General features: G+C 65.4%; 78 protein-coding genes and 2 tRNA genes (2 of these 80 only partly in view). 35 read left to right on the forward strand and 45 right to left on the reverse strand.

Features of this window, described 5'->3' with window-relative positions; genetic code table 11:
* The 5 genes from pheT to ACQG3P_RS13315 all read left to right on the forward strand — a co-directional run.
* A protein-coding gene (gene pheT, locus ACQG3P_RS13295; RefSeq protein ID WP_426805314.1) for a phenylalanine--tRNA ligase subunit beta crosses the window boundary here: on the forward strand, window positions 1-954 show its final stretch. The gene continues 1,425 nt to the left of window position 1, outside the view; only the last 954 of its 2,379 coding nucleotides appear in the window; its start codon lies off the left edge, out of view; its stop codon occupies window positions 952-954.
* Window positions 955-980: 26 nt separating this feature from the next.
* A complete protein-coding gene (locus ACQG3P_RS13300) occupies window positions 981-1,280 on the forward strand; it encodes an integration host factor subunit alpha (protein ID WP_005410432.1) in 300 nt (99 codons plus the stop codon).
* Window positions 1,261-1,617, forward strand: coding sequence for a MerR family transcriptional regulator (locus tag ACQG3P_RS13305; RefSeq protein ID WP_068853353.1), 357 nt, complete (start codon window positions 1,261-1,263; stop codon window positions 1,615-1,617). The genes ACQG3P_RS13300 and ACQG3P_RS13305 overlap by 20 nt, the downstream gene beginning before the upstream one ends.
* A gap of 67 nt (window positions 1,618-1,684) precedes the next feature.
* Window positions 1,685-1,761: transfer RNA gene (locus ACQG3P_RS13310), tRNA-Pro, on the forward strand.
* Between the two features lie 87 nt (window positions 1,762-1,848).
* Window positions 1,849-2,007, forward strand: coding sequence for a hypothetical protein (locus ACQG3P_RS13315; protein WP_306987993.1), 159 nt, complete (start codon window positions 1,849-1,851; stop codon window positions 2,005-2,007).
* Between the two features lie 1,364 nt (window positions 2,008-3,371).
* On the opposite strand, the gene ACQG3P_RS13320 is transcribed toward ACQG3P_RS13315, so the two are convergent.
* Window positions 3,372-3,845, reverse strand: a complete 474-nt coding sequence (locus ACQG3P_RS13320) for a hypothetical protein (protein ID WP_426805315.1) — start codon at window positions 3,843-3,845, stop codon at window positions 3,372-3,374.
* Between the two features lie 182 nt (window positions 3,846-4,027).
* Between ACQG3P_RS13320 and ACQG3P_RS13325 the strand changes: the two genes are divergently transcribed.
* From ACQG3P_RS13325 to ACQG3P_RS13340, 4 genes are all read left to right on the forward strand, one after another.
* The gene (locus tag ACQG3P_RS13325) at window positions 4,028-4,624 is read left to right on the forward strand and encodes a GNAT family N-acetyltransferase (RefSeq protein ID WP_426805316.1); all 597 of its coding nucleotides are present in this window, start codon (window positions 4,028-4,030) and stop codon (window positions 4,622-4,624) included.
* Window positions 4,625-4,737: 113 nt separating this feature from the next.
* A complete protein-coding gene (locus ACQG3P_RS13330) occupies window positions 4,738-5,742 on the forward strand; it encodes an HWE histidine kinase domain-containing protein (protein WP_426805421.1) in 1,005 nt (334 codons plus the stop codon).
* Window positions 5,739-6,134, forward strand: a complete 396-nt coding sequence (locus ACQG3P_RS13335) for a response regulator (RefSeq protein WP_068853346.1) — start codon at window positions 5,739-5,741, stop codon at window positions 6,132-6,134. The genes ACQG3P_RS13330 and ACQG3P_RS13335 overlap by 4 nt, the downstream gene beginning before the upstream one ends.
* 432 nt (window positions 6,135-6,566) lie before the next feature.
* Window positions 6,567-6,740, forward strand: a complete 174-nt coding sequence (locus tag ACQG3P_RS13340; RefSeq protein ID WP_068853344.1) for a DUF1328 domain-containing protein — start codon at window positions 6,567-6,569, stop codon at window positions 6,738-6,740.
* A gap of 66 nt (window positions 6,741-6,806) precedes the next feature.
* Here the strand turns inward: ACQG3P_RS13340 and ACQG3P_RS13345 are convergent, their stop codons facing one another.
* From ACQG3P_RS13345 to ACQG3P_RS13365, 5 genes are all read right to left on the reverse strand, one after another.
* Window positions 6,807-7,577, reverse strand: a complete 771-nt coding sequence (locus ACQG3P_RS13345; protein ID WP_426805317.1) for a transporter — start codon at window positions 7,575-7,577, stop codon at window positions 6,807-6,809.
* 73 nt (window positions 7,578-7,650) lie between these two features.
* The gene (locus tag ACQG3P_RS13350; protein WP_426805318.1) at window positions 7,651-8,133 is read right to left on the reverse strand and encodes a hypothetical protein; all 483 of its coding nucleotides are present in this window, start codon (window positions 8,131-8,133) and stop codon (window positions 7,651-7,653) included.
* A 97-nt stretch (window positions 8,134-8,230) separates the two neighbouring features.
* Window positions 8,231-8,653 carry a hypothetical protein gene (locus ACQG3P_RS13355; protein WP_141236189.1) on the reverse strand — a complete coding sequence of 141 codons (423 nt, stop codon included), beginning with the start codon at window positions 8,651-8,653 and terminating at the stop codon, window positions 8,231-8,233.
* Complete coding sequence (locus ACQG3P_RS13360) at window positions 8,650-8,877, reverse strand: hypothetical protein (protein WP_426805319.1); 228 nt, start codon at window positions 8,875-8,877, stop codon at window positions 8,650-8,652. The genes ACQG3P_RS13355 and ACQG3P_RS13360 overlap by 4 nt, the downstream gene beginning before the upstream one ends.
* A gap of 2 nt (window positions 8,878-8,879) precedes the next feature.
* Window positions 8,880-9,656, reverse strand: a complete 777-nt coding sequence (locus ACQG3P_RS13365) for a MipA/OmpV family protein (protein ID WP_217538901.1) — start codon at window positions 9,654-9,656, stop codon at window positions 8,880-8,882.
* Between the two features lie 117 nt (window positions 9,657-9,773).
* Here ACQG3P_RS13365 and ACQG3P_RS13370 point away from each other — a divergent pair, with 117 nt between their 5' ends.
* From ACQG3P_RS13370 to ACQG3P_RS13385, 4 genes are all read left to right on the forward strand, one after another.
* Window positions 9,774-10,448: a response regulator transcription factor gene (locus tag ACQG3P_RS13370; protein WP_426805320.1), complete on the forward strand. Its 675-nt coding sequence runs from the start codon at window positions 9,774-9,776 to the stop codon at window positions 10,446-10,448.
* Window positions 10,445-11,779, forward strand: coding sequence for a sensor histidine kinase (locus tag ACQG3P_RS13375; RefSeq protein WP_426805321.1), 1,335 nt, complete (start codon window positions 10,445-10,447; stop codon window positions 11,777-11,779). The genes ACQG3P_RS13370 and ACQG3P_RS13375 overlap by 4 nt, the downstream gene beginning before the upstream one ends.
* Before the next feature lie 110 nt (window positions 11,780-11,889).
* The gene (locus tag ACQG3P_RS13380) at window positions 11,890-12,093 is read left to right on the forward strand and encodes a hypothetical protein (protein ID WP_068853328.1); all 204 of its coding nucleotides are present in this window, start codon (window positions 11,890-11,892) and stop codon (window positions 12,091-12,093) included.
* A 144-nt stretch (window positions 12,094-12,237) separates the two neighbouring features.
* Window positions 12,238-12,783, forward strand: coding sequence for a DUF3011 domain-containing protein (locus ACQG3P_RS13385; protein WP_184126555.1), 546 nt, complete (start codon window positions 12,238-12,240; stop codon window positions 12,781-12,783).
* 30 nt (window positions 12,784-12,813) lie between these two features.
* Here ACQG3P_RS13385 and dxs read toward each other — a convergent pair whose 3' ends face one another.
* From dxs to ACQG3P_RS13425, 8 genes are all read right to left on the reverse strand, one after another.
* Window positions 12,814-14,712 (reverse strand): 1-deoxy-D-xylulose-5-phosphate synthase, encoded by a 1,899-nt coding sequence (gene dxs, locus ACQG3P_RS13390; RefSeq protein WP_426805322.1) that lies wholly within the window; start codon window positions 14,710-14,712, stop codon window positions 12,814-12,816.
* A 115-nt stretch (window positions 14,713-14,827) separates the two neighbouring features.
* Window positions 14,828-15,487: an HNH endonuclease gene (locus ACQG3P_RS13395; RefSeq protein WP_217538904.1), complete on the reverse strand. Its 660-nt coding sequence runs from the start codon at window positions 15,485-15,487 to the stop codon at window positions 14,828-14,830.
* Window positions 15,488-15,699: 212 nt separating this feature from the next.
* Complete coding sequence (locus tag ACQG3P_RS13400; RefSeq protein ID WP_426805323.1) at window positions 15,700-17,490, reverse strand: acyl-CoA dehydrogenase C-terminal domain-containing protein; 1,791 nt, start codon at window positions 17,488-17,490, stop codon at window positions 15,700-15,702.
* A 48-nt stretch (window positions 17,491-17,538) separates the two neighbouring features.
* Window positions 17,539-18,024, reverse strand: coding sequence for an LEA type 2 family protein (locus ACQG3P_RS13405; RefSeq protein WP_095362845.1), 486 nt, complete (start codon window positions 18,022-18,024; stop codon window positions 17,539-17,541).
* A 179-nt stretch (window positions 18,025-18,203) separates the two neighbouring features.
* A complete protein-coding gene (locus tag ACQG3P_RS13410; protein ID WP_426805324.1) occupies window positions 18,204-18,743 on the reverse strand; it encodes a lipocalin family protein in 540 nt (179 codons plus the stop codon).
* 77 nt (window positions 18,744-18,820) lie between these two features.
* On the reverse strand, window positions 18,821-19,288 hold the full coding sequence (locus ACQG3P_RS13415) for a hypothetical protein (RefSeq protein WP_095362843.1): 468 nt from the start codon (window positions 19,286-19,288) through the stop codon (window positions 18,821-18,823).
* Between the two features lie 110 nt (window positions 19,289-19,398).
* Window positions 19,399-19,474: transfer RNA gene (locus ACQG3P_RS13420), tRNA-Phe, on the reverse strand.
* A 162-nt stretch (window positions 19,475-19,636) separates the two neighbouring features.
* Entirely contained in the window at window positions 19,637-20,824 is a 1,188-nt protein-coding gene (locus ACQG3P_RS13425; RefSeq protein ID WP_095362842.1) for a YbfB/YjiJ family MFS transporter, read from the reverse strand.
* Window positions 20,825-20,898: 74 nt separating this feature from the next.
* On the opposite strand from ACQG3P_RS13425, the gene ACQG3P_RS13430 reads away from it, so the two are divergent.
* Window positions 20,899-21,717, forward strand: coding sequence for an AraC family transcriptional regulator (locus ACQG3P_RS13430; protein ID WP_426805325.1), 819 nt, complete (start codon window positions 20,899-20,901; stop codon window positions 21,715-21,717).
* A 76-nt stretch (window positions 21,718-21,793) separates the two neighbouring features.
* On the opposite strand, the gene ACQG3P_RS13435 is transcribed toward ACQG3P_RS13430, so the two are convergent.
* From ACQG3P_RS13435 to ACQG3P_RS13445, 3 genes are read right to left on the reverse strand one after another with little or no spacing between them, the layout of a single operon-like run.
* Window positions 21,794-22,312 (reverse strand): DsbA family protein, encoded by a 519-nt coding sequence (locus tag ACQG3P_RS13435; RefSeq protein WP_426805326.1) that lies wholly within the window; start codon window positions 22,310-22,312, stop codon window positions 21,794-21,796.
* Window positions 22,309-22,806 carry a peroxiredoxin gene (locus ACQG3P_RS13440; RefSeq protein ID WP_068853306.1) on the reverse strand — a complete coding sequence of 166 codons (498 nt, stop codon included), beginning with the start codon at window positions 22,804-22,806 and terminating at the stop codon, window positions 22,309-22,311. Before ACQG3P_RS13440 ends, ACQG3P_RS13435 begins: the two co-directional genes overlap by 4 nt.
* Window positions 22,807-22,840: 34 nt before the next feature.
* Complete coding sequence (locus ACQG3P_RS13445; RefSeq protein WP_426805327.1) at window positions 22,841-23,359, reverse strand: Dps family protein; 519 nt, start codon at window positions 23,357-23,359, stop codon at window positions 22,841-22,843.
* A gap of 242 nt (window positions 23,360-23,601) precedes the next feature.
* Here ACQG3P_RS13445 and ACQG3P_RS13450 point away from each other — a divergent pair, with 242 nt between their 5' ends.
* The 5 genes from ACQG3P_RS13450 (at window position 23,602) to ACQG3P_RS13470 (ending at window position 27,522) form a co-directional block, all read left to right on the forward strand.
* The gene (locus ACQG3P_RS13450) at window positions 23,602-25,059 is read left to right on the forward strand and encodes a sensor histidine kinase (RefSeq protein ID WP_426805328.1); all 1,458 of its coding nucleotides are present in this window, start codon (window positions 23,602-23,604) and stop codon (window positions 25,057-25,059) included.
* A complete protein-coding gene (locus ACQG3P_RS13455; RefSeq protein WP_093536335.1) occupies window positions 25,059-25,688 on the forward strand; it encodes a response regulator transcription factor in 630 nt (209 codons plus the stop codon). Before ACQG3P_RS13450 ends, ACQG3P_RS13455 begins: the two co-directional genes overlap by 1 nt.
* Window positions 25,689-25,749: 61 nt before the next feature.
* A complete protein-coding gene (locus ACQG3P_RS13460; RefSeq protein ID WP_184126566.1) occupies window positions 25,750-26,115 on the forward strand; it encodes a response regulator in 366 nt (121 codons plus the stop codon).
* Between the two features lie 69 nt (window positions 26,116-26,184).
* A complete protein-coding gene (locus ACQG3P_RS13465; RefSeq protein WP_167693303.1) occupies window positions 26,185-26,346 on the forward strand; it encodes a hypothetical protein in 162 nt (53 codons plus the stop codon).
* A gap of 147 nt (window positions 26,347-26,493) precedes the next feature.
* Complete coding sequence (locus ACQG3P_RS13470) at window positions 26,494-27,522, forward strand: alpha/beta fold hydrolase (RefSeq protein WP_426805329.1); 1,029 nt, start codon at window positions 26,494-26,496, stop codon at window positions 27,520-27,522.
* A gap of 182 nt (window positions 27,523-27,704) precedes the next feature.
* Here the strand turns inward: ACQG3P_RS13470 and ACQG3P_RS13475 are convergent, their stop codons facing one another.
* Window positions 27,705-27,944, reverse strand: coding sequence for a helix-turn-helix transcriptional regulator (locus tag ACQG3P_RS13475; protein WP_426805330.1), 240 nt, complete (start codon window positions 27,942-27,944; stop codon window positions 27,705-27,707).
* The gene (locus ACQG3P_RS13480; RefSeq protein ID WP_426805331.1) at window positions 27,941-28,204 is read right to left on the reverse strand and encodes a hypothetical protein; all 264 of its coding nucleotides are present in this window, start codon (window positions 28,202-28,204) and stop codon (window positions 27,941-27,943) included. Before ACQG3P_RS13480 ends, ACQG3P_RS13475 begins: the two co-directional genes overlap by 4 nt.
* A 49-nt stretch (window positions 28,205-28,253) precedes the next feature.
* On the opposite strand from ACQG3P_RS13480, the gene ACQG3P_RS13485 reads away from it, so the two are divergent.
* On the forward strand, window positions 28,254-28,841 hold the full coding sequence (locus ACQG3P_RS13485) for a hypothetical protein (RefSeq protein ID WP_426805332.1): 588 nt from the start codon (window positions 28,254-28,256) through the stop codon (window positions 28,839-28,841).
* Between the two features lie 14 nt (window positions 28,842-28,855).
* Here ACQG3P_RS13485 and ACQG3P_RS13490 read toward each other — a convergent pair whose 3' ends face one another.
* From ACQG3P_RS13490 to ACQG3P_RS13520, 7 genes are read right to left on the reverse strand one after another with little or no spacing between them, the layout of a single operon-like run.
* Complete coding sequence (locus ACQG3P_RS13490) at window positions 28,856-29,011, reverse strand: hypothetical protein (protein ID WP_426805333.1); 156 nt, start codon at window positions 29,009-29,011, stop codon at window positions 28,856-28,858.
* A 19-nt stretch (window positions 29,012-29,030) separates the two neighbouring features.
* Window positions 29,031-29,780 (reverse strand): 5' nucleotidase, NT5C type, encoded by a 750-nt coding sequence (locus ACQG3P_RS13495; protein ID WP_426805334.1) that lies wholly within the window; start codon window positions 29,778-29,780, stop codon window positions 29,031-29,033.
* Window positions 29,777-30,016: a hypothetical protein gene (locus ACQG3P_RS13500; RefSeq protein ID WP_426805335.1), complete on the reverse strand. Its 240-nt coding sequence runs from the start codon at window positions 30,014-30,016 to the stop codon at window positions 29,777-29,779. The genes ACQG3P_RS13495 and ACQG3P_RS13500 overlap by 4 nt, the downstream gene beginning before the upstream one ends.
* Window positions 30,016-30,270, reverse strand: a complete 255-nt coding sequence (locus ACQG3P_RS13505; RefSeq protein WP_426805336.1) for a hypothetical protein — start codon at window positions 30,268-30,270, stop codon at window positions 30,016-30,018. The genes ACQG3P_RS13500 and ACQG3P_RS13505 overlap by 1 nt, the downstream gene beginning before the upstream one ends.
* Window positions 30,251-30,952 (reverse strand): HNH endonuclease signature motif containing protein, encoded by a 702-nt coding sequence (locus ACQG3P_RS13510; protein WP_426805337.1) that lies wholly within the window; start codon window positions 30,950-30,952, stop codon window positions 30,251-30,253. The genes ACQG3P_RS13505 and ACQG3P_RS13510 overlap by 20 nt, the downstream gene beginning before the upstream one ends.
* A complete protein-coding gene (locus ACQG3P_RS13515; protein ID WP_426805338.1) occupies window positions 30,952-31,263 on the reverse strand; it encodes a hypothetical protein in 312 nt (103 codons plus the stop codon). The genes ACQG3P_RS13510 and ACQG3P_RS13515 overlap by 1 nt, the downstream gene beginning before the upstream one ends.
* The gene (locus tag ACQG3P_RS13520) at window positions 31,263-31,400 is read right to left on the reverse strand and encodes a hypothetical protein (RefSeq protein WP_426805339.1); all 138 of its coding nucleotides are present in this window, start codon (window positions 31,398-31,400) and stop codon (window positions 31,263-31,265) included. Before ACQG3P_RS13520 ends, ACQG3P_RS13515 begins: the two co-directional genes overlap by 1 nt.
* 29 nt (window positions 31,401-31,429) lie before the next feature.
* On the opposite strand from ACQG3P_RS13520, the gene ACQG3P_RS13525 reads away from it, so the two are divergent.
* Window positions 31,430-32,152 (forward strand): hypothetical protein, encoded by a 723-nt coding sequence (locus tag ACQG3P_RS13525; RefSeq protein ID WP_426805340.1) that lies wholly within the window; start codon window positions 31,430-31,432, stop codon window positions 32,150-32,152.
* 14 nt (window positions 32,153-32,166) lie between these two features.
* Here ACQG3P_RS13525 and ACQG3P_RS13530 read toward each other — a convergent pair whose 3' ends face one another.
* The 18 genes from ACQG3P_RS13530 to ACQG3P_RS13615 form a co-directional block, all read right to left on the reverse strand.
* Window positions 32,167-32,424 carry a hypothetical protein gene (locus tag ACQG3P_RS13530; protein WP_426805341.1) on the reverse strand — a complete coding sequence of 86 codons (258 nt, stop codon included), beginning with the start codon at window positions 32,422-32,424 and terminating at the stop codon, window positions 32,167-32,169.
* Window positions 32,421-32,636, reverse strand: coding sequence for a hypothetical protein (locus ACQG3P_RS13535; protein WP_426805342.1), 216 nt, complete (start codon window positions 32,634-32,636; stop codon window positions 32,421-32,423). Before ACQG3P_RS13535 ends, ACQG3P_RS13530 begins: the two co-directional genes overlap by 4 nt.
* Window positions 32,633-32,863, reverse strand: a complete 231-nt coding sequence (locus ACQG3P_RS13540) for a hypothetical protein (protein WP_426805343.1) — start codon at window positions 32,861-32,863, stop codon at window positions 32,633-32,635. Before ACQG3P_RS13540 ends, ACQG3P_RS13535 begins: the two co-directional genes overlap by 4 nt.
* The gene (locus ACQG3P_RS13545; protein WP_426805344.1) at window positions 32,863-34,605 is read right to left on the reverse strand and encodes a YqaJ viral recombinase family protein; all 1,743 of its coding nucleotides are present in this window, start codon (window positions 34,603-34,605) and stop codon (window positions 32,863-32,865) included. The genes ACQG3P_RS13540 and ACQG3P_RS13545 overlap by 1 nt, the downstream gene beginning before the upstream one ends.
* A gap of 2 nt (window positions 34,606-34,607) precedes the next feature.
* Window positions 34,608-35,435 carry a recombinase RecT gene (locus ACQG3P_RS13550; RefSeq protein ID WP_426805345.1) on the reverse strand — a complete coding sequence of 276 codons (828 nt, stop codon included), beginning with the start codon at window positions 35,433-35,435 and terminating at the stop codon, window positions 34,608-34,610.
* A gap of 315 nt (window positions 35,436-35,750) precedes the next feature.
* Entirely contained in the window at window positions 35,751-36,041 is a 291-nt protein-coding gene (locus ACQG3P_RS13555; RefSeq protein WP_426805346.1) for a KTSC domain-containing protein, read from the reverse strand.
* Between the two features lie 82 nt (window positions 36,042-36,123).
* Entirely contained in the window at window positions 36,124-36,387 is a 264-nt protein-coding gene (locus ACQG3P_RS13560) for a hypothetical protein (RefSeq protein WP_426805347.1), read from the reverse strand.
* A gap of 15 nt (window positions 36,388-36,402) precedes the next feature.
* Window positions 36,403-36,927 carry a hypothetical protein gene (locus ACQG3P_RS13565; protein ID WP_426805348.1) on the reverse strand — a complete coding sequence of 175 codons (525 nt, stop codon included), beginning with the start codon at window positions 36,925-36,927 and terminating at the stop codon, window positions 36,403-36,405.
* 38 nt (window positions 36,928-36,965) lie between these two features.
* Window positions 36,966-37,214 (reverse strand): hypothetical protein, encoded by a 249-nt coding sequence (locus ACQG3P_RS13570; protein WP_426805349.1) that lies wholly within the window; start codon window positions 37,212-37,214, stop codon window positions 36,966-36,968.
* Window positions 37,211-37,339, reverse strand: a complete 129-nt coding sequence (locus ACQG3P_RS13575; RefSeq protein WP_426805350.1) for a hypothetical protein — start codon at window positions 37,337-37,339, stop codon at window positions 37,211-37,213. Before ACQG3P_RS13575 ends, ACQG3P_RS13570 begins: the two co-directional genes overlap by 4 nt.
* Entirely contained in the window at window positions 37,336-37,545 is a 210-nt protein-coding gene (locus tag ACQG3P_RS13580) for a hypothetical protein (protein ID WP_426805351.1), read from the reverse strand. Before ACQG3P_RS13580 ends, ACQG3P_RS13575 begins: the two co-directional genes overlap by 4 nt.
* The gene (locus tag ACQG3P_RS13585; RefSeq protein ID WP_426805352.1) at window positions 37,542-37,754 is read right to left on the reverse strand and encodes a hypothetical protein; all 213 of its coding nucleotides are present in this window, start codon (window positions 37,752-37,754) and stop codon (window positions 37,542-37,544) included. Before ACQG3P_RS13585 ends, ACQG3P_RS13580 begins: the two co-directional genes overlap by 4 nt.
* On the reverse strand, window positions 37,751-38,002 hold the full coding sequence (locus tag ACQG3P_RS13590; protein WP_426805353.1) for a hypothetical protein: 252 nt from the start codon (window positions 38,000-38,002) through the stop codon (window positions 37,751-37,753). Before ACQG3P_RS13590 ends, ACQG3P_RS13585 begins: the two co-directional genes overlap by 4 nt.
* Window positions 37,999-38,421: a hypothetical protein gene (locus ACQG3P_RS13595; RefSeq protein ID WP_426805354.1), complete on the reverse strand. Its 423-nt coding sequence runs from the start codon at window positions 38,419-38,421 to the stop codon at window positions 37,999-38,001. Before ACQG3P_RS13595 ends, ACQG3P_RS13590 begins: the two co-directional genes overlap by 4 nt.
* 144 nt (window positions 38,422-38,565) lie before the next feature.
* Window positions 38,566-39,039: a hypothetical protein gene (locus ACQG3P_RS13600; RefSeq protein ID WP_426805355.1), complete on the reverse strand. Its 474-nt coding sequence runs from the start codon at window positions 39,037-39,039 to the stop codon at window positions 38,566-38,568.
* Window positions 39,036-39,254, reverse strand: coding sequence for a hypothetical protein (locus tag ACQG3P_RS13605; RefSeq protein WP_426805356.1), 219 nt, complete (start codon window positions 39,252-39,254; stop codon window positions 39,036-39,038). The genes ACQG3P_RS13600 and ACQG3P_RS13605 overlap by 4 nt, the downstream gene beginning before the upstream one ends.
* 9 nt (window positions 39,255-39,263) lie before the next feature.
* Window positions 39,264-39,632 carry a hypothetical protein gene (locus tag ACQG3P_RS13610; protein WP_426805357.1) on the reverse strand — a complete coding sequence of 123 codons (369 nt, stop codon included), beginning with the start codon at window positions 39,630-39,632 and terminating at the stop codon, window positions 39,264-39,266.
* 3 nt (window positions 39,633-39,635) lie between these two features.
* Entirely contained in the window at window positions 39,636-40,091 is a 456-nt protein-coding gene (locus tag ACQG3P_RS13615; RefSeq protein WP_426805358.1) for a helix-turn-helix domain-containing protein, read from the reverse strand.
* Between the two features lie 100 nt (window positions 40,092-40,191).
* Between ACQG3P_RS13615 and ACQG3P_RS13620 the strand changes: the two genes are divergently transcribed.
* The 6 genes from ACQG3P_RS13620 to ACQG3P_RS13645 all read left to right on the forward strand — a co-directional run bounded on the left by ACQG3P_RS13620 (window position 40,192) and on the right by ACQG3P_RS13645 (window position 44,132).
* Entirely contained in the window at window positions 40,192-40,419 is a 228-nt protein-coding gene (locus ACQG3P_RS13620) for a hypothetical protein (RefSeq protein WP_426805359.1), read from the forward strand.
* Between the two features lie 147 nt (window positions 40,420-40,566).
* Entirely contained in the window at window positions 40,567-41,016 is a 450-nt protein-coding gene (locus ACQG3P_RS13625; protein WP_426805360.1) for a phage regulatory CII family protein, read from the forward strand.
* Window positions 41,017-41,105: 89 nt separating this feature from the next.
* A complete protein-coding gene (locus ACQG3P_RS13630) occupies window positions 41,106-41,282 on the forward strand; it encodes a hypothetical protein (protein ID WP_426805361.1) in 177 nt (58 codons plus the stop codon).
* Window positions 41,282-42,127 (forward strand): hypothetical protein, encoded by an 846-nt coding sequence (locus ACQG3P_RS13635; RefSeq protein WP_426805362.1) that lies wholly within the window; start codon window positions 41,282-41,284, stop codon window positions 42,125-42,127. Before ACQG3P_RS13630 ends, ACQG3P_RS13635 begins: the two co-directional genes overlap by 1 nt.
* Entirely contained in the window at window positions 42,124-43,593 is a 1,470-nt protein-coding gene (gene dnaB, locus ACQG3P_RS13640) for a replicative DNA helicase (protein ID WP_426805363.1), read from the forward strand. Before ACQG3P_RS13635 ends, dnaB begins: the two co-directional genes overlap by 4 nt.
* Window positions 43,590-44,132 (forward strand): hypothetical protein, encoded by a 543-nt coding sequence (locus ACQG3P_RS13645; RefSeq protein ID WP_426805364.1) that lies wholly within the window; start codon window positions 43,590-43,592, stop codon window positions 44,130-44,132. Before dnaB ends, ACQG3P_RS13645 begins: the two co-directional genes overlap by 4 nt.
* A gap of 5 nt (window positions 44,133-44,137) precedes the next feature.
* Here the strand turns inward: ACQG3P_RS13645 and ACQG3P_RS13650 are convergent, their stop codons facing one another.
* On the reverse strand, window positions 44,138-44,656 hold the full coding sequence (locus tag ACQG3P_RS13650) for a hypothetical protein (protein WP_426805365.1): 519 nt from the start codon (window positions 44,654-44,656) through the stop codon (window positions 44,138-44,140).
* Between the two features lie 29 nt (window positions 44,657-44,685).
* On the opposite strand from ACQG3P_RS13650, the gene ACQG3P_RS13655 reads away from it, so the two are divergent.
* From ACQG3P_RS13655 to ACQG3P_RS13690, 8 genes are all read left to right on the forward strand, one after another.
* Complete coding sequence (locus tag ACQG3P_RS13655; RefSeq protein ID WP_426805366.1) at window positions 44,686-45,069, forward strand: Ref family recombination enhancement nuclease; 384 nt, start codon at window positions 44,686-44,688, stop codon at window positions 45,067-45,069.
* Entirely contained in the window at window positions 45,051-45,569 is a 519-nt protein-coding gene (locus tag ACQG3P_RS13660; protein WP_426805367.1) for a hypothetical protein, read from the forward strand. The genes ACQG3P_RS13655 and ACQG3P_RS13660 overlap by 19 nt, the downstream gene beginning before the upstream one ends.
* 204 nt (window positions 45,570-45,773) lie before the next feature.
* A complete protein-coding gene (locus ACQG3P_RS13665) occupies window positions 45,774-46,307 on the forward strand; it encodes a hypothetical protein (protein ID WP_426805368.1) in 534 nt (177 codons plus the stop codon).
* 17 nt (window positions 46,308-46,324) lie between these two features.
* Window positions 46,325-47,191 carry a hypothetical protein gene (locus ACQG3P_RS13670; protein WP_426805369.1) on the forward strand — a complete coding sequence of 289 codons (867 nt, stop codon included), beginning with the start codon at window positions 46,325-46,327 and terminating at the stop codon, window positions 47,189-47,191.
* Between the two features lie 305 nt (window positions 47,192-47,496).
* Complete coding sequence (locus ACQG3P_RS13675; protein ID WP_426805370.1) at window positions 47,497-48,123, forward strand: glycoside hydrolase family 19 protein; 627 nt, start codon at window positions 47,497-47,499, stop codon at window positions 48,121-48,123.
* Complete coding sequence (locus ACQG3P_RS13680) at window positions 48,120-48,446, forward strand: hypothetical protein (RefSeq protein ID WP_426805371.1); 327 nt, start codon at window positions 48,120-48,122, stop codon at window positions 48,444-48,446. Before ACQG3P_RS13675 ends, ACQG3P_RS13680 begins: the two co-directional genes overlap by 4 nt.
* Window positions 48,443-48,658 carry a hypothetical protein gene (locus ACQG3P_RS13685; RefSeq protein ID WP_426805372.1) on the forward strand — a complete coding sequence of 72 codons (216 nt, stop codon included), beginning with the start codon at window positions 48,443-48,445 and terminating at the stop codon, window positions 48,656-48,658. Before ACQG3P_RS13680 ends, ACQG3P_RS13685 begins: the two co-directional genes overlap by 4 nt.
* A protein-coding gene (locus ACQG3P_RS13690; RefSeq protein ID WP_426805373.1) for a lysis system i-spanin subunit Rz crosses the window boundary here: on the forward strand, window positions 48,655-48,687 show its 5' portion. It continues 444 nt past the right edge of the window; the window shows 33 of its 477 coding nt (coding positions 1-33); the start codon lies at window positions 48,655-48,657; the stop codon falls past the right edge of the window. The genes ACQG3P_RS13685 and ACQG3P_RS13690 overlap by 4 nt, the downstream gene beginning before the upstream one ends.

A 48,687-nucleotide genomic window follows, 5' to 3' on the forward strand; every position in this document is an offset into this window, starting at 1 on the left:
ACCCTGCCGGGCGGTGCCGCGCGGATCGCCATGCCCAGCGAAACCCGCCTGGACGACCTGAGCACGCGCCGCCAGCTGGTGGCCCGCGACCTGCAGGAAACCATCAACTACGCCTTCGTCGACGCCGGCCTGCTGGCCCAGTGGCAGCTGCAGGACAACGTGGTGGCTCTGGCCAACCCGCTGTCGGCCGAGCTGGCGGTGATGCGCCCGGCGCTGCTGCCGGGCCTGGTGGCCACCTTGGGCCGCAATGCCGCGCGCCAGCAGGGCACGGTGCGCCTGTTCGAGCTGGGCCGCGTGTTCCATCCGCAGGCCGGGCAGGGCGCCGCCCCGCTGGAAACCCAGCGCGTGGCCGTGGCCGTGTGTGGCGATGCCACCCCGCAGCAGTGGGGCCTGGCCACCCGCAAGGTCGATTTCCATGACCTCAAGGGCGACCTGGAATCGCTGGCCGCCGCCTCCGGCGCCGCACTCAGCTTCGTGCCCTCCACCCGCCCGTACGGCCACCCGGCGCGCTCGGCCGAGGTGCTGCGCGATGGCGCCAGCATCGGCTGGATCGGCCAGATCCACCCGCGCCTGGCCAAGGCCATGGACATCGACGTGGACGTATTCGGCCTGGAGCTGGACCTGGCCCCGCTGGCCGCCCGCAGCCTGCCGCGTGCCACCGAGCTGTCCCGTTTCCCCTCGGTGCGCCGCGACCTGGCTTTCCTGGTGCCGGAAGCGGCCGCCTGGACCGACCTGGAAGCCACCCTGCGCCGGGCCGTGGGCCCGCTGCTGCGCCAGGTGACCCTGTTCGACCGCTACGTCGGCCAAGGGGTCGAGCCGGGCTTCAAGAGTCTCGCTATGGGCTTGATTTTGCAGGACAAGTCGCGCACTCTGACGGACCGCGACGTGGATGCGGTGGTCACCGAGGCGGTGGCCGCAATGGAGCGTGAACACCACGCCCGGATCCGCGGTTGAGCGGGCAGCATGGGGGGTAGCAGGCAATGGCATTGACCAAGGCTGAGATGGCCGAAAAGCTGTTCGACGAAGTGGGTCTGAACAAGCGCGAAGCCAAGGAATTTGTCGACGCGTTCTTCGATGTACTGCGTGAAGCGTTGGAACAGGGACGTCAGGTGAAGCTTTCCGGCTTCGGCAACTTCGACCTGCGGCGCAAGAACCAGCGCCCGGGCCGCAACCCGAAGACCGGCGAGGAAATTCCGATTTCCGCCCGTACGGTGGTCACCTTCCGTCCGGGCCAGAAGCTCAAGGAAAGGGTAGAGGCATATGCTGGATCCGGGCAGTAACCGCGAACTTCCGCCGATACCGGCCAAGCGCTACTTCACCATTGGTGAAGTCAGCGAGCTGTGCGATGTAAAGCCGCACGTGCTGCGCTACTGGGAAACCGAATTTCCCAGCCTGGAACCGGCCAAGCGCCGTGGCAACCGCCGCTACTACCAGCGCCACGACGTGCTGATGGTGCGCCAGATCCGCGGCCTGCTGTACGAACAGGGCTACACCATCGGCGGTGCCCGCCTGCGCCTGGAAGGTGCCGGCGCGCGCGACGAATCGGCGCTGAGCAACCAGATCATCAAGCAGACGCGGATGGAGCTGGAAGAAGTGCTCCAGCTGCTGCGTCGCTGAACCATTTTTCGATCAAACCGGTTATACTCGTCTGCCCGCTGAGAGGCGGGGACAACACCAGCAACATCGGGGCGTAGCGCAGCCTGGTAGCGCATCTGCCTGGGGGGCAGAGGGTCGTCGGTTCAAATCCGGCCGTCCCGACCATTGTTGGTGACACGATCAAGGGTTCGCACTTCTGGTGCGGGCCCTTTTTTGTTTTGGCGGTGTTGCATTGTGCGGGAGAAAACCAAGTTGACGATTGAACGTTCGCGGCCCCAGGAGGGCGAACGCGTCATCGAGATCTGCCGCAGTGCCGTCGACGCGACGCATGGTTACCTGGCTCCTGAGGACCGCCTCGCCACCGACGAGATGTTCGTTGACGGCGATATCGAGCGGGCTGGCAATCTATAGTTGGATTTAGATGCGCTTTCAGCTCTGGTCAATGTTCAGAAGCTGTTAGAAAATCAATTTCTATTACATTTCTTGGCGATGGAATTCCATGAAGAATGACCCTCTTACGATCATTCCGAAGGAGTGCCCCGATGACGCTATCAGGCACGCACCCGTTGGCCGAAAGCAGCAGGGAAGTATGGCCGTGCGGGCAGAGGATATCGCCGAAGCACTGGCCAAAGCGCCTAGCCGCGGGTTCAGCATGAAAAGTGCGCTCGACGCTTTTAGCGACATCCGGCCCAGTCGGAACTGAACTCCACAGAGTGACCCTACGGAACGGGTTTCTCGCGCCAGATCGCAAGCGCTTTTGGCGCCCACGCGTCCCGACGACGCTGGCCAGGATTGCTCATCGCAACCTAATGCACGTGTTAATGAACATTAGCGTTGGGTCACACATTCGATGCGCCTGCGTTGCGCGCCACCCTGATTGGAGGTAGAGTTCCCGGCGTTGGTGATGGGCAAAGAGCCGGCGGTGATTGCTTGGTCGATGTTTAAGGCTACATCCGCAGAGGGCCCGGCTACTAAACGACAAGTAGCATTGCAATGATTGCCCAGCTTGGCTGGGATGCTCCGACCCCCCTCCGTGGTGACACGAGAGGCCTGCTAAGGAGATAGCTGCGTCATTGCCGTCCAACACGAAACAAGGCCCCTCACGGGGCCTTTTTCGTTCGTTGCGGACTGACGCGCCCGATTTGAATTCCTTTGCCATCGCGGCAGTAGCCTCCTGACACAACGGAGTAGTGGCTCTCCGGTCGGCTGATGTGTTCAAGGATCACATTGCCTACCCTGAATCTCACTGTCTCCAAGCGCGGTTCCATCTGGTAGAACACCGTGACTGGTCCCGCCAGGCACTCCGCAACGTGCTTTCGCACCGCAAGGAGTGCGACATCGTGGTCCCCGATGTGGTGAAAGTGCGCTTTCCACAGGTGTTCAAATCCGAAACCACGATTAGGGCCACGGTGCGCGCCGTACTTCAGGTAGACGGGACCAGCCGGGAAACGCGGCCCTCGGTGAACCAACATTTCTGGAAGAATCCCGAACACTTCCGAACCGTTGGTAGGGTGTTGGAGTCTTACTTCCTTGTGCCATACCGGATGCTTCACCACAGCTCCATGATTGCCGCACTCGCACCCCGACAATGCGTTCCGGGTGCTTCCTGATCGGATGACCGGAGCCTAGCTAAGCTAGCTAGGCCTGGTCGTGACCGCATAGGCAATTGGACAGATCAGCACGCTGACGCTAGAAGAAGCGACGATGATTGTCGTTTCTCATGCGTACGATGGAGTCATACATGCGCTGGCGTGCCGGGCATCGCGTCGAATGCGCTAGTGGCTGATTGGCGAGTCGTTCTCTTTCATCGGAGAAGGAGCGAGTGGTTCTTCGTCGATGTCGACGATGGCGATCAGTGCGAGGAGATTCTTGACCGGCATGTCCTCAACCGTGCCAGGGCAGCGTTCGAGCACATCGATCAGCTCCAGCAGTTCGATGATTCGCAGATCGTAGATACGAAACAGCTTGCGTATGACGCGAAACAAGTCGTGTCGAGAGGGGTCGTGCTGGCCGATCATGCGTTTGACGAAGTTGCCCGCAGCAGGGGAGCTTCCGCAGCGGGTCTCCGCGAGGGCCTGCATGATCTCGCCGATGGTCAGCGAATCGAGCGGTCGCGCGGTGGCAGCCAGGCGCTTCTCGAGGTCGACCCATGCCGAACTGTTCCATTCCAGCGAGTCGGAAATATCACCGAAGTAGTGAGCGAGGTGGACGGCGACGCGGGTCGGGGCTGCGAGGGAGTCATTGGACATTGCGGAATTCCTCAGTAGAAGTGAGATCCACCGCCCTGCGGAATGCCGATGGGCGCTGGTGCGCCTTTGGCTTCGGAACGCCAATTCCGGCCGCCGGATGTGCGGCGACGGACGGATGCTGCGTGTGATCAGGCAGGCCGTCAATGGCTGGGGCGACGAACTGTGCGGTAGGAACCCTTTCCTTGATCAAACTGTGTCTCAGGACGCGCTTGGGTTGTGCGCCGGGTGCATTCTGTGTGGGCGCGCTGCACTGGCTGCGTCGCGCCAGCTACCATCCAGATGTCAGTTTGAAACCGGTTTTCATGGAGGACACCCTAATGGCGGTGCGGCGACTAAGGGCCACAGATCTCGAGCAGGCCAGTGCGGTGTGCATGGCGTCCTTCATGGAGGCGGTGGCGCCGTCGCTGTCTCCGCTGGGGATTGAGACCTTTACCGGCATCGTGTCGATGAACGGGTTCGCCGACCGCATGTCCGACGACAACGACATGTTTGTATTCGAGACCGCCGGGCTGGTTGTCGGGGTGGCCGAGCTGATGGGCGGCCAGCACGTGGCGACGCTGTTCGTGGCGCCGGGGTGGCAGGGGCAGGGGGTTGGGCGGGCGCTGATGACGGCGCTGCTGGAGTGCGCGCGGGGCGAGGTTGTTACGGTGCGGGCCTCGTTGAGCTCGGTGCCGGCTTATGAGCGGTTTGGGTTCCGGATTGCGGGAGAGGTGGGGGAGTATCTGGGGCTGGTGTATCAGCCGATGGAATGTGTGCTTGCTGAGGGGCTAGCGGACTAACAGTCCGCTCTACCGGGCGCGTCTGCCGCCTTCGCTCACAAAGCGCTAACGTGATCCCACTTTCACGCGGCCGCCCCTATGCTTCCCCTAAATGAACAGGGCTTTCTCCCGTGCTGCAGGAACAGGAAGACAACAGCGCCAAGTGGCGGATCTACGAAGCCCTTCTGCAGGCAACTCCGGATCTGTCCTACGTCTTTGACCTGGAGCACCGCTTCATCTACGCCAACAAGGCGCTGCTGAACATGTGGGGCATGACCTGGGATGAGGCGATGGGCAAGACCTGCCTGGAGATCGGCTACGAGCCCTGGCATGCGGCGATGCACGATGCGGAGATCGATCGGGTGATCGCCACCAGGCAGCCCATCCGCGGTGATGTGCCGTTTCCGCACGCCACCGAGGGCGTGCGCATCTATGACTACATCTTTACCCCGGTGATTGGTCCCGATGGCGAAGTGGAGGCCATTGCCGGCAGCACCCGCGATGTGACCGAGCGCAAGCGCCACGAGCAGCACCTGCAGCTGCTCATCAACGAGCTCAACCACCGGGTCAAGAACTCGCTGGCCATGGTGCAGTCCATCACCCGCCAGACCTTCCGCAACGCGCAGAACATCATCGACGCTGGAGAGAAGATCGAAGAGCGCCTGCTGGCCTTGGCCGGAGCGCACGATGTGCTGACCCGGGAAAACTGGCACAGCGCCGATATCCACGATCTGGTCCAGGCCACGGCTGATCTGCACGGCGAAGGCGGGCAGCGCTTCGATATCCAGGGCGCACCCTGCCGGCTCGATCCCCGCCGTGCCCTGGCGCTGGCCATGGCGCTGCATGAGCTGGGCACCAACGCGGTCAAGCACGGTGCGCTGTCCGGGCCCGATGGCCGTGTGCGGGTGGAGTGGGGGCAGCGTCAGGTCGATGGGGAGGACATGATCGAGTTGGAGTGGCAGGAGCGCGATGGCCCGCCGGTGCAGCCGCCGGCGCAGCGCGGGTTCGGCTCGCGGTTGCTCGAGCGCGGCCTCAAGCATGATCTGGGCGGCGATGTGGAGCTCACGTTCGAGCCCGAAGGCCTGCGTTATCGGGTATCGATACCGCACGGCGATGACGCGGTCCAGGTGCACCTGTGAGCCCGCGCGTCCTGGTAGTCGAAGACGAATCGCTCATCGCGATGCTTGTCGAGGACGGGCTGGAGACGCTGGGCTACGAAGTGGTGGGCCCGGTGGGCACCGTCGATGCGGCGCTGCGGATCGTGGAGCAGACGCCCTTTGACCTGGCGCTGCTGGACATCAATCTGGGCGGGAAGCAGTCGTTCCCGATCGCCGAGGCGCTGGAGTCGCGCGGCATTCCGTACGTGTTCCTGACCGGCTATGACAGATCCAGCCTTCCGCTGGCGTTCCAACATCGGTTCGGGTTGCAGAAGCCGTTCCGGATGTCAGCCTTGCAGCAGGCGCTGGAAAAACTGCAGGGAAGCAAGCGTGGCGGCAACGCGCCTGCCCATCGCCCCACACTGGGCCAGTGATGACGGCGCGGCGAAATCAGCCGACGGCGCGAATCACTTCTTCAATCAGCACGACGTAGCAGGCCACGAAGTAGACCTTGAGCAGGGCGGGATGCTGCTTGGTGACGAATGCGCGCATGGCATTGGATGACGTAGTGGGACGTCAGCATTGTGACCAGCCGGTGAAATTGAGGCAACGGTCACACATTCAGTGCGGTGATGAGAGCCTGCGTGAGCGAGCTTAAAAATCAATAACTTGCGCGGGGATGGTCCGAAAAGCCCTCTACCGTTCGTCGGAAAATTCCTACAAGTGCGGCTGAATACGTAGCGAACGTCTTCACATGCGAGGTAGCGATTTCACGCCATTCACGCGCCCCATTCACTGTTGCGGCACGCGCCAATCGCTAGCGTGGAGTCCTGTCAGTCAACCCGCATTTCGGGCAAAGGAACAACATGATCAAGTGGGCCATCATCTTCGCCATCATCGGCCTCATCGCCGGCGCGCTCGGCTTCGCCGGCATTGGCGGTGCTGCCATTGGCGTGGCCAAGTTCCTGTTCTGGGCCGGCATCATCATCGCCGTCATCCTGTTCCTGCTGGGCATGACGGTCGCCAAGAAAGTGACCTGACCTCCAGGGTCGTAACGTGTAACACCGCCGAAGAAGCCTGCGCAGCGATGCGCAGGCTTTTTTGGTTCACTCGAAATAGAACGAAACGCCGAGCCCCGCCTGTACATCGGGGCTGTTGCTGTCCAGACCGAGGTCGAACGACGCGTCCAGCTGAACCCGTCGGGCCGCCATCCACGTCACGCCTGCACCGGCCACCGAGGTCGAGGATTCGCCGTGGGTGCGGGTGAAACCGGCCTCGATGTAGGTGCTCACGGTGTCGCTTACTGCCAGGCTGAGGCTGGGCGACCAGCTGAATTCGTCCTCGCCCGCGCCGCGCGTGGCATTGGCATACAGCGCGCCGCTCCACTGGTCGTTGAAGGTGTATTCGTAGCTGGCGCCGAGGTTGTACTGGGTGCCGCCTTCGCCGAAGTCGCGTGAGCCGGTATCGACGCTGGTGCTGGCCAGCAGTGCGACAGCATGGGTGTCCGAATCGAGGGGAAGGGCGAACTTCAGTGCAAGGCCGCTGTCGCCGGCGCCACGCGTCGTGGTGGTGGGCGCATTGCGCGGGGCTTCGCGCAGGCGGTTCCAGGGGCTGCCGAACGCCTGCAGTTCCAGGTTGGCGCCCAGGCCCACGCGCAGCAGCAGGTCGGTGCCGTATTGCGTGGTGCGCGTGCCGTCGTCATCACGGTCGCGTTCGTAGCTGGGCAGCCCCAGTTCCAGTGCGGCGCCGCCGCGCGGCAGCACCGAGGCTGAGAAACCCAACCCCGGGCGGTCGAACGCCGGTGTTTCCGCATCGTCCTGCTGCGCCCACGCCGGCGCGGCCAGCGCCAGCAACACCACCGCCATCACACCACGCATCGCCACACCTGCTGTTGGAAACAGCTGCAGCCTAGCGAGGCGCCGGCAACGCGCCGTGAGGATGTCGCGGCGGTCAGTCGGGAGCGCGGCCGTCATCCTGGCCTGCGTCTTTCTCACGGCGAGCATCGTCATCGCTGTCATCGAGGCCTTGCCGCATGTGGCGCTGGCCGGGCAGGTCCGCCGACAGGACGCGTGAGGGTTCGGCGACCAATGGGCTGCGGCCCTGCACATGCACGCGCGGCAGGGGCGTGCGCGGATCGGGCAGCACCCAGAAACCATTGCTCAGTTCCGGCCGGCGTGCCACCTCGTGGTCCAACGGCGGGGTGGGCTCTTCCTCTTCCGGATCAAACCACTGCAGGTCCTGTCGCCTGCCGCCTTCTTCATGCTCATGGTCGTGCGCGCTGTCGCGGTCGTCCGCGGACGAGGGCGTCATCGCATCCAACGCGTCGGCCGCTTCCTGCCAGCCCGGCGCATCGGCGCAGACCGCCTCGGCGAGCGGGGTGGGCGATTCAATGCGCGGTGGGAGGGGCGGTGGGATATCGGAAGGAACTCGCATGGGCAGTGCGTCCGCTGCGCTGGAAGGGAAACCGGACAGTGATCCCGCCCACGCCGGTTTTCAACGCAACAAGTCGCAAACTGCCCCACCGTGCGGACTAGGCCGGGCGGGTCAGCGCCAGCAGGCCTTCGAGCAACCTGGCGGCACGCGGCTGCCCGTCATCGTCGATCGGGCAGGCCATGGACTGCAGCCAGAAGCCGTGCGCGGCGCGGCGCGCGGCCGTGAGGCGGTGGTCGTCGCCTTCGCCGGGGTGGCGCAGCAACTGCTCCTGGATCCACCGTTTCAGTGCCTGGGCGATTTCCGGATCCGGCCGTCCGCGCGGCACACCGGCGCCCGGTTCGGGCGGCAGCAGGCACGCACGGAAAATGGCGGTGACATAGGCGCGGGAAAAGCGTCCATGGCGATCCGGATCCTGTTCGATCAGCGCCTGTACGGCTTGGTCGAACGAGACCAGCGCGGCAACCAGCGCCGGTGCATCTGCAGGGTCTTCAGTGCTCAGCATCGGGAAAGGTCGGCTCATGTGGGGGCATGCGGTAGTTGTGGCGGCGTGGTGCCCGCCTGCGCGAGCACCCCATGCAGCAGTTCAATCACCCGTTCGCCCTGGCCGTTGCAGGCCAGTTCGAAGGTGGTGTGGCCGCCCAGGGCGGCCAGTGGGGCATGCAGGATCCATTGCAGTACCTGGGTGCGGTCCGGCTCGATCTGCAGCGCTACGTTGGCGACACGGCGTACGATGCCTTCGCGCATGGTCAGAATCCGTAAGTGAGCGCCAGCAGCGCGGTATCCATGTGGTCGCCCCGGGTCATCGGGCTGTCCTTCACCGCGCTGGAAAGCAGGGTGCGGCGCAGCGATGCGGTGGCGGTCCAGTGCGCGCCCAGCGGCATCAGCGCGGTGACATCCATGTACGGCGCCACGCCGCTGCCGGCCCTGTAACGCGCCAGGCCGCTGCGCTGCGCTTCCTCGGCACTGATGCCGAAGTAGTAATCGTTGAGCGCGCTGCTTGCGTAGTTCACGCCCACGCCGGGAATCAGCACGACCTTGCCGGTTGGAATCGGGTAGGCGTACTTTGCATCGGCCGCGATGCCGCCGCCGTGGCCGCTCACTTCGGCCAGCACGTTGGCCTGCAGCACGCCCCACGGTGCGGTATGGCGCACGGCGGCACCGGCCATCGCCGAGAGGTTGCGGTTGTCGAGCTGGCGCAGCTGCAGGTCATCGGTGTCCTTGCGCTTGAAGCGCATCACGTGCGGCTGGGCCAGCAGCGAGACTTCGGTTTTCTCGTTGTCGAACAGGGTGTAGCCGATGCTGCCGCCACGGAAATGGAACTTCCTGCCTTCGTAATTGATGACCGGTACGGGCAGCACGTCGGTGTCATAGCCGGCGTAGGGAGATTTCTGCGCTACCACGGCCAATCCCAGGCTGCTGCGGGGTCTTTCGCCGGGGGCGGCCTGGGCCAGCACGCTGCCGCTGGCCAGCAGGCCCAGCAGGGTGATGCCTGCCGTTGCTGCCTTCCGTGAACCGATCTGCATGGGTACTGCTCCTGGGGGGACGATCAAACCCCCATGATGTCCCCCGGACATTGTGGGAACGTTGCGCCGGCCAGCGCGGTACCATCGGCGCCCATCACCCCTGTTGCCCGTATTGCCATGCGCATTCTGCTGCTCGAAGACGACCCCGAACTGGCAGGCGCCATCCAGGCCAGCCTGGGCCGGCATGGCATGGTGGTGGACCTGGTGGTGTCGATGGCGCAGGCCGCCGAAGCGCTGAAATCGGGCGTACACCAGGTGCTGCTGCTGGACCGGCAGCTGCCCGATGGCGATGGCGCCAATTTCGTGCGGGTGGCACGCAGCCACATTCCCAACCTGCCGGTGATCATGCTCACCGCGCGCGATTCGGTGGCCGACCGCGTGGTCGGGCTGGATGTGGGCGCCGACGATTACCTGACCAAACCGTTCGCGGTGGAAGAGCTGCTGGCGCGGATCCGCGCGATTTCGCGGCGGCCGGCGCAGATCACCCTGCCGGTGCTGGCGCTGGGGCGGCTGCAGTTTGATTTCGTGGCACGCCAGGCCACCGTGGCCGGTGCGCTGCTGGCACTGCCGCGCCGCCAGCTGCTGGTGCTGGAAGCACTGGCGCTGCGCCAGGGCCGCACGGTGGCGCGCGCGGCGCTGCAGGAAGCGGTGTATGGCTTCGATGATGAGATCCAGTCCAACGCGCTCGATGCACACGTTTCCAAGCTGCGCCGCGCGCTGGCCGATGCCGATGCGCAGGTGGAAATCCACGTGATGCGCGGCATTGGCTACCTGCTCAAGGAAACGGCATGAAATTCCTCAAACCCGGCTCGCTGTCCTTCAGCCTGGCCTGGAAGATCTGCCTGATCCAGATGACCATGGTGGCGGTGGGCCTGACCGGCATGGTGTTGATGTACGGCGACCGCGGCGCGGCGTATATCGACTGGAAAACCAGCCAGTCGGTGGCCGAGGCGATCCATGTGGACGGCGATGCGCTGCGCGTGGATTGGGATGCGGTCAACGAAGCGGTACCTGACCGCCCGGCCACGTTCTGGTTCGCCGCCGCCGATGAGCAGGGCCGGACGCTGGAGCAGGGCACCGTACCGGCCGCGTTCCGCCCACTCGTGCAGCAGCTGCAGCACGTGGAGCCCACCGATGTGCGCACGCGCACGCACGGGGTGGAGCTGGCGATGCGGGTGTGGGTGACCGAGCCCGATGGCGGCCGCATCCACGTGATGCTGGGCGGCATTCCGCATCGCGGCCTGTGGCGGCAGATGCTGGTGGTGATCGGCTACCTGGGCGGCTGGATCACCCTGCCGCTGATCGTGATCACGCTGGTGGTGGCGCCGTGGGCAATTCATCGCTCGCTGCGCGGGGTGAACCGGGTGGCGGCGCAGGCCGCGGCGATCCAGATCACCGAACGCGGGCGCGGCCTGGATACCCACGCCGTACCTCGAGAGATCGTACCGCTGGTGGATGCATTCAATGCAGCCGTGCGGCGCATTGGCGAGAGCTACGATGCGCAGGATCGCTTCCTGGTGGGCGCGGCGCATGAGCTGCGCATGCCCATTGCGATCCTGGCCACGCGCATTGCCGACCTGCCGCCGGGGCAGGTGCGTTCGCGCCTGCAGCGCGACCTTGGCCGGCTGAGCAACATCGCCGAACAGCTGCTGGACCTGCAGCGGCTGGATCACCACCGCAGCCAGCACCAGCGCATCGACCTGGCCGCGTTGACAGGCGAGGTCGCCGCCGATGTGGCGCCACTTCTGATCGATGCCGGCTACGAATTCGCGGTGGAGGCACCGGAGGCGCCGGTGTGGGTGCTGGGCGATCCCGATGCGCTGCACCGGGTGATCAGCGGGCTGCTGCAGAACGCCATCGCCCACGGCGGCGGGCGTGGCCTGGTGGTGGTGGAGCTGCAGGCCGGCGGGGTGCTGTCGGTGAGTGACGAGGGCGATGGCGTGCCCGAGCAGGCCCGGCAATCGATTTTCGAACCGTTCCACCGGCTGCGCCCCAGTGGCAGCGGCAGCGGGCTGGGGCTGTACCTGGCGCGCGAGATCATGCTGCGCCACGGCGGCAGCATCGTGGCCGAAGAGGCGGCCAGCGGCGGTGCACGGTTTGTGATGACCTTGCCGGTGGTATAGGGAAAGTGCGGTGCCGGGTATAGGGCGGATACCAATATCAGACTAATCCGATAGTTCGGTATCGGCTTCAGCCGTATGGTGCGGGTCAGGGATAACCCCCGGAGTGCACCATGAACATTACCGTGAAGCACGCTGACCACCGCTGGTGCGTTCTTGACCCCAGCCGCAATGAAGCCGCCGCCTTCGCCGAAGGCGCGGTGGCCTTCGATTTCGCCGACAACCTGGCCCGTGAGCAGCACGCGGAAACCGGGCGCAGCGTTGGCGTGCGGGTGGAAGTGGAAGACGCGTTTGTCGATGTGGTCCGCTATGGCTGAGCCCGTCGGAACCGGTCAGCTGCGCGTTGGCTAGTTGAATCGACCCTGAAATCAGCGACCTTCGGCCTATAGGCGAAGGGCCTCGCTTGCCTGATCCTGTGCCTATTCACAAAACGGATCGAGGCAGGCATGAGGAACAACGCGATGGCGAATGGAACGCACAAGTGGGTGTGGGCGCTGCTGCCGGCGCTGCTGGCTGCAGGCGCTGCTGCCCAAGCGCAGCAGTACGACCGTTACCGTGACGATGGCTACAACGATGGCCCGGTGCGCTGCGAATCGATCAAGGGCCGCACCCAGCAGTGCCCGATTGAGGGCCGCGCGCGGCTGGTGCGCCAGCTGTCGGGAACCCAGTGCATCGAGGGCGACAACTGGGGCCAGGCACGCAACGGCGTGTGGGTCACCCGGGGGTGCCGCGCGGAGTTCGTGGCCGAAGGCCGGCGGCCCTCGCATGGCAATGGCAACGGCTGGGGCAACAACGGCGGTGGCTGGGGCAATGGTGGGCGCGGGCAGGTGATCAGCTGCGATTCCAACGACAACCGCATGCGCCGTTGCAACGTCAGCATCCGCCGCGAGGCCCGGCTGATCCGCCAGACCTCACGCAGTGCCTGCGTGGAAGGCCGCACCTGGGGCTGGAACCGCGATGGCGTCTGGGTCAACGGCGGTTGCCGCGCGGAATTCGAAATCCGGTAAGGGCGTAACGCTTCCGCGCGGGATTTGGGGTCAGGCGCTCAGCGCCTGACTGCCGAGATTCGGCCAACGCTTCAACACGGCGGCACGGATACCCGCAGCATCAATCCCCGCTTCGGCCAGCAGGTCTTCGCGGCTGGCATGGTGCTGGAAGCTGTCCGGCAGGCCCAGGTGCAGGAACGGGCGCAGCACGTCTTCTGCATTGAGCAGCTCGGCCACGCCGGACCCGGCGCCACCGGCCACCACGTTGTCTTCGATGGTCACGAAGCCCTGATGGGTCTTGGCCAGCTCCAGCAGCAGCGCACGGTCGAGCGGCTTGATGAAGCGCATGTTGACCACGGTCAGGCCCAGCTCGCGGCCCACCGCTTCGGCGGCCGGCACGGTGCTGCCAAACGCCAGCAGCGCGATGCGGCTGCCCTGCACGCGCAGGTCGGCCTTGCCGATCTCCAGCGTGGACAGGTCGTTGCCGGCGTCCACGCCGGTGCCGCTGCCACGCGGGTAGCGCACGGCGGCCGGGCCGTCGTACTGCAGGCCGGTGCTGAGCATCTGCCGGCATTCGGCCTCGTCGGCCGGGGCCATGACCACCATGTGCGGCACGCAGCGCAGGAAGCTCAGGTCCAGGTTGCCCGCATGGGTGGCACCGTCCGGGCCGACCACGCCGGCGCGGTCGATGGCGAACAGCACATCCAGCTTCTGTACGGCCACGTCATGCACCAGCTGGTCGTAGGCGCGCTGCAGGAAGGTGGAGTAGATCGCCACCACCGGCTTGGCGCCCTGGGTGGCCATGCCGGCGGCCAGCGTGACCGCGTGCTGCTCGGCAATGGCCACGTCGTGGTAGCGCTCCGGGTATTCCTTGCTGAAACGCACCAGGCCAGAGCCTTCGCGCATGGCCGGGGTGATGCCCAGCAGGCGCGGTTCGGCGGCGGCGGCATCGCACAGCCAGTCGCTGAACACATCGGTGTAGGTGGGCTTCTTGGCGCCGCCCTTGGCGATCAGGCCCTTGTCCGGGTCGAACGGGCCCACCGCGTGGTAACCGATCTGGTCACCCTCGGCGCGCTCATAACCCTTGCCCTTGGTGGTCATCACGTGCAGCAGCTTCAGGCCCTTCAGGCCCTTGAGCGTCTTCAGCGTGGCCACCAGCGCGGGTACGTCGTGGCCATCGATGGGGCCGGTGTAATGGAAGCCCATTTCCTCGAAGAAGGTGGACGGCACGAACATGCCCTTCCAGTGTTCTTCCCAGCGCTTGACGAAGCGCGCCGACGGGGATTTCTTCTTGTCGCCCAGGATCCGCTTGCCGCCTTCGCGCAGCGCATTGAGCGTGCGGCTGCCGGTTGCCCGGCCGAGCATCTTGGTCAGCCCGCCCACGGCTTCGGAGATCGACATGTTGTTGTCGTTGAGGATCACCAGCAGGTTCGGTTCCTGCTCCATGCCACCGGCATGGTTGAGTGCCTCATAGGCCATGCCGGCGGTCATCGCGCCATCGCCGATCACCGCCACCACCTTGCGGTCGTCGCCTTCAAGCTGGCGCGCGATCGCCATGCCCAGCGCGGCCGAGATGGAGGTGGAGGAATGGCCGACCCCGAAGGTGTCGTACTCGCTTTCCTCGCGCTTGGGGAACGGCGCCACGCCGTCCTTCTGCTTGACGGTGTGGATCTCGTCGCGGCGGCCGGTCAGGATCTTGTGCGGGTAGGTCTGGTGTCCCACGTCCCACACCAGCTGGTCGACCGGGGTCTGGTACAGGTAGTGCAGGGCCACGGTGAGTTCGATCACGCCCAGGCCGGCGCCGAAATGGCCGCCACTCTTGCCTACCGATTCGATCAGGTAGGCACGCAGTTCATCCGCGATGGCGGGCAGTTCGGATTCTTCGAACCTGCGCAGGTCATCCGGGTTCTGGATGCGCGACAGGCGGGGATAGCGTGCGGAATCGATCATTTTTATCGCGCTTCTTCTCAAGCGCCTATTTTCGCCCCCAAACCGGGGTGGGGCAAGCAAACCGCTCCGCCGGTGAGCAAAGGGTGAGGGTTTCCTGCGACAACGTGTCGCAGGTTCAGGCGGCAAGCTTGGAACGTTTGGGCAGCTGCGCCTTCAGGAACGCCATCTGGTCGGCCAGGATGTTGCGGTTGGAGAGGATCATGTGTTCGATCCAGCTGGGCCGGTAAGGCACGGCCAGCAAGGGCATGCCGGCCTGCTGCGGGGTGCGGTCGCTCTTGCGCGAGTTGCAGTGGAAGCAGGCGCTGACCACGTTTTCCCACACGTCCAGGCCGCCCTTGGACAGCGGCATGACGTGGTCGCGGGTCAGCTGCGGGCGGTGGAACTGTTGGCCGCAGTACAGGCACAGGTGCGCATCGCGCGCGAACAGCGCCTGGTTGGACAGGTTCGGGGTGGGATCGATGGCACGGGAACGGGCGTGGCCGCGCGCGGCGATGATCGGGTGCAGGTCAACCCCGCTCTGCAGGCCGGTCAGGCGGTTGATGCCACCGTGGATGTGCAGGCAGGGATCGCCCAGGGTCCAGGCAACGGCATCGCGCGAGTAGAGGCAGGCGGCGTCCTGCCAGTTGATCCAGTCCAGTACGCGTCCATGGGCGTCCAGGGACAATAACCGGACGCTGCCGGGCCGATGCAGGGAAACGATCGGCGATACCTCGGCGACCGGGGCGGGCGAGGCTCCGGTATCGATCAGACCTAAGCTCGTAGTGTCTGTCTCCATCGGGAAAACAGCTTATACCGGATTGGTTACGGTTTGTGTATAGGCGCGGGCGCCTACACCCAAACCGTAACCAATCCGGAACCCCGGGGCATACCTCCTATACCCCGCGCCTGTCGGCGCGCCCCCTTTAACAAAAGGGGGCTCCTGGTCTGTGGGATGCAGCGCCGGCCGCGCGTGATGCGGTAGGTACCGACCGTTTGTCGGTACGGCTCTTAGTCGCCGAAACGGACGTCTTCCATGGCCATGAGCGATTCCGCGCCGGCCTGGATTGCTGCCGCATGGCTGAGCGTGCGCGGCAGCATGCGGGCGAAGTAGAAGCGGGCGGTTTCGCGCTTGGCCTGCTTGAAGGCCTCGCTCTGCGCGGACGCATCAGCGGCGGCCACGCTGCGGGCCCACCAGTACGCCAGCACCACGTAGCCGGAATAGAACAGGTAATCGAAGCTGGCCGCGCCCAGTTCGTCCGGGTTGGTGGCCGCGCGCTGCAGCGTCGCCATGGTCAACTGGCCCCATTCCTGGGCCTTGGCGCGCAGCGGGGCGATGAACTCGGCCAGCGCTTCGTTGCCTTCGTTGGCCTTGGCGAAGGCCTCGATCTCGGCCAGCATCATCTTCAGCCCGGCGCCCTGGCTGGCGGCGGTCTTGCGGCCGATCAGGTCCAGCGCCTGGATGCCGGTGGTGCCTTCGTACAGCGTCGTGATGCGTGCATCGCGGGCCAGCTGCTCCATGCCGTGCTCGTGGATGTAGCCGTGGCCACCGAAGCACTGCAGGGCGTTGTAGGTGTTCTCGATGCCCCATTCGGTCTGGCAGGCCTTGGAGATCGGGGTGAGGAAGCTCACCAGGGTCTCGGCGCGCTCGCGTTCGCCGGCATCGTCGGCGTGGTGCGCCACGTCGATCAGGGTGGCCGCGTGCAGCGCAAGCAGGCGGCTGCCTTCCACCAGCGACTTGATCGAGAGCAGCATGCGGCGCACGTCCGGGTGGACCAGGATCGGGTCGGCCGGCTTGTCCGGGTTCTTCGGGCCGCTCAGCGAACGCGACTGCAGGCGTTCACGCGCGTACTTCAGTGCGTTCTGGTAGGCGCGCTCGGACAGGCCGATGCCCTGCAGGCCCACGCCCAGGCGCGCGGTGTTCATCATGGTAAACATCGCCTGCAGGCCCTTGTGCGGCTGGCCGACCAGGTAGCCCTCGGCGCCGTCGAAGTTCATCACGCAGGTGACCGAGCCCTTGATGCCCATCTTGTGTTCGATCGAGCCGCAGCGCAGCGCGTTGCGCTCGCCGACGTTGCCGTCACGGTCGACCTTGAACTTCGGGGTGACGAACAGCGAAATGCCCTTGGCACCGGCCGGCGCGTCGGGCAGCTTGGCCAGCACCAGGTGCACGATGTTGTCGGTGAGGTCGTGTTCGCCGGCGGTGATGAAGATCTTGGTGCCGGTGATGGAATAGCTGCCATCGGCATTGGGTTCGGCCTTGGTCTTGAGCAGGCCCAGGTCGGTGCCGCAATGCGGTTCGGTCAGGCACATGGTGCCGGTCCAGCGGCCTTCGATCAGCGGCTTGAGGAACGCATCCTGCTGCCAGGCTTCGCCGTGCTGCTTGAGCGCTTCAATGGCGCCATGCGAGAGCAGCGGGAAGTTGCCCCATGCCAGGTTGGCGGCGTTGATCATTTCGTTGAGCGGCACGCCCAGCGTGTGCGGCAGGCCCTGGCCGCCCAGTTCGGGGGCTGCGGTGAGGCCGGTCCAGCCGCCATCGACGAACTGCGCGTAAGCCTGCTTGAAGCCGGGCGGGGTGGTTACTTCGCCGCTGGCCTGGTCGAGCACGCAGCCGATTTCATCGCCCACGCTGTTGAGCGGCGCCAGCACGCTGGTGCTGAAGCGGCCGGCTTCTTCCAGCACCGCATCGACCACATCGGTGGTGGCATCGGCGAAACCCAGGCGGGCAAACAGCGGCTCCACCTTCAACACGTCATGCAGGGCGAAGCGGATATCGGAAAGCGGGGCGGTGTAGCTGCTCATCGTCAGGTCTCGATCAGATGCGGGGATCAGGTGGAAGCGGTGGTGGGGTCAGCGCAGCACGCCGGGCAGGCCGGGGGCCTGGTTGAGGGTGCTGCGGCTGTCGATCTCGAAGCTGCGCTGCTTCTTTTCCTGCGGGGTGGCGGCCACGGTGCCCTTGAGCGAATAGCCCAGGGTGCGGTTGCCGGCCAGGGCGTCGGCCACCACGATGCGCGCGGCCGAGGAGGGCTGCAGTTCCACGTTGATGACATCGGCCGAGACGCCGCCGATGGAGATGGCCGGGCGTACGCTCACCTTGCCGGCATCCTGGTCGCCCACCTGCATCTGCAGCTCCACGCTGTCGAAGGTCATGGGCATGGAGCTGAAGTTCTGCAGGCGCAGGGCCAGGGTCCAGTTGCCGTTGGCGCCCACGGTCAGCTGCTGCACGCTGGCAGCCGGCGGCGAGACGCGCTTGACGTTGGTGTTGCAGGCGGTCAGCGCAACGGCGGTGCCGGCCAGCAGGGCAACGGTAAGAACGGTACGGAGGCGGTGGAACATGGGCGCAAATCCTCGTGCAGGTGCCGCGTAAATAAGAGCATACTACGGCGTATGGTAGTTGTGCGGGTGTAGGGGGTGCGGCTACCGGCCGTGGGACGCAGGCCGGTAGGAATAGACCGTTGGTCGATACGCATCCTAAGACAAGCGAAGGTGCGTTCAGGTTTCAGGCGCGCCGGCGATCAATCCACCGGGGCCATCACCTTCAGGGGCGCCAGGTCATACCCCATCGCTTCGGCTTTGGCCTTCAGGCTGGCGAACAGCGCGGCATCCATCGTCGGCGAGCGCGACAGGATCCACAGGTACTTGCGGTCCGGGTCGCCCACCACCGCCCACTGGTAGTCCGGGTCCAGCGCGATCACCCAGTAGTCGGCCCATACCAGCGGCACCCAGGCCAGCCAGTCCGGCACGAAGCGCACCTGCAGCTGGCCCGGTTCGCCTTCCACCGGCCGCGCCACGCCCTCGGCTGCGATGCGCTCGCCATCGCCGGTGCGGCAGGCGTTGTGCACGCTGATGCGGCCATCGGCGCGCAGCGCGTAGGTAGCGGTGATGTCGCCCACGCATTTCTTCTGGAACGACACGGGCAGGTGCGCGATTTCATGCCACTGGCCCGCGTAGCGGCCCATGTCCAACGCAGGCACTGAACGCACCGGTTCCACCGCGTGGGTGGTGACGGCGGTGAACAACAGTGCAGCAGCAAACAGGGCAGGGCGAAGGCGCATGGGTGTCTCCCGGCAGGAGGCCCGAGCTTAGGGGGGAGCACGCTGGCGGGTGTAAAGGTTTTGTCAGCCGGTGCTGATCAGGGTGCGAAACGAACGTGGCGCGGGTCGCTTACCTGGAGCTGGGTCTGGAAGTAGTACTTGCCGGAGGGCTTGCCGTCGTGGGTGAACGCGATGGTGGTGCGGCGGGCCGTGCCCTGTACCAGCAGGCGACGGTTGACCAGGTATTCCAGCGGCATGCCCAGCTGCTTCTGCAGTGCTTCGCGTTGCGTGGCATCCAGCGACACGTTCAACGCAAGCTGATGACGGTAGTCGCGTTCGCTGTTGAGGTAGATGCGGTCTTCGGTAACGTCGGTGTTCTTGACGGTGAACACGAAGGTGCCACTGATGCCGCGCTGCGGATCTTCGTTGGCGGCGAAGACGGCTTCGGCGGGGGTGATCCAGCCTGGCGTCACCGTCGGCATCGGCGCGTTGGGGGCGGTCATCGCCGTCTGGTGCGCACAACCAACACTGAGCAGCAGCAACGGCAGAAGCAAAGCAACGCGCATGGGACATCCTTGTTCAATGACGGTGTCCGCATTGTGCATGTGCCTGCCTGCAATGCCACTACAGCAATGCAAAAAAAAAGACCTGCATTTCTGCAGGTCTTTTGGATTCATGGTGGCCGAGGACGGAATCGAACCGCCGACACGGGGATTTTCAATCCCCTGCTCTACCAACTGAGCTACTCGGCCACTTCATCGCTGCGTTGCCGCTGGCGAGGACGCGAATAATACGGAGGTCTACGAGGTTCGGCAAGCGTTTCGACAAAAAAATTTCACATTCGTTGCTGCGGCCTTGGCCTGGCGCGTTAAATGCTTGATCGCAGGCGTGGGCCGCGCATGAATTGCTGTTCATCAGCGCGCGTGGTCGTGCGCGTCACCGGGCATGGCGGCCAGCAGCACGATGCCCAAGGCCATGAAGATGGCCGCCAGCAGCAACGACGCCTGGTAGCTGCCGCTGCTGCGGGCCAAGGTGCCGGCCAGCGCCGGCGCCAGGATCTGCGCCACCCCATAGCTGAGGGTGAGGTTGGCCATCGCCTTTGCCGGGTTGTGTGGATAGTGGCGGCCGACCACGGTGAGGGTGAGGCTGACGATGCCGGCGAAGGTCAGGCCGAACAGCAGCGCGCTGCCGAGTCCGGCGGCCAGGCCGCTGTCCAGCAACGGCAGTACGAACGAGGCGGCCTGCAGGGCGAAGGCCAGCATCAGGGCGCGGATCAGGCCGATGCGCGCGGCGATGCGGTCCCAGGCGAACGTGGATGGCACCGCCGCGAGTCCCACCAGCACCCATACCGCGCTGCCGTGGCCACGGAAGGCGGGGGTCTGTTCGAGGATGGCCACGATGAAGGTGGCGCTGACCACGAAGCCGACGCCGGCGCAGAAATAGGCCGCCACCAGCAGTTGGCGCCAGCGCCGGCTGGGCGGGGGCGGCGCTTGTGCGGCCTGTGCGGCAGAGGTCGGGGTGGGGGCCGGCATCCAGCACCAGGCGGGAACCAGGAAGAGCAGGCCAAGCAGGCCCAGCCAGCGCCATTGCGCGCTGGAGTCGGCGTGCCCGGCAAGCAGGCCGGTGGCCAGCCCGGAGACCACGATGCCCAGGCCCAGGCCGGCGAAGTGCAGGCCCAGGCGTGGGCGTTGCCGGTTGCCCAGCAGCCAGTTCAGCACCAGCCCGGAGGCCAGCAGCAGGCCGGCGGTGCTGGACAGACCCGCCACGAAGCGCAGCAGGCTCCACAGCCAGGGCTGCGTAGTGGTCCCCATCAGCGTTGTGGCGGCAACCGCCAGCACCAGCCCAATCCGGTAGAAGCGGAATTTCTGCTGCATGTCGCCCACGCGCGCCGCCAGCAGGGTGCCGAGCAGGTAGCCCAGGTAGTTGAAGGTGGCCAGCCAGCCGCCCTGCGCCGCGCTGAGGCCGGCATCCACCCGCATCAAGGGCAGCAACGGGGTGTAGGCGAAGCGGGCCAGCCCGACGGTGAGCACCAGCGCGCAGATGCCGGCGGCGATGACCTGCCAGGGTTTGCGTGCAGTGGAGGGGGCGAGGGAAGTGGACATGCGTGGAACCGGAAAGGGATGCGTCCATGGTCGATCAGGTGCGTGGCGGCTGTCTTTCGATAGAATGTCGGATCATGTCGATCAGCCGCCACCAAGGCTCGTCCGCCTCCGGCCCCTGGAAGGAAGTCCCGGTGCCGCCGCTGCGCGCGCTGCCTTGGCCGGTGATGGCGCGCAGCCAGGAGTTGGCCGCCGGCGAGCGTTTCCCGCCGCATGCGCATGACTGGAACCAGGTGGTGTTCGCCACCCACGGCGTGCTGCAGGTGACGGCGCGCAATGCGCGGCACGTGATCACCCCGCAGCAGGCGCTGTGGGTGCCTACCGGCATGGTCCATCACACCGGTGCTTTGAGTGCGGCTGCGTTCCGCAACCTCTACGTGGCCGATGATCCGGCGCTGGGCATGCCCGACCGGTGCGCGGTGCTGGATGTGTCGCCGCTGCTGCGCGAGTTGATCGTGGAGCTGGGGCAGGTGCGGCCGGAAGACGATGCGGGCTACTACGCGCATCTGAGCGCGCTGGTCACCACGCAGCTGCGCCGCCAGCGCCAGCATGTGCGCCACCTGCCGTGGCCGCAGGATGCGCGGCTGCAGCGCTGGTGCCAGGCACTGCACGACCAGCCCGGTGATGCGCGCGGCGTGGACGAGTGGGCACGGCTGTTGGGCGCGTCGCCGCGCACGCTGGCGCGGCATTTCGAGCGCGAGACCGGCATGAGCCTGCGCACGTGGCGCACGCGGCTGCGCCTGCTGCGCGCGATCGAGTGGCTGGCGCAGGGGCGTTCGCCGACGGCGATCGCGCATGAGCTGGGCTATGCCTCGGCCTCGGCGTTCAACTACATGTTCCGGGTCGAAATGGGCATGAGCCCGTTGCAATGGCGAAGGGCACGGCAACCGGGCTGAGCGCAGCGGCCTTTCCCCCGCAGGTGCCGGCGCGCCCGGGTGGGGGAGGGAGACCCCGGCGCGCCGGCGGAACGGATCAGGCGCGTTCGGTCAATACGTCAACCAGGCTGTCCACATCGCGGGCGCCGTCGTAGCGCACCCCATTGATGAAAAGGCACGGGGTACCGTTGACGCCGCTGCGCACGCCGCCCATGAAGTCGCGCTCGATGCGGTCATCGAACGCGCCGTTGTCGGCGGCCTGCAGCAGCGCGGGGTCTACTCCCAGCTGCTTGCCATAGGCCTGCAGGTCGCGCGCGCTCAAGGCATCCTGGCGCTGGTAGAGCAGGTCATGCGCTTCCCAGAACAACCCCGCGTCTGCGGCCGCTTCGGCAAAACGCGCAGCCGGCAGCGCGTTCGGGTGGATTTCGGAAATGGGGAAGTTGCGGAACACAAAGCGCATCCGGTCGCCCAATGCCTGCTGCACCGCTTTGAGCATGGGATACGCCTCGCCGCAGTACGGGCATTGGTAGTCCCCGTACTCGACCAGGGTGATGGGCGCATCGGCCGGACCCTGGCTGTGGTCCTGCGCGCTGACGGGAATCGACAGACCTTTCATGACGCTGCTCCTGCGGTGGAGGGAAGTTGCGCCAGCGCTTCCAGGATGCCGTCGGCGCCGGGATTGATGCCCAAGGGGGAGATGTAGCTCCAGCGCACGATGCCCTCGGCATCGATCACGAACAGCGCGCGCTCGCAGACGCCGTCCTGTTCGCGGTACACGCCGTAGCGGCGGGCCACTTCGCCTTTTGGCTCGAAATCAGCCAGCAAGGGAAAGTGCAGGTGGCGTTGCTCGGCGAATGCGGCGTGGCACCACACCCCATCCACGGAGATGCCCACCAGCTGCGCGCCGCTGCGGTGGAACTCGGGCAGCAGCTGGTTGTACAGCGCCAGCTGGTCGCCGCAGACCGGGCTCCAGTCGGCGGGGTAGAACGCCAGGATCACCGGGTGGCCGCGCAGCTCGTCCAGGCTGACGCGCTGGTCCGGGGTGGCGGGCAACTGGAACGCGGGCGCGGGCGCACCAATGGGCAACGAAACGCGGGGTGCAGCGGACATGACAGCCTCCTGCAGGAACGAAACAACGCGTGGATCAGCGGATGGGGAGGGTGCTTTCGAACAGGAACCAGCTGCGGCGCTCGGCCTCGTCGATCCAGTTCTCGATCAGGCTGGTGGTGGCCACGTCGTTGTGGGTGGTGCACACCCCATGGGTGGCCCGCAGGAAGCGGGTGAGCTGGCGGTTGTCGTCGGCCAGCTCGGCCAGCATGTCCTCGGGGGTCACGTAGTCCGCGTCGTTGTCGAGCAGGCGCTGGATGCGGTGGATCTGCCCGATCGAGCGCAGCGTGGTGCCGCCGACCTTGCGCGCCCGTTCGGCGATGGCATCGGTGGTGGCGAAGATCTGCTCGCCCTGCTCATCCAGCATCAGGTGGTAGTCGCGGAAGTGCGGGCCGGACAGGTGCCAGTGGAAGTTCTTGGTCTTCAGGTACAACGCGAACACATCGGCCAGCAGCACGGTCAGGGCGCCGGCGATGTCCTTGCCGGCCTGCAGGCTGAGGTCGGACGGCGTGCGCAGCGGGGCGGTCTGGCGGGACGGGGCGACAATATCGTGCATGGCGGCTCTCCGGTAGCGGGGGAAGGCGGCCCGGGCCGCAGGTGCTGCGGGGGAGCCGATGGATCCAGACTAGGCAGCGGGGGCCGGCGGGAACATTGCGCGATCGTTTCCCCGGCTCATACCTTGGTTTGGGCCACCTGCCGGCGCATCCCTCTTTGGGGGGATCTGCCGCCCCCGGGTGCGGGGGATACTGGGCTCACCCCGGCGCAGATGACTGCGCCCCGCCAGGAGGCCAGACCGTGGTGCCCAGCTCGACTTCCACGCGCCCGCACGCCGCCGCGGCATCCACGTTGCGCGGCCGCACCGTGTTCCGCGCCGCTGCCGCGCTGCTCACGCTGGGGATCTTCCTGGTCGATGTGCTCACCACGCTGGAAGGTGCGGTAGCAGTGCTGTACGTGGTGGCGGTGCTGCTGGTGGCGCGCACCGGGCGCCGCGCCGACATCGTCATCACTGCCGTGGCCGGCATCGGATTGACCCTCATCGCCTACCTGGATTCGCACGGGGTGAACCATGTGGGCGCGCAGACCTTCCGCGCACTGGTCAGCCTCGCGGCGATCGTCATCACCGCGCTTCTGGCGCTGCAGTACCAGGGCGCGATGCAGCGCCTGCGCGGGCAGGCAACGCTGCTGGACCTGTCGCACGACATGATCTTCGTGCGTGACCGCAGCGGGGTGATCACGTTCTGGAACCGCACGGCCGCGCAGGTGTACGGTTGGTCGGCCGAGGAATCCATCGGCCGCGTGGCCGATGTCCTGCTGTCCACCCGCTATCCGCAGGCACGCGAGGCAGTGGAAGCCACCCTGCTGCAACTGGGCAGCTGGGAAGGCACGCTGGAGCAGCGCACCCGCGACGGCGCCTGGCGCGTGCTGGAAAGCCGCTGGGTGATCCAGCGCGATGGCCTGGGGCGCGCAACCGGCGTGATGGAAACCCACACCGACGTCACCGAGCGCCGCAGGGCCGAGGATGCCGCGCTGCGCGCGCAGGCCGAACTGGCGCACGCCACGCGCGTGGCCACGCTCGGTGAGCTGACGGCTTCACTGGCGCACGAGGTCAACCAGCCGCTGATGGCGGTGGTGACCAACGGCGAGGCCGGGCTGCGCTGGCTGCACCGCGACCCGCCGGACCTGCACGAAGTGGAGGCCGCCATCACCCGCACGGTGAGGGAAGCGCGCCGTGCCAGTGAGATCGTCAAACGCGTCCGCGCGTTCCTGGCCAAACGCAGCACGCCGCGCGAACCGCTCGATGCCTCCCTGCTGATCGAAGACGCGGTGCGGCTGGTGCAGCACGAACTCAACCGTGAGGCAGTGCAGCTGCACGTGGCAGTGACCGCCGACCTTCCCGCCGTGCACGGTGATGCGGTGCAGCTTCAGCAGGTGCTGGTGAACCTGCTGATCAACGCCAGCCAGGCCATGGCCGGGCAGGCCAACGCGCGGCAGCTGGTGGTGGAGGCGCAGCCCGGCGCGCCCGGCGAAGTGGCCATCAGCATTGCCGACAGCGGCCCGGGCATCGACAGCGCGCACCTGGACACCCTGTTCCAACCCTTCTTCACCACCAAGCCGGACGGCATGGGCATGGGCCTGGCGATCTGCCGGTCCACCGCCGAAGCCCATGGTGGGCGGCTGTCGGTGGAGAGCGAACCCGGCCATGGCGCCACCTTCCGGCTGGTGCTGGCCACCCATCCCACAGGAGCACGCGCCTGATGAGCCTACCCACACCGCCACTGGTCGTGGTGGTCGATGACGATGCCGCCGTGCGCGACGCGCTGGACAGCCTGCTGCGGTCGGTGGGGCTGCAGACCCGCGTGCTGGGCGCGCCTTCGGAGCTGCTGCAGGCGGTGCTGCCGGACGTGCCTGGCTGCATCGTGCTGGACGTGCGCCTGCCGGGCATCAGCGGGTTGGATCTGCAGGGCCAGTTGGCCGCGCAGGGCATCCACCTGCCCATCGTGTTCATGACCGGGCACGGCGACATTCCCATGACCGTGCGCGCGATGAAGGCCGGGGCGGTGGATTTCCTGGCCAAGCCGTTCCGCGACCAGGACATGCTGGATGCGGTCAGCGCCGCGATCGAGCGCGACACCCGCCGCCGCCAGGACATGGCCGCGCGCGGTTCGCTGGAAACGCGCTACGCCACCCTGACCCCGCGCGAGCGCGAGGTAATGGCGCACGTAGTGGCCGGGTTGATGAACAAACAGGTGGCCGGCGTGCTGCACCTGAGCGAGATCACCGTGAAGATCCATCGCGGCAACGTAATGCGCAAGATGGGCGTGCGCTCGCTGGCCGACCTGGTACGGCACGCAGAGGCACTGGGCGTGGGCACCGGCACCGCCTGATCCGGCCGGCACAAACCTGTGTATGGTTCCGGCGCGCGGCCGGATCGGGCATAAAGGCCCCATGAAGCCGAGTTACCGCATTGCGATCGTCGATGACGACGACGGGGTCCGCCAGTCGTTGTCCAGCCTGGTGCGCTCGCTGGGCCACGAAGCGCGCACCTATGCCTCGGCGGCGGCGTTCCTGGCCGACGCGGGCGACGCGCCCGACTGCCTGCTCACCGACATGCAGATGCCGCAGATGAGTGGCGACCAGCTGCAGGCCGAACTGCTCGCGCGCGGGTGCGCGTTTCCAATGATCTTCATGACTGCGTTTCCGACCGATGCGCTGCGCGCGCGGGTGATGGAGCGGGGCGGTCGCGCGTTTCTGGTCAAGCCGGTGGACGGCGAGGCGATGCTGCGCTGTATCGAGGAGGCGATCACCTCATGACCACTGCATCACGCGACCACCGCTACGGTGCAGCCATGCCCAAAGGGGCAGGCCACCACGAGCACGCACATGAACACTGAAAAGCAGCCCGGCAAGCAGCAGGGCGTTGACGAAGCCAAGCAGGACCGGAAGCAGGAAGACGCGGCCAAGGCCCGCCCGGGCCAGACCGATGAGAGCGTCCGTCAGTCCGAAAGCCGGCGCCCGCCGATCAAGGACAATCCGGACGCATGACACAATCGGCGTTCCGCTCCTGCAAAGGTGTCTACGCCGATGAAATGTTGGGTTGCCGGCTTGTTCTGGCTTGCTGTAACAGGGTTCAGCGTCCCGGCACAGGCGGCTGAGCCGCCGGGCCCCGCGCCCCACAACCGAGCCGAGGCAGTGAAGGTCATTGCCGACCTGCGCAAGGTCGTGGCCGACGACGGCATCGAGCGGCTGCAGAAGGTCCGCGTCGGCGGCATCGACCAGTGGGTCTCCATCCGCGGCAACGACCGCCGCAACCCGGTGCTGCTGATGCTGCACGGCGGGCCCGGTTGGGTGGCCATGCCCACCAGCTGGTATTTCCAGCGTGGTTGGGAGGAGTACTTCACTGTCGTGCAGTGGGACCAGCGCGGTGCAGGCAAGACCTACGCGGCCAATGACCCTGCGGTGGTCGCTCCGACCATGACCCGCGAACGGATGATCGCCGACAGCGAGGAAATGGTGGCCTGGCTGCGCAGCGAGTTCGGCAAGGAGCGGATCTTCGTGCTGGGCCAATCGTGGGGAAGCTACCTGGGTCTGGAGCTGGCCCAGCGCCGGCCCGAGTGGCTGCATGCCTACATCGGCATCGGGCAGATCTCCAATGCGCCGGAAAGCGAGCGCCGTGGTTTTGCGTGGACCCTGCAGCAGGCGCGGACCGATGGCAACGCCGAAGCGGTGGCCGAGCTGGAAGCATTGGCGCCCTACGCACAGGGAAACCAACCCGTGCCGCTTGAGAAGCTGTTCAAGCAGCGGAAGTGGCTCAACCACTACGGCGGCATGGTGCACAACCGCAGGGGCGGCGATGCCGAGGCGGCCGCGATCAGGCTTTCGCCGGAGTACACCGACCATGACGTGGCCGAGGTGTGGAAGGGCAACGACTTCTCGATGCAGCACCTGCTCAGCGAGGTGCTGACCCTGGATATGACCACGGTTCGGGAACTGAAGGTTCCGGTGTTCCTGTTCGAAGGCCGGCACGACCACAACGTCTCGTCCGAGCTCGCGGCGGAGTGGCTCCAGGGCGTAAAGGCGCCGGCCAAGCAGCTGGTCTGGTTCGAGCAGTCCGCGCACGAAGTGATGATCGAAGAACCGGGCAAGACCCTGCTCACCCTCGTACAGCAGGTACGCCCGATTGCCGAGCGGGCAGGAGACGGCCCCGCTGAGACACCTTGACGGCAGAGCCACGCAAACGAAAAAGCCACCCGATGGGTGGCTTTTTCGTTTGGCAGCCATCAAGAGGACGGCGGCGGGAATGTGGTGGAGCCAAGGGGAACCGCTGAAACTTCGGAAACCCTTGCGACACAATGGGGGCGACGGGGCCGTTGGTGCAGATGCCCCCACATATGCCCCCGCTCTCAAGCTGCTTTCGGCAGGTCCTCCGAACTCCCGTCCCGGGCAGCCAATTTGGCCTCAATCCAGGCGTCGATTTCGTCCTCCGACCAGGCGACACAGTTGCCGCCGAGGTCGATTTGCGCAGGAAACTCCTTCCGGCGGATCCGGTCGTAGATGGTGTTCTTGGCCAGGCCCGTCCGGGCGGTGACCTCCTTGAGGCGCAGCAGGTTGGGTACGCGGCGCGGTGTGGGGGTGGTATTCATGGGGTCTCCTTCGCCGCGGTGCGCGGCTGATTGGGGTTCTGCTTGCGGGTGCGCGGGCAACTGTCCCGGGCGGCTTCCATGACCTTCAGTGCTTCGTCCATGTCGCCGGCGGCGAGGTGGTGGAGGGCCAGGCCCCGGGCCTCCCAGAGGCGGACGGTGGCAGGGCCTTCCTGGGCCAGGTCCACGCCCGACATGCCGGCCAGGTCGTGGGCAGTGCGCTCGACGGTGTCGGCGAAGCTGAGCTGCAGACCGTCAGCCATGGGCTGCCCCCATGGCACAATGCCGCCGCACCCATATGGAGATGGTCCGATGATCGCCGCCGAAGTGATGGTTCCTTGCATCTCCGCCGCATCTAGTTGCCGTCTCGACTGGACGGCCTTGTCCGCGGTAGGCGGGTGGGCGGCGGCCATCGCCACCTTTCTCGCGGTATACGTGCCCGCGCGGAACTACAAGGCAGACAACGAGCGACGGGCAAAGCGGGAACGACAGATCTCCTTTATTGAGATCAACCGGGTGATCCCGAAGGTTAGAGACATTCGCGGCCAAGCGCGCTCGATACAGGAGAACATCATCCCGGCGCTCCCCGAAGTTCTTAGACGAGCGAAGTATGACTCCGCAGATGTCGCGGGCCTGCTGCGAGTGAAGGGTCAGGTGCCGTTCGTTATTCTCTCCGAAGGATTGGAGATGATCTCCATGGCCATTTCGAACCTTCAGACGAACCTCGACACTGCTAACGACTACCTTGATGCCGGAGCCGCTATACCGCTCTACGAGAACCATCAATTTCACAGAATTGACGATTTTCAGCACGTCTTGCACAACATCGAGGTCGCCGCCACCAACGTGCTCTTGGCGATGAAGAAGTTCGCCGGGATTGATTTCGTCGGCGAGGAGTAGTGCGCGGGCAAGACTCACGGCATAGTCTCCGGCTGCTCGAGGCGATATCCATCGAGCAGCTCCTGCACCTGGCCCTGCAGCCCGGCGGCCATGTCGCAGAAGTTCGGCACCACTGTGGTGGCCATGACGTGCAGCTGGTCGCGGATCCGCTCAAGCGCTTCAAGCGGCACGGCGACTGTCCTGGACAACTCAGACATAGATCACCCCCGTAGCTACCAGGGCAGCACGTGTCCCGTCCCAGTCGCCTTCGTGCTTGATGGCGACGCCGCCGGCTTCGGTCCAGGCTGCGCAGTTCTTGCCCCAGTCGTCGATCAGGATGTCGCCCGGCTGGTGCATGAAGAGCGGCTTGTGCCTGCCGCCCAGTACGGGCAGGACCAGGCACGTCTGTGAGAGGTGCTGCCGGACCCATGCACGCTTCTGCGAAGCCACATGCGCGTAGTTCGACTTCGGACACGCGGTGAGGATGACCGGCTGCAGGTGCTCCACGGACCGGAAGAAGTTGATCGCGCCAGTCATTGGCGGCAGGTCGCGGAAGAAGGATGCGTGGCTATTGATGTGCCCCCACATTTCCTCGTCGGCCAACGAGCGGTGGTCGAGCCCGAACACAGCTGGAAACGCGCCGTCGAAGTCGGCCATTACGCCGTCCAGGTCGATGTAGAGCGTGCGCGCCGGCCTCACCTGCACCTGGCCACCGGGCTTGACGGTCGCCAGCGTCATAGGGCGGAAATGATCCACCGCCGCCCAGAAGGCACGCGCGGCGTCGTCGAGCTGGGCGCCTTCGGCCAGCAGCACGCTGCCGTCCGGCTGAATCCGGAAGATCTCCTTGCCGGGGCCGAAGATGAGCGCCGGCGTGGAAAGCTGGGCTACGCCGTGGACCCCGCTCCAGTTGAGGTGCGGTGCATGAATGGCGCTCTTCTCGGGTTGCTGCGCATTGCTCATGGCTGTTGCTCCTTCGGTTGCTGGGGCGCGCGTGCGGACTGCAGCGACGCCCAGGTGAGGGGAAATGGGCCGCGCTTGGCCCAGGTGGATGCGGTTTCGATGCTGGTGCCGATGGCTTCGGCGATCTCGCGGCTGGTGAGCAGCTTCCCTTCGACCACGTGGGCGAAGAGCCGAGCCCGGGCCAGGCCTGCGCGGCGGCGGTGGTGGCATCGGGGACGCGCTGGGTGGGTGGCCATCACGGGCGCCCCTGAGTCAGCGCCGGCGCCTGCTGCGGTGCGCCGACAGCGGTGGCCAGCTTGCCTGTCTCGTCCATCAACCGGATCGCGTCCAGCTCGACCTTCACCGCACCGATGTAGGTTGTGGCCACCATCGTCGTGGTCTTGGCGCGCTCGATTACCTGGTTCATTTCGTCGGCGCTGAGGTTGTCGTCGCCGAGGCGCTCCAGCATGGCCACCAGGTGGTCGCGGACGTCACTGACCTTGTTCTTCATGCTGCTGCTCCTTCGTGCGTTTGTTGATCCGGCGAGTAATGCGCGCCTTGAGGTAGATGAGTTCTTTCACTTCGGCGGGATAGCGGTTGTGCAGCGTGTTGCGGCGCATGTTCTCGGCGAGAGTCACTACTTCCAGCCGGTCGGCAGTGATGTCGGCTGCGGTGAAGGTCTTCATGCCCGGCCGGAAGATCACGATGTGGCCTGCCGGTACCTGTCCCTTGGCTTCCTCCCAGACCATCACGTGTACCGGGCGCCAGCGTTGGGCCGGGAATATGGATGGGTCGTCTGTGATCTTTCTCATCAGCACATTCCGCTTCCGGTCGATCTTTTCCGTGCCGATCGGGACGTAGTTGCGGGATTCGCTCGCGAGACGGCCCTTCTTGAATTGCGTGGTCGCCATGCGCCCGGATGACCAGCCAGGACGCCGAAGGCCCTTGTTCGGCGGCACCTGCCCGGGCTTGAAGCGCGCCGCGATGGAGGCCGGATCCTCGGTGCCGTTCCACAGCCTGGCCAGCGGCTGCGTTTCGAAGTCATCGGCCTTCTTGAGGCCAAGCTGGCTGGCACGGCGGTAGACAGACGCGCGGCCCCGTTTCAGCACGTGAGCGATCAGGAACGCGGGGAAGCGCGGCCAGTTGATCCGCAAGGTCTCGTCCTCGTCAGCAGTCCAAGTTCGGCCGTTCATCAGCGCCCTCCGATCAGGGCGGCGCGCAGCGTTTGAACCCTCGCGCGGCATAATTCGATGGTTTCGTCGCTGGTGCTGCGCAGCGTTTCGTGGTGCCCTAGGCGGGCTGCCGCTTCGACCAACTCGGTCAGCAGCTGCTCGCGCTCGGTGCTGGTGGTAGCGCCGTTGGCGCGCAGCTCGGTGAGCTCCGCCTGCAGCTGCTCGGTCCGCTCGGCGGCCAGCACCAGCCAGTGGCGCAGGGCCGCCTTGGTCGGCTGCTTCATACGGCCAGGGGTCGGGCCGGTGGCCGGCGCCAGCACCAGGGCACTCATCAGCGGGCGTCCCGCCGCGCTTCGGCCAGTATCTCGCGGAGGTCTTCTAGAACCTTGCGGTCCTCGCCCTGAGCGGTGGCGGCGGCCAAGGCGCGTTCGAGGGCGTAGGCGCGGTCGTTGGGGTGGATGCAGTTCATGGCAGAATCGGCTCCTACAGGGAGGGGACATGGACTTTCAGCAGTGGATGATTTCTGCCGATTGGGACGACATTCGGGAATGGCTGTCGATCTTCATCGCTGCGTTCGCAGCGGTGGCCGCGACAGTGGTCGGGGTAGCGGCGGCCATCGGCACAATCCTCGTGGCGGTCCTGGCTAACAGAACGAGCATGCGGGCCACTCAGATTGCCGAGGAGGCAAAGGGAATCGCAAAGATGCAGCACGAAGCTGGTGAAGCCCTTCGAAAGGCGAACGCCAAAATCCTGGGAAGGCTTCTGCTGCTGGAGGTGTCGACCCTTCCGACAATTCTCGCTGCCCTGACAAGAGGTTGGACCCAGGCGATAACCATGGAAGATGGATCTATCGGGCTCGCTGATCCTCAAGCTTTTGTCCAGATTCTGGTTGAGGCCAAACTTCCACTGACCCCCATGGCTCGGTCGGCCGAAGATCGAATTCACAATCTCCCTGACGATCTCGGCGCCGAGCTTGCGAGTTTGATAGCGGCTTGCATCGCTTTGAACGATATAGCCGGCCGTTTGCACACCAAAGTTCGAGTCGATGGAAAAGATGGATCGGTCGGCTACGCCGGAAATCAGATTGAAATGATCCAATTTCGTCAACAATTCAAAGCGGTGCTTGCTCGAAGCGTGAGGTTTGCCCGGGAACTGCAGGTGTTCGTCGGTATCGAGGCCGACAGGTACAGCGAGATAGACGACGTTCTTCAAGCGAGCTGACCCGTGGTAACGTCTCACGCCTCCACCCCCAGGGACCGGAGGTCCAGCTCGTCCACGCGATCGCGGAGTCGGTGGCACGCGGCGCGCAGTGCGATCGCCACATCGCGGCGGTTGTCCTTCGGGTAGAAGTCCAGCCCCTCGAAGTGCACTGCTCCGGTCAGGTCGCGGCGGAACAGCCGGTAGGCGATCACGCCGGTGTCGCCCATCGGGTACCGGCCCCAGGAGAAGCCGCCGTTGCGCTTCGGCGCGCGGCGGGAGATAGGCCGGCTCATGCAGCCTGCTCCTTCCGGCTGGGCGAGGGCAGTCGCCCCTCGATCACCTGACGACGGCTCTTCGCCTTCTTCAGCGGCGTGTCGCCCAGCACCTGGACGCGGCCGCCGGCTTTCTGGAAGGCCGCAATGTCGGCCTCCAGCTTCTGCTGTTCGGTTTCCTTCTGGCGCCGCGTGGGGCTGTCGTAGAAGGGGCGGGCATGGATGTCGGTCATGCTGCGATCCTCAGCGGCGCGCGGCTCACCGGCCCGTGCCACAGGTTGAAGGTGTTGTTGATCCGGACCTGCACCGGGTCCGACTTGATCGCCGGCAGCGGCGTGCGCAACCGGCGCGTGTCGTTGGTGCACATGGCGCAGGTCGACTCATGCCCCCGCTTGCCGGCGCGCGGGAACGAATCCAGCGGCAGGCAGCGGTGGCACCCGGTGCAGGTCCGGCGTTCCATCAGGCAGCCCTCTGGACCCAGGCGTTGCCGGCTCGCAACGCGGCAGCCGACAGGGCATTGCAGATGTCGATGAACTGCGCCTGGTCGTACAGCTTGGCGGAGCCCTTCTCGGGCAGGGCGTTGAAGCCGAGCTTGGCCAGGCCGTCGGCGGAGATCGTCAGAGGCGCGATGTGTGCATTGATGTCACCCAGCTTCATCTTGACCACCTCGCGCGGGGCCGCGGTGGCCGGGGCTGCCTGCGGCGAGCGCACAAGCACCGGGGCAGGACGCGCGACCTGCGCAGGCACCTGGTGTTCCACCACCACGGGCGAAAGCGAAGCTGCAGCGGCAGCCTCGGCGGCTTTGGCGGCGTCCTGCTCGCGCTGGATGCGGTCGGCTTCCTCCTGGCGGATCTTCTCCCGCTCGTCTGCCCGGCGCTTCTCCTCGGCCTTTTCGTGGTTGCTGATCCGCGCCGCCACCAGGTTGCGCAGGTCTTCCGGCGCCTTGCTGGCGCACAGCTGCACGCGGTCGGCGAACAGGGTGGAGTACTCGGGCCGCTCGCCCAGGATCGCCATGTTGGCGCGGATCCGGTCGGCGGTCTGGCTGGCGGTGATCTTGGCGTTCGTGGCCACCGCGTCGACCGCGTCCTGCATGCTGGCGAAGGAGCGCTTGCCCTTCATGGCCGCCTGCAGGTCGGCGATCAGCGTGATCGGCATCGGCACGCCGTGTTCGCCCAGTGTCTCGTTGATGGCGCGGACGTGATCCTGCACCGCGCGGCGGGCGTTGTTGCCGATCTCGGTGCGACGCTCTTCCTTCCGCTTCGTGACCAGCTTGTCCAGCGCCAGACGCGTTTCACGGGCCTGCTTGCTGATGTCGTCGATCGTGCGGAACAGCAGGTCGATGCTCTCCGTCTGGCTCAGTGCATGCTGCTTGGCGCCGGCCAGCTGGCCTTCGATATCGCTGCACCACTTCACGGTCTTCTCGGCATCGGCGAAGTCCTGATCGGTGACCAGGTCCTGGCTGATGCCTTGGAACACCGCGATGGCCTGATCCTTCCAGTCGGCGAGGTTGGAGGCGGTAACCATGCCGGTCACCTCGATCCTGAGCGCCGGCATCTGGTCTGGAGCGCGGCCGGCGGCGGCCGGCGCTGCGGCCACCGCCGGCTCGTAGTCGGCCACGTCGGCTTCCAGCTGGGCCCAGCCGGTAACGATACGCGCGCGGAGTTCCGGGTTCGGCGTGTACCAGCAGTGGCGCTCTTCTACCAGTCGCCAGCCGTCGCCCTCACGCGCCCATTCGGACGCCATGAAGAACACTCGCTCACACTGGGAGACCATCGCCTGGTGCTCCATCTGGACCTGATACATCAGCGGCAGGTCAGTACCGGTGCAACCGTCGAACATGGCATCGCGCAGCGTCTGGTTCAGCCGTTTGTGCTCCCAGGCGGTGTCCTCCAGCAACGTCAGGCCGTCGAAGCTGGCCGAGTACTTTCCCTGCGAGCCGGTGATCGGGTACAGATCCTCGCCAATGAGGCCTTCAGCGACTACACGGGCCTGCGCTTCAAACTCATGGCCCGGATCAATCACCCGTTCCTGCACAAAGTCGCTGAACTCGCGCGGCACGCCGGCCGCCAGTTCTCGGATCAGGTCTGCACGGGTCTGGTTGGTGGAAGCACCGAGCATTGCCGGCGCGTCGCTGGCGTTCAAGTGCTGGGCGCGGTGAGCATGCCATTCGGGCGTGCCCTGGATGAGGTTGATGGTGCGCATGATCAGCCCTCCACCGCAGTCTGGGCGGTGCCGCCGCCATCGCCTTGGGGCTCACCTTCCTCCACGTCCTTCGGCGGATTGCGTATTTCTTTCAGCTGCTCGGCCGTGAAGCGGGCCTTGGTCTGAAGAGTCGCGATGAGGTCCTCGGCGGACTTCTTGCGACTGGCGATGATGTCCCACCACTTCGGCAGGTTCGCGCTGAAATCGGCTTCCGAGTACAGCGGGAGCGCCTTCTCGGCCGCTTTAACCGTGCCTTCGATCACCCCGCGGTCCGGATCTCCGGAGCCCGGGATATCCATGATCTCTTCCGCGATGGGCATGCCGCGCAGCACGTCCGCGAACACGTCGCGTAGCGCAAAGGCACGTGCGCGCATCTGGCGCATGCGCTTCGGGTACTGCGTCCACGGCCCAGCCTTGCCGAGCAGGCCGGCCACCTTGGCCTCGTCCATGCTGAAGGTGCGGACCTCCTCGGCTTCGCCGCGGCGCTTCACCCGGCAGACCGCGGTATGGCCGTCATCCGCTTCGGAGATGTACTCACACAGCGGTGAGCTACGCACCAGCGCAATCACGGCATCGCCCCAAAGCGCGGGCCGGCCGTTGATGATCGCCAGGTTCTGCAGCGCTTGCAGGGGCTTCAGTCCCAGCTCGGCGCCCCACTGCATCGCAATTAGGCAATTGGCCGGCTTGCCCTTGAAGTCCTTCGGCACCAGGTCGCTGTCGGCCAGGTAATCGGCGAAGGTCAGGGCCTGTTCGAACGTCTGCGGGCTGAGGTCGAATTGCTGGCGCGGCTGGGGTGCCACCGCGACCTGTTGTTGCACTTGGGCATTCATGGATTTGGATCTCCGGCCGGCGTGACCGGCGTTGGTGGAATAGGGGTGCCGGTTACGTCTCCGGCGCGGGGCTCTCACCGCCGTACTGCCTCGGCACCTGCATGCCGGTGTCGATTCCCTGCTGTGCTTTCACGCCCAACTGTGTTGCCAGGGCTTCCAGGCGGCGGTCTTCCCCGGCTGCCAGCGGCGTTGCATCCGCACCACTCGTTGACCCAAGAGCTTTCGCTGGGGGCATGCTGTGAGGGCATGCCAGCACTGACGGTTCACTCCGCATTTGATTCCGCTGCAGGAACCGACAACCCGCCAGGAATGCGGTCAGGCGGCCTTTTGCTCGGTGACGTTGCGGTAGGGGTACTTCAGCGGGAACGGCTTGATGTAGCCGCCGAAGTGCTTGCCGATGGAGTCGGCGTTCTTAAACGCCTCGAACTCGGCCGCGCTGAAGTTCTCGTAGTGGTAGATCGACCCCGGGCCACGGGCGACACCACTGCCGCGCTTGAAGCAGATGGCCAAGGTGTTGGTGTCGGGGTCGTGGCCGATGCTGTGGATCTGCGAGGAATCGACGTCGATCAGCTGGATGCGGCGCGGGGCCGGCGTGGTGCTGGACATGTTGTGCTCCTGGGCGGAAAGAGGTGCCCGTCTTTCCGGGCTGTCAGCGCTGCGCTACAGGGGAGCGCGCAGGGCAGGGGGATCAGTAGCCGCTGCCGGCCAAGAAGCCGGGTTCGTCTCCGTGTTCGATCAAGAACTGGCGGATCGAGGTCATTTCGCCGGTGGCCACTTCGTTCTCGTCGAAGGCGGGGATGGGCTTGTCCAGGTCTTCATCGGAGAGTTCAACCGGATAGCCGACAGCGATATCCACCTCCTCCCCGCAGTGATCGCGGTAGACCCGGATCGCCTCTTCGGGGGAAGAAGCGGCGTAGAGATCGCTGTCGTCTACGGCATAGGCTTTCAGCACGTTCTTTCTCCTTGGTCAGGCGGCTAGGTCTCCCTGCTGCTGCGATTCTTCGTTGGCCTTGCCGGGCTGCAGCGTCAGAACGACGGATTCACGGATGAGCGCTTCGGTCAGCTCTGCCACTTCGTCCGGGTCGACATTTGCCGACGCCTTGAAGGACAGCTCAACGCTGCCGCCTTCCTTCGGGGCGATGACGAACTTCTTGAGCTTCACGTCGACCAGGAAGATCGGCTGAGTGCCATCCAACTCGCCGTCGATCTGGAGCTCGTAGCCTTTGAATTCATGGCCGACCTTGAGCGGCTCCAGGCTCGGGATCTTGATCTCGGTCAGGTGCTCGCCGATGGTCGGCAGCGACTGCTGCTCGCCCGCCTTGGGCTTCCGGAACAGCGCCTTGCGCAGCTCCTTGTCGAAGTGATCCAGGACCGTGTTGCCGGTGCTGGTGACGAAGGTGACGTCGACCGCAAGGGAGCGCTCGTCACCGTGCCGCTCGATGCGCACGTTGACGTTTCCGATCACGGCGGGGTTTTTGTCCAGATGGAACATGGGAACCTCGTAGGTTGGGCCGGCCGCGCCGGCAGTGGTTACTGCAGGTCTTGGGGAACGGCGGGGATCGTTTCGGCGGCGGCAATTCGGCGGCTGGCCAGCGCCTTCTCTGCGCGCTGCCATTCCAGAACGGTCTGGTAGACCGACGCAGCCAGCACGCCGCGCATCACCAGCAACGCGAAGAGGCTGTCGTGCATCACGGCCAGCACGCAGCCGGCGGCGGCGAAGCCGCAGAACAGCGCCCACATGGCCAGCGGGGCCAGGATCGGAGCAACGGGCCGGCTCACTGGAAAACTCCCTGCACCGCCAGCGTGCCGACGATGCCCAACACCAGGCCGACCACCCCGCCGTACACCATGAACTCGCGGGACATGGACCGGTTCTCCTTTTCGATGGCTTCTTCGAAGCTCATGCGGCCTCCGGTCCGGACGGGCCGGTGAACTCGTCCTTGAACTGCCGGCGCAGGCGCAGCGCGTTGTTGAGGACGGAGAGCCCCCGATTGCCCTCGCGCTGCTCAGCGTTCAAGCGGCGGAACAGCGGGGCAGGGTTCAATCCGGTGCTGGCGATCGCGTCCCGGACAGCGCGGAACTCGCCGATGTGGCGGACGTTGGTGCTCATGACGGCTCCTTGGAGGTCGTGATCTGGATGCGACGCAGGCCGGCCAGCAGCTCTTCGCTGACGTTTTCTTCGGTGCGAGCAAAGCGGCTGTCGCCCACGTCGAGCTGCTGCAGGTAACGGCCGGCGTTGGTCATCGGCTCCGGAGCGGGGCAACGGCCAAAGCCCATCAGGCCGCTGAGCAGGCTGAAGCGAGGCAGACGGTCGCTCACGCGGCACCTCCCTGGACGCGCGCGAGGGCGGATGCGGCGCGCCGCTCTGCCTTTCTGAGGGCGGAGTCCAGCATGGTGGAGGGGTACTGACGCATGCGCCCCATAAGGTCGTGATACGCGGCGTCGGCCTCGACGAGACCGGCGATGGCGGCGCGTGCTTCGACCAGGTTTTCAACGTTGCCGGTGTCGCCAGAGGCGCGGCAGTCCGCAATCTGGGCATCGATCACAGCCAAGGCGAAGGCGGTCATGCCGCGCGCTCCAGGTCGGCGTTGTCCAGAAGCAGCTCGCTATCGGCATGCGGCTGCTGCGCCGCGAAGGGGTTGATCAGGGCGCGGACGCGGTCGATCTCGGCCTGGCGCGCTTCGCGGCGCTGTTGCAGCGCCACGGTGGTCATACCAGAGCGGTCGCTACGGGCATCCCGTCCGGTCGGGACGATGTCGATCGCATCGCCCAGCATCTGCAACTGGTGCCGGCGGGCAGCTTCCCAGGCCAGCTCGCAGTCGCCGTCGGTGGCCCAGTGCGCACCGAGGTATGCGACTTCGCAGCCCGGCATGGTCAGCCCGTGGCTCAGCAGCTGGGCGGCGAGGATGGATGCGAGGTGACGCTGGAAGCGGATCTCCTCAGCGGGGTGGGCCGAGGGGTTGGAGTTGGCAGCGGGCTGGTCCATGACGGTCTCCGTCGCCCTTCCTCGGAGTGAGGTTGCTTGGGCGTTGCCGCATTAAACACCCCGTTTAATCCGCAAGTCAACACCATGTTTACAATTTGGGCAAAAAAATCCCCGGGAGGCCAAAGCCGCACCGGGGTTGGTAGATCAGAAGGTTGGTTCTATGACCGGCGGCGACTCAACGGAGGGGAAGGTCAGCCGGTATTTACGGGTCACTCCAGTTTCCACGAAGACCTCAGTGGAGCGACGGCGGGCGAGGGTGGACTTGGTGTTGTTAAACGAGCAAAGGCCGGGCCCGTCGATACCCGTCACCGTAAGCAGATGCCGCCCTGGCCGCAGGGCAAAGGACACGCTTTCTGCCGTGTTGAGATGGGCCGCCATCTTCTCGTCGACCATCACACCGAAAGCGCACTTGCTTCCGACCGCGCCGATGTCTCTGGTCACTACGACGGTTCCAGTTTCACTGCCCTGGTCCGGCAGAACAAACACGCGCTCGGCCGGGGCTGGGTGCACCGCCTCGGCGTCCGGCTGTTTCGTCGGCATGAAGCATCCGGAGATGGCAAGGGCTGCGATCGCGGCGACGGGTAGCTTCGCGGCCCGTGCAAGCAGCAAGGGTGTCATCCGAAAATCCCCTTCTTGGCCTGGAACTCCGGGATCGCCGGGTGCGCCGGCGTTCCGGCGTGATCCTTGCCCGCCAGAATGGCGTTCGTTCGCTTCTGCTCAGCCAGGATCTGCTGCAGTAGCCTCTTGATGGCGAATATCGCAAAGGGCACCAGAAGCCAAAGCAGGCCCAGTGCAATCCAGACAATTACCAGTGCGCCGCTTCCTGACGTCATTCTGCTCTCCTATTCAATGCCGACATCGAGGCTGCCCCTAACGAGCCCTGCGTCGTCGAAAGCAATGCCCTCGACCCGGCATTCTCGTCCGCGTTCCATCTTGACCAGTAAGGCATCGAGCTCGGCGTCGGTCAGGCATTCGACGATGCCGTGCACGTGGGTGGTCTCCTGCCTGACCAGCCACATCAGCCAGTACATTCGGCCGAGATCTCTGATCCTTGCGTAGAGCACGTCGCGCTGTAGCGCGTTCAGACCTGCTGGCTCGGCGCTGTCGGGCGTGACGACGGTCAACCTTCTCGGCCTCTTCCCTGTCCGTGCCCCCAAAGCCGAGGCAACGGCTGCCGCCATATCCTTCATCTCACGCTCGCTTACCGACATCGTTCATCCTCCTGATCGGAACTTGGCGATGACGTTGCGTCCAGCTGCAGCCAGGTCCTTGTCTCCTTCGATCCCCTGCGCCCAGCGCTCCATGACCTCCGCCGTGGCGACGTCGATCAGCCTTTCGCGATCTTCGTCGGGGATGGGATCAAGGACCATGTCGTTCACATAGTCGATCAACCTCACCGTGGTGGCGATGATCGTTCGCTGCAGTCCCGCAGGCTGAGACTGACTCGGACGCTCGCCGCCGACGAACATCGGCAGCGATCCTTCAAGGATCCATGTGGAGCTGATGCCCAATGCCTGCTGGGCTTTCGAGGCACCACCCGCGCTGACCCCCGTCGCCCGCGACTCCCAGTTCTTCACGGTCTGTGGCGACTGGCCAAGGGCGCGGGCCAGGTCGGACTGACCCCGGATCTGGGGATCAAGGCGCTGAGCAGCGTCGTAGAGACGCTTCATGGAGGGGTGCATAGAGGCCATGCGCCATTGTCCCGCCACTAAACACGGCGTTGTTACACGTGGTGTTGACTGTGGATTAAACATGGCGTGTAATGCCGTCATGAACGCCAAAACCCTGATCGAAGTGCATCCCGACGCCCAGCTGATCGAACAGCTGGGTGGACCGGCCGTTGTGGCTCGAGCGCTCGGCTTCGAAATGCCGGGTGGGGTCCAGCGGGTCCACAACTGGAAGACCCGGGGCATTCCTCCCCTGATCAGGCTCACGCGCAAGGACGTGTTCGAGCCCGTGCCGGCTGACGAGGCCGGGCAGGTGGACGTGGCCGCGTGAGCCACTGCTACGCCCCTTCCCAGCCGGCCCGTGCGTGTGGTGACCGCGGGCCGGCTGGGTGGGGCACCCCTTCCTTGAGTTGATCGTTTCCATGGCGCCCATCGTGCGCCGCCGACGCCCAGGCGTCTCCAATCGAGAAGTCCGCCCATGAATGTCACCGATGCCGCCTACGACACCGTCCATGAATACCCCGGCGGCAGCGAATCTCTCGCGCCCCGCATGAGCAAGGGCATGTCTGCTGCCACGCTTCGCGCCAAGGTCAACCCGAACACAGACCGCAACCTGCTGAGCCTGCAGGAGGCCGACGAGCTGATGGGAAAGGCCGGCGACTACCGAATCCTGCACGCCCTGGCGGCAGCACACGGCTTCGTGCTGCAGCGGGTCGACGCCCCGGACAGTGGTTCCATGATCGGCGCACTGCTCACCGCAGCTGCCGGCCATGGCGATCTGTCGCAGGTCATCGCCGAGGCATTGGCCGACGGCAAGGTCACCCCGAATGAGGCCGACGAGATTGGTCGCGTCTGCGCACAGGTCCAAGCCGCGATCGCGCAGGTTGGCCAGCACGCCGACGCCGCAGCGGAGCGGGGCGGGGTATGACAACTGCCCGCGTTCTGGGCGCGGTTACGGCACGCAATCGGCGCGCCCGTGCTACAGCATGGGTGTCCGCCCAACGAGGGGGACACCCCATGAAAGCAAGACCCGAAACCCTGCGGCAGCTGCAGTGCTGCTTGGACGTCCTCGCCCGCAGCGAGCCCATGACCGATGCCGAGCGCGTGGCGCACCAATGCCGCTGTGCGGACGAGCAGGCGAAGGCGGAGGCTCGTCGTGCCGGCCGCGCGGTAGACCTCCTGGGAGAGCTGTAATGGCGCGTATCCGCTCCATCAAACCCGAGTTCTGGTCCAGCGAGCAGGTCATGGAGTGCTCGCCGATGGCTAGATTGCTCTTCATCGGCCTGTGGAACTTCTGCGATGACGGCGGCAACCATGTGGCCAGCGCCAAGACGGTCAAGGCCGAAATATTCCCAGGTGACGATATCGCCTCGACAGACGTGCAGCGAATGCTCGACGAGTTGTCGTCGAATTCCCTAATCGCCTTCTATACCAACGGTGGCAAGGACTATTTGCACGTCACAGGTTGGAAGAAGCACCAGAAAATTGACCGTCCGACCTTCAAACATCCTTCGTTCTCGAATGATCATCGTCGAGCGCTCGACGAGTCCTCACCCCCGGAAGGGAATGGAGAGGAGGGGAATGGAGAGGAAGGGAAAGAGCATTCCTCGCTTCGCTCGGAGTCGTCCCCGCAGCTGGCGCTGACGGGTGACCCCACGGCACCTGCCGACCTCAAGGCTAAGCGAGCAGACCGGATCCGCCAGATCGCCGAGGACGCCCGTACTGCCTACAACGCCATCCTGGCCAAGCCACACGGCCAGCTGCCCGCCTGCACCCTGCTGAACAAGTCGCGGATCAAGACGGTGGAAAAAGCACTGCCGACGGTGCGCCAGCTGTGCCAAGCGATGTTCGGCAGCGAGAAGGTGACGCCGCAGTTCTGGGAGGCCTACTTCGAGACGGCTGCCGGCGACGACTTTCACAACGGAAATGGCCCCTACACTGCGCCGCACGGAAACTGGCGGCCAGACTTCGAATACCTGCTGCGCGAGACGGTCATTGCCAAGCTGGCTGACCGGGCGGCGTCGGAGGATGCAGCGTGAGCGGGCTTCGGGACGAAACGGATCGCCTGGCCGGCCTGTACGGAGACCAGCAGGCCCTGCGCCTGCCGCCGCACAGCGTCGACGCTGAGCAGGCAGTGCTGGGCGGCCTGATGCTGCGCCACCACGCCTGGGATGACGTTGCTGATCTGCTGAGTGCGGACAGCTTCTACCGGCATGACCACCGGCTCATCTGGCAGGCGATGGAGGCCATTCGCCCGATCGAGTTCGATGCGGTGACCATTGGCGAATGGTTTGAGTCGCGCGGCAAGCTGGACCAGGTGCGCGATGGTGCCTACCTGATCGAGCTGAGCTCCACCACGCCGTCGGCAGCCAACATCGTTGCTTACGCGGAGATCGTGGCCGAAAAGGCGAAGCTGCGTGCGCTCATCGATGCTGGGCACGACCTGATCGACGCTGCGTACAGCCCGGAAGGGCGCAGCGCGCTGGACCTGGTGGGCCAAGCACAGAGCCGGATCGGTGGCTTGCTAGACAACGAGCCCTGCGATCTGGAGCCGGCGGCACCGGTGATGGCGCGTGTTTTCGACCAGATCAGCCGGGCTTCCACGACGCCGAACGGGATCACCGGCCTGCCCGTGGGCATGTGGGACCTCGATGTGATTCTGGATGGCCTGCAGCCTGGCCGACTTTACGTTCTGGCCGCGCGCCCGAAGATGGGGAAGACCACGCTGGCGCAGAACATCTCGGAATACGTGGCCCTGCGTCTGGACCGCTCGGTTGCCTTCTTCAGCTTCGAAATGAAGCCCGAGGAGCTCGGCAAGCGGATGCTGTGCAACCAGGCCGGCATCAGTGGCAACAAGCTGCGCAGCGGCAACCTGGACGAGATCGACTGGCAGAACGTCACCGACTGGACGCGCAAGATCGGCGAGGCATCCATCCGCATCAGCCGCCCGCGAATTGCCAAGGTCCATCATGTCTGCGCACAGGTACGCCGCGTGAAGGCGCAGGATCCGAAGCTGGCTCTGGTCGTCATCGACTATCTGCAGCTCATGCACGTGTCCGGCGACAACCGCGCCTCCGGCATCGGTGACATCACGCGCGCGCTGAAGCTGCTGGCCAGCGAGCTGGATATCGCCGTGCTGCTGCTGAGCCAGCTCAACCGCGACGTGGAGAAACGCCCTGGCGACAAGCGGCCCATCGTTGCTGACCTGCGTGACTCGGGTTCGATCGAGCAGGACGCCGATGCCGTGATCTTCATCTACCGCGATGAGATCTACCACAAGGACAGCCGGTGGGAGGGCACTGCGGAACTGATTGTCGCGATCCAGCGCGACGGCGCGCCCGGCATGGCCAGGGTTCAGTACCAGCCGGAGTACTTCCGGTTCTCTACGCTGCCGGAATGGTGGCAGCCGAAGCAGACGACGGCCAATGAGGATAGCCCTGGGGCAGCGCCGCGGAAGAAGCGCTCCGGCCTGGCCGCTCACCTACCTCAAGCAGGTGCCGCATGACCGCGATGACCGCTGCAGCGAAGAAGATCCGGGCTAAGCACGCCCGGCGGCCGATCTACCTGACGGTAAAGAAGCTGGTGGACCCCGACACCGGCGAGCTGGTCGGCGCGCTGGTGCCGGCGCACGACGTCGATGCGCGCCTGCTCCGCGAGCGCAAGTACTACACCGGCCGCGAGGTTCGCGCGGAGCTGAAGCAGCCTCGGGAGGGCTGGCAGCACCGGCTGATCCACAAGATCGGGCACCTGGTCGTGGACAACGTCGAGGGGTGGGAGCAGCTGGACGCTCACGACGCAGTGAAGCGTCTGCAGCGCGAGTCCGGCGTCTGCTGCGAGGAGATCGAGATCAACGTACCCGGCGTCGGCCGACTGATGGTCAAGCAGGCCGAGAGCCTGTCGTTCGACGAAATGCAGCAGGACCGGTTCCAGGTGCTGTTCGACGGCATCACCCAGCACATCGGCAACCGCTACGCGCATGTCCTGCTGGACGACGTGCGCGCGGAGTTCTGGCAGATGGCCGGGCACAACAGGAGAGCGGCGTGAACGGATCAGTTATCACTACTCCCCAGAAAAGCGCGAATAGCGCTGAGTGCCATGCTGCAGCTCGTGGCAGCATGGTCGATTTGTCGTGCAAATTCATCCCGGTCTCTCCGAGAAAGAACGCCGTGGGAGATCAAATCTTGGGCGTCTTCAAAACTATTTATCGCTGTGAAGGCATTGCCGCCTGCGTCAGGCATGAGGTGAAACTCCTGCTCAAGTTCGCGAACCTCCTGAGGCGTTGCGAGCCGACCAATTGCCACATTTCCTACGGAGTCGCTTCCGTCGTTGAAGGCTTGTGCGCTTTCAAAAATCAGCTTCTGGAATCGTCCGAGTATCCGGTTCGCTCGCACATATCGAGCAACACGTTCTGCTCTCGCACGTTCAGCCAGGTCTTCCCTCGAGCTATGCCGCTCCCAGGCGGCTATCCCGATTGCCGAGAAGATAGCGACGACGCTCCCGACGGCTTGGACCCAAGCCGGCCAGTCAATGCCAGCCGTCTGGGCTGCGCAGTTGTAGATGCATTCCATGCGAGTTCCCCCGTGTTTAGGGGGCAAGCATGAAGCGCGGCCATTCCACCGGCAAGCCCACTGTCTCCCAGGAGGCCCGCATCGACTCGATCCTTGAGATCGGCTGCATTGTTTGCGATGCGCTAGGGCACGGGTACATGCCCTGCCAAGTCCATCACCTTCTGGTGGGCGGGAAGCACGGTCAGAAGCGGCTGGGCCACGACTTCACTATTGGCCTGTGCTCCTGGCACCACGTCGGCGAGCCAATGGCCGGGCTGAGCCACTCGGCCTGCGCTGACCGGTACGGCCCCAGCTACGCCCGGGAGCCGCGCCGGTTCCGCGAGGAGATCGGCCGGGACGACTACCTGCTCGACCTGCAGGACACCTTGATCGAACAGCATTTGAAGAGGACTTCATGGCGACCAGCCGCCTGATATTTGCAGTTGACCCGGGCCTTCGCGGCGCGGTGGCGGCCCTGGGCGATGGATTCCCCTGCGCAGTCCTGGACATGCCGACCATGGAGGTGGACGGGCGGACCGAGATCGACGCCCGTGCCATCGCAGTGTTCATCCGGGAGCAGCGCGCCGCGCATCCGGGCGCTGAGGTTCTTGCCTGCATTGAGCGAGTCCGGGCCATGCCGGCTCAGGGCCGGAAGCAGGGTGCCCAGTCGTCCATGAACTTCGGTGACAACTACGGAAAGGCTAAGGCGGTGCTGGAGCTCCTGGGCATCCCCACGATCCGCGCGGAGCCGCTGAGCTGGAAGCGCCGCTTCGGCCTGGTCGGCCAGGACAAGGACGCGTGTCGGCTGCTGGCCATTCAGCGGTTCCCTGCCGCTGCCCATTACCTGACCCGAAAAAAGGATGACGGACGTGCCGATGCGCTGATGATCGGCCTCTGGGCCGCGCACCAGGTGGCGATGGGCAAGGCCGCATGACGGCAGTCATAGGAGATCTCCGCCTGCAGAAGCGGTACCGCGCCCAGCTGCGCCGGCACGGCAGGTGCTGGGCCTGCCAGTTCCGGCAGCAGGTCGTCGATGCGTACCACTGCAAGGGCTACACCGAGCGGCAAGGCAGCTGCGACACCGATGGGCGGCTGCCCGTTTTCCGATTTGACCCCGAAGTACTGGAGGCCCTCCGCGATGCGCAACAATGATCCCTTGACCGAAGACCTGCGCCGCTGGGGTCGTGCCCAGGTGAACCGCTACGCCTTCAGCCATGCCGAGCGCGGCGTGCACGTACTGCAGCATGCCCGGGATCTGGCGCCCGGGACGCGGGAACGAGCGGCGCGGGAGCTGGTCGGGCGGGATGGAGGTGACCGCCGGCGCTTCATGGGTGCCCGGTCGGGGGTCGTCGGTATGCACACGCTTCCGACGTGGGCAGTCAGCCCGGTCCGAGCCTCGAACGATGCGGACAGGCCGCACGACAACCCCGAGATTGCGGTCGACCTGGGGACACCCGACGAGCTGCGGTGGGTGGACAGGGCGCTGGCCTCGATGCAGCGCCAGTTCCCGCTTCGGGCGCTGATTCTGCGGACCGAGTTCACCGTGTCGGCCAGCCAAGCAGTGAAGGCCCGAATGGTGGCCGAGCAGTACGGAGGCTCCTTGACGCTACGGCAGTATCGCTACGAACTTGGGAAGGGCATAGACTGGGCGAAGGGCCGCGCCGCGGCCTAGCGCGACAAGGAGATGTCATGACTAGCAAAGACGACGAGACTCCGGAAAGACTGCCAGACGCAGCCGCGACGAGGAAGAATGCGGAGTTAGGGCCCTGGCGTCGTTTCGGCAATCTGATCGTTGAGCCGTGGACGTTGATTCTTCTGCTAGTTTCGGTGTTCCTGTTCGTGATTGGGCAGAAGACGCTCGATCCAAGTGTTTCTGCACTCGTGCAAATCCTGCTGGCAGTCTCCTCCGGCGTGTTGGGTGCGAGGGTGACCAATCAACTGGAAACTGCTTCCGGGAAGAGCATTCTGGAGGCGAGGGGAAAAGTCGCCGTCCGCGGTCTCAAGTTGATGCTGGTCCAGACTGCAGCGTTCCAGAGGCGGCTGGGCCAATTCTTGGCGAACCGAGTACATATCCTTCAGCATCCGGAGGTCACAGAGCGAAATTATGAGGAAGCGATTGAGTTCTGTAGGCGCATCCAGGAAGAGGCGGCAAGCGCGATGGAGACCTGGGGCGACATTGTGCCCACTGCTGACCTCAGCTCGCTTATTGGCCGAATAACCGAGGCGGAGGACCAGCGGGATGCATTGCAAGAATCTTTAGAGCTAGCGCGAGCTCAGCTGGTTGATTCTGCCGGCAATGCGGAGGAGGCTGCCAGGCTGCGTGAAGTTGTCCAGACTCTCGAGGAGCAAGCTAAGAACTCAGATCGCAGGGTCAATAACCTACTGCACAATCTGGGGTACGCGCACCTTAACGATGCGGCCGCTGGCACTAGGGCTGCCGAGAACTTGGGTTTCCCCACGAAAGGAGTGATGAAGATTGGGGGTGTAATCGGGCGCAACAACATAGGTGGAGCGCTCGGGCGCACGGCTAGCAACAATCCGAATCTTGACAAGTGACGTCATGAAATGATTTGATTCTGTCACTGTCAAGAATTGTCCCTGAAGCCCCGGCCCTGCGTCGGGGCTTCTGCGTTCCTGGCCCCCAACACCGATCGATCACCGCGCGAACAGGCCCTGCAGCACCTCGCCGTGAGGCGACACGGGCCGGCACCGAGACCTCCGGGCGGAGGGTAGCTGGGTCCATGACCCCGGCGGTGCCTATCCAGCGGTGGTGATCGGCCTTCTACGCCCGCGGCCCCCCGGACCAACCACGTAGCCACGCACCAGCCGGTAGCGGGGCGGGCACCTATGCAGGAGACACCATGGTGAGCACCGAGACAGTCGCGGCTGCCATGGGCGCCGGCAAGTACTCGCAGGCGCTGGAAGACGTCTGCATCCGCTTCGGCATCGTGTCAGCGCTGGAGAAGTGCCACTTCCTGGCGCACATGGCGGTCGAGTCACAGGGCTTCACCCGCGTGCGGGAGAACCTTTCGTACAGCGCGCCGCGCCTGCTGGAGGTTTTCCCTGGCCGGAACGGCCTGACAACGCTGGCCCAGGCGAAGGCCATCGTCGCCGGCGGGCGCGATGCGATCGCCGAGGCCATCTACGGCGGCGCCTGGGGCGCTGCCAACCTCGGCAACACGCAGCCCGGCGACGGAGCGCGGTTCTCTGGCCTGAGCCTCATCCACCTGACGGGCCGAGCCAACGTGACGGCGTACTCGCAGGCGATGTACGGCGACGACCGGGTGGTGCGCGACCCCAGCATGTTGGAGAAGCTGCCCGACGCGGCGCTGGCGGCCGGCTGGTACTGGGTGTGGCGCGGTTGCGGTGAGCCGGCACGGCGGGACGACCTGCGTGGCAGCACCCGCAAGGTAAACGGCGGCCTCAACGGGCTGGCCGACCGGGCGATCAAACTGGCCCAGGCCAAGAAGCTGTTCGGCATCGCATGACTGCGGCAAAGAAGAAGCCGGCGAAGCTGTCGCCGATCAGCCAGCTTCAGGGTGTGCTGCTGGTGCTGGACAACCGCAGCGGCAGGCCGACGGCGGAAATGCTGGCCAACGTCCGCGAGATGGTCGGCGATGCCCTGTCGGTGCTGAATGAGCCTGATCCGGTAAAGCAGCGCATCGGCTTCGTGTTGCTCGCTATCCAGCAGTCCACCGAGGTGGTGGTTAAGACGCTTCGCGGCAAGCGCATCACCCGCGTGACCGTTGTTGATCAACCCCTCTACCACTGGGCTCTGGAAGAGATCCACGCACTGGCAGGTGCCACATGACCTTCGCAACCCGGAATATTGGCGCGGCCCGGATCGGTATCGCGCTGATCGTGATGGTGCTCTATGGGGTGGCGGTCGCGGTACTGGTAAATGTGGAAATCCCCCAGGCCAACAAGGACGTGCTCATGCTGTTGCTGGGCAATCTCGGCCCACTCATGGGCGCAATTGGCCAGCACTACTTCACCTCTACACCGCGTAGGAACCAGCCGTGAATCGGATCGGGATTGCGTTGATGGCACTC

The organism is Stenotrophomonas sp. SrG (assembly GCF_050031795.1).
Lineage (GTDB): Bacteria > Pseudomonadota > Gammaproteobacteria > Xanthomonadales > Xanthomonadaceae > Stenotrophomonas > Stenotrophomonas rhizophila_A.

What these genes read in the sequence shown, in the direction of transcription:
- ACQG3P_RS13300 (WP_005410432.1), top strand. Translation starts at nt 981, where the DNA reads ATGGCATTGACCAAGGCTGAGATGGCCGAAAAGCTGTTCGACGAAGTG.
- ACQG3P_RS13305 (WP_068853353.1), top strand. Translation starts at nt 1,261, where the DNA reads ATGCTGGATCCGGGCAGTAACCGCGAACTTCCGCCGATACCGGCCAAG.
- ACQG3P_RS13320 (WP_426805315.1), bottom strand. Translation starts at nt 3,845, where the DNA reads ATGTCCAATGACTCCCTCGCAGCCCCGACCCGCGTCGCCGTCCACCTC.
- ACQG3P_RS13340 (WP_068853344.1), top strand. Translation starts at nt 6,567, where the DNA reads ATGATCAAGTGGGCCATCATCTTCGCCATCATCGGCCTCATCGCCGGC.
- ACQG3P_RS13345 (WP_426805317.1), bottom strand. Translation starts at nt 7,577, where the DNA reads ATGCGTGGTGTGATGGCGGTGGTGTTGCTGGCGCTGGCCGCGCCGGCG.
- ACQG3P_RS13350 (WP_426805318.1), bottom strand. Translation starts at nt 8,133, where the DNA reads ATGCGAGTTCCTTCCGATATCCCACCGCCCCTCCCACCGCGCATTGAA.
- ACQG3P_RS13355 (WP_141236189.1), bottom strand. Translation starts at nt 8,653, where the DNA reads ATGAGCCGACCTTTCCCGATGCTGAGCACTGAAGACCCTGCAGATGCA.
- ACQG3P_RS13360 (WP_426805319.1), bottom strand. Translation starts at nt 8,877, where the DNA reads ATGCGCGAAGGCATCGTACGCCGTGTCGCCAACGTAGCGCTGCAGATC.
- ACQG3P_RS13365 (WP_217538901.1), bottom strand. Translation starts at nt 9,656, where the DNA reads ATGCAGATCGGTTCACGGAAGGCAGCAACGGCAGGCATCACCCTGCTG.
- ACQG3P_RS13370 (WP_426805320.1), top strand. Translation starts at nt 9,774, where the DNA reads ATGCGCATTCTGCTGCTCGAAGACGACCCCGAACTGGCAGGCGCCATC.
- ACQG3P_RS13375 (WP_426805321.1), top strand. Translation starts at nt 10,445, where the DNA reads ATGAAATTCCTCAAACCCGGCTCGCTGTCCTTCAGCCTGGCCTGGAAG.
- ACQG3P_RS13380 (WP_068853328.1), top strand. Translation starts at nt 11,890, where the DNA reads ATGAACATTACCGTGAAGCACGCTGACCACCGCTGGTGCGTTCTTGAC.
- ACQG3P_RS13385 (WP_184126555.1), top strand. Translation starts at nt 12,238, where the DNA reads ATGGCGAATGGAACGCACAAGTGGGTGTGGGCGCTGCTGCCGGCGCTG.
- dxs (WP_426805322.1), bottom strand. Translation starts at nt 14,712, where the DNA reads ATGATCGATTCCGCACGCTATCCCCGCCTGTCGCGCATCCAGAACCCG.
- ACQG3P_RS13395 (WP_217538904.1), bottom strand. Translation starts at nt 15,487, where the DNA reads ATGGAGACAGACACTACGAGCTTAGGTCTGATCGATACCGGAGCCTCG.
- ACQG3P_RS13400 (WP_426805323.1), bottom strand. Translation starts at nt 17,490, where the DNA reads ATGAGCAGCTACACCGCCCCGCTTTCCGATATCCGCTTCGCCCTGCAT.
- ACQG3P_RS13405 (WP_095362845.1), bottom strand. Translation starts at nt 18,024, where the DNA reads ATGTTCCACCGCCTCCGTACCGTTCTTACCGTTGCCCTGCTGGCCGGC.
- ACQG3P_RS13410 (WP_426805324.1), bottom strand. Translation starts at nt 18,743, where the DNA reads ATGCGCCTTCGCCCTGCCCTGTTTGCTGCTGCACTGTTGTTCACCGCC.
- ACQG3P_RS13415 (WP_095362843.1), bottom strand. Translation starts at nt 19,288, where the DNA reads ATGCGCGTTGCTTTGCTTCTGCCGTTGCTGCTGCTCAGTGTTGGTTGT.
- ACQG3P_RS13425 (WP_095362842.1), bottom strand. Translation starts at nt 20,824, where the DNA reads ATGTCCACTTCCCTCGCCCCCTCCACTGCACGCAAACCCTGGCAGGTC.
- ACQG3P_RS13430 (WP_426805325.1), top strand. Translation starts at nt 20,899, where the DNA reads ATGTCGATCAGCCGCCACCAAGGCTCGTCCGCCTCCGGCCCCTGGAAG.
- ACQG3P_RS13435 (WP_426805326.1), bottom strand. Translation starts at nt 22,312, where the DNA reads ATGAAAGGTCTGTCGATTCCCGTCAGCGCGCAGGACCACAGCCAGGGT.
- ACQG3P_RS13440 (WP_068853306.1), bottom strand. Translation starts at nt 22,806, where the DNA reads ATGTCCGCTGCACCCCGCGTTTCGTTGCCCATTGGTGCGCCCGCGCCC.
- ACQG3P_RS13445 (WP_426805327.1), bottom strand. Translation starts at nt 23,359, where the DNA reads ATGCACGATATTGTCGCCCCGTCCCGCCAGACCGCCCCGCTGCGCACG.
- ACQG3P_RS13455 (WP_093536335.1), top strand. Translation starts at nt 25,059, where the DNA reads ATGAGCCTACCCACACCGCCACTGGTCGTGGTGGTCGATGACGATGCC.
- ACQG3P_RS13460 (WP_184126566.1), top strand. Translation starts at nt 25,750, where the DNA reads ATGAAGCCGAGTTACCGCATTGCGATCGTCGATGACGACGACGGGGTC.
- ACQG3P_RS13465 (WP_167693303.1), top strand. Translation starts at nt 26,185, where the DNA reads ATGAACACTGAAAAGCAGCCCGGCAAGCAGCAGGGCGTTGACGAAGCC.
- ACQG3P_RS13475 (WP_426805330.1), bottom strand. Translation starts at nt 27,944, where the DNA reads ATGAATACCACCCCCACACCGCGCCGCGTACCCAACCTGCTGCGCCTC.
- ACQG3P_RS13480 (WP_426805331.1), bottom strand. Translation starts at nt 28,204, where the DNA reads ATGGCTGACGGTCTGCAGCTCAGCTTCGCCGACACCGTCGAGCGCACT.
- ACQG3P_RS13485 (WP_426805332.1), top strand. Translation starts at nt 28,254, where the DNA reads ATGATCGCCGCCGAAGTGATGGTTCCTTGCATCTCCGCCGCATCTAGT.
- ACQG3P_RS13495 (WP_426805334.1), bottom strand. Translation starts at nt 29,780, where the DNA reads ATGAGCAATGCGCAGCAACCCGAGAAGAGCGCCATTCATGCACCGCAC.
- ACQG3P_RS13500 (WP_426805335.1), bottom strand. Translation starts at nt 30,016, where the DNA reads ATGGCCACCCACCCAGCGCGTCCCCGATGCCACCACCGCCGCCGCGCA.
- ACQG3P_RS13505 (WP_426805336.1), bottom strand. Translation starts at nt 30,270, where the DNA reads ATGAAGAACAAGGTCAGTGACGTCCGCGACCACCTGGTGGCCATGCTG.
- ACQG3P_RS13510 (WP_426805337.1), bottom strand. Translation starts at nt 30,952, where the DNA reads ATGAACGGCCGAACTTGGACTGCTGACGAGGACGAGACCTTGCGGATC.
- ACQG3P_RS13515 (WP_426805338.1), bottom strand. Translation starts at nt 31,263, where the DNA reads ATGAGTGCCCTGGTGCTGGCGCCGGCCACCGGCCCGACCCCTGGCCGT.
- ACQG3P_RS13520 (WP_426805339.1), bottom strand. Translation starts at nt 31,400, where the DNA reads ATGAACTGCATCCACCCCAACGACCGCGCCTACGCCCTCGAACGCGCC.
- ACQG3P_RS13525 (WP_426805340.1), top strand. Translation starts at nt 31,430, where the DNA reads ATGGACTTTCAGCAGTGGATGATTTCTGCCGATTGGGACGACATTCGG.
- ACQG3P_RS13530 (WP_426805341.1), bottom strand. Translation starts at nt 32,424, where the DNA reads ATGAGCCGGCCTATCTCCCGCCGCGCGCCGAAGCGCAACGGCGGCTTC.
- ACQG3P_RS13535 (WP_426805342.1), bottom strand. Translation starts at nt 32,636, where the DNA reads ATGACCGACATCCATGCCCGCCCCTTCTACGACAGCCCCACGCGGCGC.
- ACQG3P_RS13540 (WP_426805343.1), bottom strand. Translation starts at nt 32,863, where the DNA reads ATGGAACGCCGGACCTGCACCGGGTGCCACCGCTGCCTGCCGCTGGAT.
- ACQG3P_RS13545 (WP_426805344.1), bottom strand. Translation starts at nt 34,605, where the DNA reads ATGCGCACCATCAACCTCATCCAGGGCACGCCCGAATGGCATGCTCAC.
- ACQG3P_RS13550 (WP_426805345.1), bottom strand. Translation starts at nt 35,435, where the DNA reads ATGAATGCCCAAGTGCAACAACAGGTCGCGGTGGCACCCCAGCCGCGC.
- ACQG3P_RS13555 (WP_426805346.1), bottom strand. Translation starts at nt 36,041, where the DNA reads ATGTCCAGCACCACGCCGGCCCCGCGCCGCATCCAGCTGATCGACGTC.
- ACQG3P_RS13565 (WP_426805348.1), bottom strand. Translation starts at nt 36,927, where the DNA reads ATGTTCCATCTGGACAAAAACCCCGCCGTGATCGGAAACGTCAACGTG.
- ACQG3P_RS13575 (WP_426805350.1), bottom strand. Translation starts at nt 37,339, where the DNA reads ATGAGCTTCGAAGAAGCCATCGAAAAGGAGAACCGGTCCATGTCCCGC.
- ACQG3P_RS13580 (WP_426805351.1), bottom strand. Translation starts at nt 37,545, where the DNA reads ATGAGCACCAACGTCCGCCACATCGGCGAGTTCCGCGCTGTCCGGGAC.
- ACQG3P_RS13590 (WP_426805353.1), bottom strand. Translation starts at nt 38,002, where the DNA reads ATGACCGCCTTCGCCTTGGCTGTGATCGATGCCCAGATTGCGGACTGC.
- ACQG3P_RS13595 (WP_426805354.1), bottom strand. Translation starts at nt 38,421, where the DNA reads ATGGACCAGCCCGCTGCCAACTCCAACCCCTCGGCCCACCCCGCTGAG.
- ACQG3P_RS13600 (WP_426805355.1), bottom strand. Translation starts at nt 39,039, where the DNA reads ATGACACCCTTGCTGCTTGCACGGGCCGCGAAGCTACCCGTCGCCGCG.
- ACQG3P_RS13605 (WP_426805356.1), bottom strand. Translation starts at nt 39,254, where the DNA reads ATGACGTCAGGAAGCGGCGCACTGGTAATTGTCTGGATTGCACTGGGC.
- ACQG3P_RS13610 (WP_426805357.1), bottom strand. Translation starts at nt 39,632, where the DNA reads ATGTCGGTAAGCGAGCGTGAGATGAAGGATATGGCGGCAGCCGTTGCC.
- ACQG3P_RS13615 (WP_426805358.1), bottom strand. Translation starts at nt 40,091, where the DNA reads ATGAAGCGTCTCTACGACGCTGCTCAGCGCCTTGATCCCCAGATCCGG.
- ACQG3P_RS13620 (WP_426805359.1), top strand. Translation starts at nt 40,192, where the DNA reads ATGAACGCCAAAACCCTGATCGAAGTGCATCCCGACGCCCAGCTGATC.
- ACQG3P_RS13625 (WP_426805360.1), top strand. Translation starts at nt 40,567, where the DNA reads ATGAATGTCACCGATGCCGCCTACGACACCGTCCATGAATACCCCGGC.
- ACQG3P_RS13630 (WP_426805361.1), top strand. Translation starts at nt 41,106, where the DNA reads ATGAAAGCAAGACCCGAAACCCTGCGGCAGCTGCAGTGCTGCTTGGAC.
- ACQG3P_RS13635 (WP_426805362.1), top strand. Translation starts at nt 41,282, where the DNA reads ATGGCGCGTATCCGCTCCATCAAACCCGAGTTCTGGTCCAGCGAGCAG.
- ACQG3P_RS13645 (WP_426805364.1), top strand. Translation starts at nt 43,590, where the DNA reads ATGACCGCGATGACCGCTGCAGCGAAGAAGATCCGGGCTAAGCACGCC.
- ACQG3P_RS13650 (WP_426805365.1), bottom strand. Translation starts at nt 44,656, where the DNA reads ATGGAATGCATCTACAACTGCGCAGCCCAGACGGCTGGCATTGACTGG.
- ACQG3P_RS13655 (WP_426805366.1), top strand. Translation starts at nt 44,686, where the DNA reads ATGAAGCGCGGCCATTCCACCGGCAAGCCCACTGTCTCCCAGGAGGCC.
- ACQG3P_RS13660 (WP_426805367.1), top strand. Translation starts at nt 45,051, where the DNA reads ATGGCGACCAGCCGCCTGATATTTGCAGTTGACCCGGGCCTTCGCGGC.
- ACQG3P_RS13665 (WP_426805368.1), top strand. Translation starts at nt 45,774, where the DNA reads ATGCGCAACAATGATCCCTTGACCGAAGACCTGCGCCGCTGGGGTCGT.
- ACQG3P_RS13670 (WP_426805369.1), top strand. Translation starts at nt 46,325, where the DNA reads ATGACTAGCAAAGACGACGAGACTCCGGAAAGACTGCCAGACGCAGCC.
- ACQG3P_RS13675 (WP_426805370.1), top strand. Translation starts at nt 47,497, where the DNA reads ATGGTGAGCACCGAGACAGTCGCGGCTGCCATGGGCGCCGGCAAGTAC.
- ACQG3P_RS13680 (WP_426805371.1), top strand. Translation starts at nt 48,120, where the DNA reads ATGACTGCGGCAAAGAAGAAGCCGGCGAAGCTGTCGCCGATCAGCCAG.
- ACQG3P_RS13685 (WP_426805372.1), top strand. Translation starts at nt 48,443, where the DNA reads ATGACCTTCGCAACCCGGAATATTGGCGCGGCCCGGATCGGTATCGCG.